The sequence below is a fragment of the Rubrivivax sp. JA1026 genome (assembly GCF_011065555.1).
GTDB classification, from domain to species: domain Bacteria; phylum Pseudomonadota; class Gammaproteobacteria; order Burkholderiales; family Burkholderiaceae_C; genus Rubrivivax; species Rubrivivax benzoatilyticus.
Genome location: NZ_JAALCQ010000001.1, coordinates 393,123 through 448,270, shown reverse-complemented (window position 1 = coordinate 448,270; position 55,148 = coordinate 393,123). Strand labels below are relative to the sequence as shown.

General features: G+C 70.1%; 53 protein-coding genes, 1 tRNA gene and 1 pseudogene (2 of these 55 cut by a window edge). 20 read left to right on the top strand and 35 right to left on the bottom strand.

The window, feature by feature from the left end; genetic code table 11:
* From G5B56_RS02070 to G5B56_RS02050, 5 genes are all read left to right on the top strand, one after another.
* Positions 1 to 2,735 carry the 3' portion of a phosphoenolpyruvate carboxylase gene (locus tag G5B56_RS02070; RefSeq protein WP_164962158.1) on the top strand. 4 nt of this gene lie to the left of the window's left edge, so only the last 2,735 of its 2,739 coding nucleotides appear in the window; its start codon lies beyond the left edge, outside the window; it ends in the stop codon at positions 2,733 to 2,735.
* A gap of 63 nt (positions 2,736 to 2,798) precedes the next feature.
* Positions 2,799 to 2,978: a hypothetical protein gene (locus G5B56_RS02065; protein WP_164962157.1), complete on the top strand. Its 180-nt coding sequence runs from the start codon at positions 2,799 to 2,801 to the stop codon at positions 2,976 to 2,978.
* 170 nt (positions 2,979 to 3,148) lie between these two features.
* Entirely contained in the window at positions 3,149 to 4,021 is an 873-nt protein-coding gene (locus G5B56_RS02060) for a hypothetical protein (protein ID WP_164962156.1), read from the top strand.
* Positions 4,018 to 4,641: a hypothetical protein gene (locus tag G5B56_RS02055; protein ID WP_009857314.1), complete on the top strand. Its 624-nt coding sequence runs from the start codon at positions 4,018 to 4,020 to the stop codon at positions 4,639 to 4,641. The genes G5B56_RS02060 and G5B56_RS02055 overlap by 4 nt, the downstream gene beginning before the upstream one ends.
* Before the next feature lie 303 nt (positions 4,642 to 4,944).
* Positions 4,945 to 5,907, top strand: a complete 963-nt coding sequence (locus G5B56_RS02050; protein ID WP_164962155.1) for a universal stress protein — start codon at positions 4,945 to 4,947, stop codon at positions 5,905 to 5,907.
* A 211-nt stretch (positions 5,908 to 6,118) separates the two neighbouring features.
* Here G5B56_RS02050 and G5B56_RS02045 read toward each other — a convergent pair whose 3' ends face one another.
* The 8 genes from G5B56_RS02045 to cysS all read right to left on the bottom strand — a co-directional run bounded on the left by G5B56_RS02045 (position 6,119) and on the right by cysS (position 12,801).
* Entirely contained in the window at positions 6,119 to 6,436 is a 318-nt protein-coding gene (locus G5B56_RS02045; RefSeq protein ID WP_029718464.1) for a type II toxin-antitoxin system RelE/ParE family toxin, read from the bottom strand.
* A complete protein-coding gene (locus tag G5B56_RS02040) occupies positions 6,433 to 6,684 on the bottom strand; it encodes a type II toxin-antitoxin system ParD family antitoxin (protein WP_009857311.1) in 252 nt (83 codons plus the stop codon). Before G5B56_RS02040 ends, G5B56_RS02045 begins: the two co-directional genes overlap by 4 nt.
* Before the next feature lie 168 nt (positions 6,685 to 6,852).
* Positions 6,853 to 6,945 (bottom strand) — tRNA-Ser (locus G5B56_RS02035).
* Between the two features lie 40 nt (positions 6,946 to 6,985).
* Positions 6,986 to 8,260, bottom strand: coding sequence for an aspartate kinase (locus tag G5B56_RS02030; RefSeq protein ID WP_009857310.1), 1,275 nt, complete (start codon positions 8,258 to 8,260; stop codon positions 6,986 to 6,988).
* A gap of 75 nt (positions 8,261 to 8,335) precedes the next feature.
* Positions 8,336 to 9,625: a tRNA lysidine(34) synthetase TilS gene (tilS, locus tag G5B56_RS02025; protein WP_164962154.1), complete on the bottom strand. Its 1,290-nt coding sequence runs from the start codon at positions 9,623 to 9,625 to the stop codon at positions 8,336 to 8,338.
* Positions 9,626 to 9,627: 2 nt separating this feature from the next.
* The gene (locus G5B56_RS02020) at positions 9,628 to 10,599 is read right to left on the bottom strand and encodes an acetyl-CoA carboxylase carboxyltransferase subunit alpha (RefSeq protein WP_164962153.1); all 972 of its coding nucleotides are present in this window, start codon (positions 10,597 to 10,599) and stop codon (positions 9,628 to 9,630) included.
* A 166-nt stretch (positions 10,600 to 10,765) separates the two neighbouring features.
* Complete coding sequence (locus G5B56_RS02015) at positions 10,766 to 11,422, bottom strand: DNA-3-methyladenine glycosylase (RefSeq protein ID WP_164962152.1); 657 nt, start codon at positions 11,420 to 11,422, stop codon at positions 10,766 to 10,768.
* Positions 11,423 to 11,427: 5 nt separating this feature from the next.
* Positions 11,428 to 12,801: a cysteine--tRNA ligase gene (cysS, locus tag G5B56_RS02010; RefSeq protein ID WP_164962151.1), complete on the bottom strand. Its 1,374-nt coding sequence runs from the start codon at positions 12,799 to 12,801 to the stop codon at positions 11,428 to 11,430.
* A gap of 92 nt (positions 12,802 to 12,893) precedes the next feature.
* On the opposite strand from cysS, the gene G5B56_RS02005 reads away from it, so the two are divergent.
* From G5B56_RS02005 to G5B56_RS01985, 5 genes are all read left to right on the top strand, one after another.
* A complete protein-coding gene (locus G5B56_RS02005; protein WP_009857305.1) occupies positions 12,894 to 13,394 on the top strand; it encodes a tetratricopeptide repeat protein in 501 nt (166 codons plus the stop codon).
* Positions 13,395 to 13,462: 68 nt separating this feature from the next.
* Entirely contained in the window at positions 13,463 to 14,026 is a 564-nt protein-coding gene (locus G5B56_RS02000) for a peptidylprolyl isomerase (RefSeq protein WP_009857304.1), read from the top strand.
* Between the two features lies 1 nt (position 14,027).
* Positions 14,028 to 14,528: a peptidylprolyl isomerase gene (locus tag G5B56_RS01995; RefSeq protein WP_009857303.1), complete on the top strand. Its 501-nt coding sequence runs from the start codon at positions 14,028 to 14,030 to the stop codon at positions 14,526 to 14,528.
* A complete protein-coding gene (locus tag G5B56_RS01990; protein ID WP_009857302.1) occupies positions 14,528 to 15,334 on the top strand; it encodes a UDP-2,3-diacylglucosamine diphosphatase in 807 nt (268 codons plus the stop codon). The genes G5B56_RS01995 and G5B56_RS01990 overlap by 1 nt, the downstream gene beginning before the upstream one ends.
* A complete protein-coding gene (locus tag G5B56_RS01985; protein ID WP_009857301.1) occupies positions 15,334 to 16,119 on the top strand; it encodes a zinc-dependent peptidase in 786 nt (261 codons plus the stop codon). Before G5B56_RS01990 ends, G5B56_RS01985 begins: the two co-directional genes overlap by 1 nt.
* A gap of 18 nt (positions 16,120 to 16,137) precedes the next feature.
* Here the strand turns inward: G5B56_RS01985 and clpA are convergent, their stop codons facing one another.
* Both clpA and clpS read right to left on the bottom strand, forming a co-directional pair.
* Entirely contained in the window at positions 16,138 to 18,450 is a 2,313-nt protein-coding gene (gene clpA / locus G5B56_RS01980; protein ID WP_164962150.1) for an ATP-dependent Clp protease ATP-binding subunit ClpA, read from the bottom strand.
* Positions 18,447 to 18,806: an ATP-dependent Clp protease adapter ClpS gene (clpS, locus tag G5B56_RS01975; RefSeq protein ID WP_029718462.1), complete on the bottom strand. Its 360-nt coding sequence runs from the start codon at positions 18,804 to 18,806 to the stop codon at positions 18,447 to 18,449. Before clpS ends, clpA begins: the two co-directional genes overlap by 4 nt.
* A gap of 253 nt (positions 18,807 to 19,059) precedes the next feature.
* Between clpS and G5B56_RS01970 the strand changes: the two genes are divergently transcribed.
* Positions 19,060 to 19,299: a cold shock domain-containing protein gene (locus tag G5B56_RS01970; RefSeq protein WP_009857298.1), complete on the top strand. Its 240-nt coding sequence runs from the start codon at positions 19,060 to 19,062 to the stop codon at positions 19,297 to 19,299.
* 162 nt (positions 19,300 to 19,461) lie between these two features.
* Here the strand turns inward: G5B56_RS01970 and G5B56_RS01965 are convergent, their stop codons facing one another.
* From G5B56_RS01965 to hemN, 4 genes are all read right to left on the bottom strand, one after another.
* Positions 19,462 to 19,659 carry a hypothetical protein gene (locus G5B56_RS01965; RefSeq protein WP_164962149.1) on the bottom strand — a complete coding sequence of 66 codons (198 nt, stop codon included), beginning with the start codon at positions 19,657 to 19,659 and terminating at the stop codon, positions 19,462 to 19,464.
* A 203-nt stretch (positions 19,660 to 19,862) separates the two neighbouring features.
* Positions 19,863 to 21,119 carry an NADP-dependent isocitrate dehydrogenase gene (gene icd / locus G5B56_RS01960; protein WP_009857297.1) on the bottom strand — a complete coding sequence of 419 codons (1,257 nt, stop codon included), beginning with the start codon at positions 21,117 to 21,119 and terminating at the stop codon, positions 19,863 to 19,865.
* 145 nt (positions 21,120 to 21,264) lie between these two features.
* Positions 21,265 to 21,954, bottom strand: coding sequence for a sulfite exporter TauE/SafE family protein (locus tag G5B56_RS01955; RefSeq protein WP_164962148.1), 690 nt, complete (start codon positions 21,952 to 21,954; stop codon positions 21,265 to 21,267).
* Positions 21,955 to 22,011: 57 nt separating this feature from the next.
* On the bottom strand, positions 22,012 to 23,400 hold the full coding sequence (hemN, locus tag G5B56_RS01950; protein WP_029718461.1) for an oxygen-independent coproporphyrinogen III oxidase: 1,389 nt from the start codon (positions 23,398 to 23,400) through the stop codon (positions 22,012 to 22,014).
* 187 nt (positions 23,401 to 23,587) lie between these two features.
* Between hemN and fnr the strand changes: the two genes are divergently transcribed.
* Positions 23,588 to 24,331, top strand: a complete 744-nt coding sequence (fnr, locus tag G5B56_RS01945) for a fumarate/nitrate reduction transcriptional regulator Fnr (protein WP_009857294.1) — start codon at positions 23,588 to 23,590, stop codon at positions 24,329 to 24,331.
* Between the two features lie 48 nt (positions 24,332 to 24,379).
* Here the strand turns inward: fnr and G5B56_RS01940 are convergent, their stop codons facing one another.
* Genes G5B56_RS01940 through G5B56_RS01900 form a run of 9 tightly spaced genes read right to left on the bottom strand, consistent with a single transcriptional unit; the run spans position 24,380 to position 32,084 of the window.
* Positions 24,380 to 24,613, bottom strand: a complete 234-nt coding sequence (locus G5B56_RS01940) for a hypothetical protein (protein WP_009857293.1) — start codon at positions 24,611 to 24,613, stop codon at positions 24,380 to 24,382.
* Positions 24,614 to 24,665: 52 nt separating this feature from the next.
* Positions 24,666 to 24,905, bottom strand: coding sequence for a hypothetical protein (locus G5B56_RS01935; protein ID WP_240920622.1), 240 nt, complete (start codon positions 24,903 to 24,905; stop codon positions 24,666 to 24,668).
* Positions 24,906 to 24,928: 23 nt separating this feature from the next.
* The gene (gene ccoG / locus G5B56_RS01930) at positions 24,929 to 26,419 is read right to left on the bottom strand and encodes a cytochrome c oxidase accessory protein CcoG (RefSeq protein WP_164962147.1); all 1,491 of its coding nucleotides are present in this window, start codon (positions 26,417 to 26,419) and stop codon (positions 24,929 to 24,931) included.
* Positions 26,420 to 26,432: 13 nt separating this feature from the next.
* Positions 26,433 to 27,347: a cytochrome-c oxidase, cbb3-type subunit III gene (ccoP, locus tag G5B56_RS01925; protein ID WP_009857290.1), complete on the bottom strand. Its 915-nt coding sequence runs from the start codon at positions 27,345 to 27,347 to the stop codon at positions 26,433 to 26,435.
* Positions 27,344 to 27,511 (bottom strand): CcoQ/FixQ family Cbb3-type cytochrome c oxidase assembly chaperone, encoded by a 168-nt coding sequence (locus tag G5B56_RS01920; RefSeq protein WP_029718459.1) that lies wholly within the window; start codon positions 27,509 to 27,511, stop codon positions 27,344 to 27,346. Before G5B56_RS01920 ends, ccoP begins: the two co-directional genes overlap by 4 nt.
* A 14-nt stretch (positions 27,512 to 27,525) precedes the next feature.
* Positions 27,526 to 28,152 carry a cytochrome-c oxidase, cbb3-type subunit II gene (ccoO, locus tag G5B56_RS01915; RefSeq protein WP_009857288.1) on the bottom strand — a complete coding sequence of 209 codons (627 nt, stop codon included), beginning with the start codon at positions 28,150 to 28,152 and terminating at the stop codon, positions 27,526 to 27,528.
* 22 nt (positions 28,153 to 28,174) lie between these two features.
* Entirely contained in the window at positions 28,175 to 29,614 is a 1,440-nt protein-coding gene (ccoN, locus tag G5B56_RS01910) for a cytochrome-c oxidase, cbb3-type subunit I (protein WP_029718458.1), read from the bottom strand.
* Positions 29,604 to 29,840, bottom strand: coding sequence for a cbb3-type cytochrome oxidase assembly protein CcoS (gene ccoS, locus G5B56_RS01905; RefSeq protein ID WP_164962146.1), 237 nt, complete (start codon positions 29,838 to 29,840; stop codon positions 29,604 to 29,606). Before ccoS ends, ccoN begins: the two co-directional genes overlap by 11 nt.
* Before the next feature lie 9 nt (positions 29,841 to 29,849).
* Entirely contained in the window at positions 29,850 to 32,084 is a 2,235-nt protein-coding gene (locus tag G5B56_RS01900) for a cation-translocating P-type ATPase (RefSeq protein WP_240920621.1), read from the bottom strand.
* A 67-nt stretch (positions 32,085 to 32,151) separates the two neighbouring features.
* On the opposite strand from G5B56_RS01900, the gene G5B56_RS01895 reads away from it, so the two are divergent.
* A complete protein-coding gene (locus G5B56_RS01895) occupies positions 32,152 to 32,628 on the top strand; it encodes a DUF192 domain-containing protein (RefSeq protein ID WP_164962144.1) in 477 nt (158 codons plus the stop codon).
* 105 nt (positions 32,629 to 32,733) lie between these two features.
* Here G5B56_RS01895 and G5B56_RS19840 read toward each other — a convergent pair whose 3' ends face one another.
* Positions 32,734 to 33,318, bottom strand: coding sequence for a Fe-Mn family superoxide dismutase (locus tag G5B56_RS19840; RefSeq protein WP_240920642.1), 585 nt, complete (start codon positions 33,316 to 33,318; stop codon positions 32,734 to 32,736).
* 87 nt (positions 33,319 to 33,405) lie between these two features.
* Positions 33,406 to 34,686, bottom strand: a pseudogene (gene xseA / locus G5B56_RS19835) (exodeoxyribonuclease VII large subunit); the annotation flags it as partial.
* Between the two features lie 323 nt (positions 34,687 to 35,009).
* Here xseA and G5B56_RS01885 point away from each other — a divergent pair.
* The 7 genes from G5B56_RS01885 (at position 35,010) to G5B56_RS01855 (ending at position 39,629) form a co-directional block, all read left to right on the top strand.
* On the top strand, positions 35,010 to 35,648 hold the full coding sequence (locus G5B56_RS01885; RefSeq protein ID WP_009857282.1) for a MotA/TolQ/ExbB proton channel family protein: 639 nt from the start codon (positions 35,010 to 35,012) through the stop codon (positions 35,646 to 35,648).
* 7 nt (positions 35,649 to 35,655) lie between these two features.
* Positions 35,656 to 36,078 carry a biopolymer transporter ExbD gene (locus G5B56_RS01880; RefSeq protein ID WP_009857281.1) on the top strand — a complete coding sequence of 141 codons (423 nt, stop codon included), beginning with the start codon at positions 35,656 to 35,658 and terminating at the stop codon, positions 36,076 to 36,078.
* Positions 36,078 to 37,097 carry a tetraacyldisaccharide 4'-kinase gene (lpxK, locus tag G5B56_RS01875; protein ID WP_009857280.1) on the top strand — a complete coding sequence of 340 codons (1,020 nt, stop codon included), beginning with the start codon at positions 36,078 to 36,080 and terminating at the stop codon, positions 37,095 to 37,097. The genes G5B56_RS01880 and lpxK overlap by 1 nt, the downstream gene beginning before the upstream one ends.
* On the top strand, positions 37,094 to 37,291 hold the full coding sequence (locus tag G5B56_RS01870) for a Trm112 family protein (protein ID WP_009857279.1): 198 nt from the start codon (positions 37,094 to 37,096) through the stop codon (positions 37,289 to 37,291). Before lpxK ends, G5B56_RS01870 begins: the two co-directional genes overlap by 4 nt.
* Entirely contained in the window at positions 37,288 to 38,031 is a 744-nt protein-coding gene (gene kdsB / locus G5B56_RS01865; protein WP_009857278.1) for a 3-deoxy-manno-octulosonate cytidylyltransferase, read from the top strand. The genes G5B56_RS01870 and kdsB overlap by 4 nt, the downstream gene beginning before the upstream one ends.
* Positions 38,032 to 38,158: 127 nt before the next feature.
* Positions 38,159 to 38,815, top strand: coding sequence for an adenylate kinase (gene adk / locus G5B56_RS01860; protein ID WP_164962143.1), 657 nt, complete (start codon positions 38,159 to 38,161; stop codon positions 38,813 to 38,815).
* Between the two features lie 55 nt (positions 38,816 to 38,870).
* On the top strand, positions 38,871 to 39,629 hold the full coding sequence (locus G5B56_RS01855; protein WP_164962142.1) for a 3-hydroxyacyl-CoA dehydrogenase: 759 nt from the start codon (positions 38,871 to 38,873) through the stop codon (positions 39,627 to 39,629).
* 60 nt (positions 39,630 to 39,689) lie between these two features.
* On the opposite strand, the gene G5B56_RS01850 is transcribed toward G5B56_RS01855, so the two are convergent.
* From G5B56_RS01850 to G5B56_RS01805, 10 genes are all read right to left on the bottom strand, one after another.
* Positions 39,690 to 40,151, bottom strand: coding sequence for a hypothetical protein (locus G5B56_RS01850; protein ID WP_138938842.1), 462 nt, complete (start codon positions 40,149 to 40,151; stop codon positions 39,690 to 39,692).
* A 110-nt stretch (positions 40,152 to 40,261) separates the two neighbouring features.
* Entirely contained in the window at positions 40,262 to 43,171 is a 2,910-nt protein-coding gene (locus G5B56_RS01845; RefSeq protein ID WP_164962141.1) for a TonB-dependent receptor domain-containing protein, read from the bottom strand.
* A gap of 444 nt (positions 43,172 to 43,615) precedes the next feature.
* Positions 43,616 to 45,448, bottom strand: a complete 1,833-nt coding sequence (locus G5B56_RS01840) for a dipeptide ABC transporter ATP-binding protein (RefSeq protein ID WP_029718455.1) — start codon at positions 45,446 to 45,448, stop codon at positions 43,616 to 43,618.
* A complete protein-coding gene (locus G5B56_RS01835) occupies positions 45,445 to 46,893 on the bottom strand; it encodes an ABC transporter permease (RefSeq protein ID WP_009857272.1) in 1,449 nt (482 codons plus the stop codon). Before G5B56_RS01835 ends, G5B56_RS01840 begins: the two co-directional genes overlap by 4 nt.
* A gap of 13 nt (positions 46,894 to 46,906) precedes the next feature.
* Entirely contained in the window at positions 46,907 to 47,890 is a 984-nt protein-coding gene (locus tag G5B56_RS01830; protein WP_009857271.1) for an ABC transporter permease, read from the bottom strand.
* Between the two features lies 1 nt (position 47,891).
* The gene (locus tag G5B56_RS01825; protein WP_164962140.1) at positions 47,892 to 50,123 is read right to left on the bottom strand and encodes an ABC transporter substrate-binding protein; all 2,232 of its coding nucleotides are present in this window, start codon (positions 50,121 to 50,123) and stop codon (positions 47,892 to 47,894) included.
* A gap of 138 nt (positions 50,124 to 50,261) precedes the next feature.
* Positions 50,262 to 51,236 carry an LD-carboxypeptidase gene (locus G5B56_RS01820; protein WP_206023467.1) on the bottom strand — a complete coding sequence of 325 codons (975 nt, stop codon included), beginning with the start codon at positions 51,234 to 51,236 and terminating at the stop codon, positions 50,262 to 50,264.
* Positions 51,233 to 51,799, bottom strand: a complete 567-nt coding sequence (gene tadA / locus G5B56_RS01815) for a tRNA adenosine(34) deaminase TadA (RefSeq protein ID WP_164962139.1) — start codon at positions 51,797 to 51,799, stop codon at positions 51,233 to 51,235. Before tadA ends, G5B56_RS01820 begins: the two co-directional genes overlap by 4 nt.
* Complete coding sequence (locus G5B56_RS01810; RefSeq protein ID WP_164962138.1) at positions 51,796 to 52,821, bottom strand: hypothetical protein; 1,026 nt, start codon at positions 52,819 to 52,821, stop codon at positions 51,796 to 51,798. Before G5B56_RS01810 ends, tadA begins: the two co-directional genes overlap by 4 nt.
* A 65-nt stretch (positions 52,822 to 52,886) precedes the next feature.
* Positions 52,887 to 55,148, bottom strand: the 3' portion of a protein-coding gene (locus G5B56_RS01805; protein ID WP_029718454.1) for a contractile injection system protein, VgrG/Pvc8 family. Its footprint extends 357 nt past the window's final position; the window shows 2,262 of its 2,619 coding nt (coding positions 358–2,619); its start codon lies off the right edge, out of view; its stop codon occupies positions 52,887 to 52,889.

The window sequence follows — 55,148 nt, the reverse complement described above, 5'->3', positions numbered from 1 at the left end:
GCCTGAACAGCCAGCTGACGATCGATCCCGCGGCCTTCGCCGAAGAGCTTCGCTACGTGATGGCCGGGCTGCGCGAGGTGCTGCACGAAGCCGGCGAACCGGCGCTGGCGCAGGCGCTGCCCTGGGCGGACGAGGCCGCGGCGGCGGTGCCCGAGGACCTGCCCGCCGAACGCCTGGTGCAGGCGCTGTCGATCGCCTTCCAGCTGCTGGGCATGGTGGAGCAGCGCGCGGCGGCACGTTTCCGGCGCGGCGTCGAATGCGAACGCGGGCTGGCCGCGCTGCCGGCACTGTGGGGCGACACGCTGGCGCAGCTGCGCAACCGCGGCGTGCCGGCACCGGCGATCGCCGCGGCGCTGCGCGAGCTGCGTGTGGAGATCGTGCTGACCGCCCACCCGACCGAGGCCAAGCGCGCCACCGTGCTGGAACACCACCGCACGCTGGACAGGCTGCTGGAGCAGCGCGCCCGGCCGGGCTGGACGCCGCCGGAGCAGGCCGCGATCCGCGAGCAGATCCTGGCGCTGCTGATGACCTTGTGGCGCACCGGCGAGATCTTCCTGGAGAAGCCCGACCTGGCCTCCGAGCGGCGCAACGTCCTGCACTACCTGCGCTCGGTGTTCCCGGCGGTGCAGCCGCAGACCGACCTGCGCCTGCGCCAGGCCTGGCACGACGCCGGGCTGGACACCGCGCTGCTGGGTGGCGCCGACGCGCTGCCGCGTTTCGTCTACGGCACCTGGGTGGGCGGCGACCGCGACGGCCATCCGCTGGTCACGGCCGTGGTCACGCGCACGAGCTTCGCCGAGCTGCGCGCCCAGGCGCTGGACCTGCTGCGCGAGCAGTTGCAGGCGCTGGTGCGCCGGCTGAGCCTGTCCGACCGCCTGCAAGCGCCGCCGGCCGCGCTGCTGGCCCGCGTCGAAGCCAACGCCGCAGCGCTCGGCGAGGCGGGCGCCGCGGCGCTGAAGCGCAACCCCAACGAACCCTGGCGCCAGTGGGTGAACCTGATGCTGGCGCGGCTGCCGGCCGGCGGCGCGGGTTACGCCGGCCCGGCCGAACTCGACGCCGACCTGGCGCTGCTCGAGGATTCGCTGCACGCGGTCGGCGCGCGGCGCATCGCCGAGCAGGCGGTGGCGCCGCTGCGGCGCACGCTGGCGACCTTCGGCTTCCACCTCGCGACGCTGGACGTGCGCCAGAACAGCCGCTTCCACGACCTGGCGCTGGGCCAGCTGCTGGCCGCCGCCGGGTTCGCCGAGCACCGGGTGGTCGACTGGGACGAGACGCGCCGGCGCGCGCTGCTGGACGCGGAGCTGGCGTCGCCGCGGCCGTTCACGCGGGCGCGCAGCGGTGCCGGTCTCGGCGCCGAGGCCGACGCCGTGCTCGACTGCTACCGCGTGCTGGACGAGGAGTTCCGGGCCCACGGCCCGGCCGGCATCGGCGCGCTGATCGTCAGCATGACGCGCAGCACCGCCGACCTGCTGGTGCTGCACCTGTTCGCGCGCGAGGTCGGCCTGCTCGTCGACACGCCCGAGGGCCCGGCCTGCCCGATCCCGGTGGTGCCGCTGTTCGAGACCATCGAGGACCTGCAGCGCAGCCCGGCCATCCTCGGCGAGCTGCTGGACCACCCGGTCACGCGGCGCAGCCTGGCGCTGCAGCAGCGCCTGGCCGGCGAGCCGCAGCCGGTGCAGCAGGTGATGGTCGGCTACAGCGACAGCAACAAGGACGGCGGCCTGCTGGCCAGCTTCTGGGCGCTGTACCGCGCGCAGGCGGCGATGACCGAGGTCGGACGGCAGCGCGGCGTGCGCATCCGCTTCTTCCACGGCCGCGGCGGCACGATCAGCCGCGGCGCCGGCCCGACGCACCGCTTCCTGAAGGCCATGCCCGCTGGCGCGCTGGGTGGCGACCTGCGCCTGACCGAACAGGGCGAGGTCATCGCCCAGAAGTACGCCGACGGCGTCACCGCGGCCTACCACCAGGAGCTGCTGCTGGCCGGCACCGCGCGCAGCCTGCTGCTGGACCGCCACGCGCCGGCCGGTGTGCACCCGCTGGAGGCGACGATGGACCGGCTGGCTGCCTGGAGCCGCGACAGCTACCGGGCGCTCGTCGGCGCCGAGGGCTTCCTCGCCTTCTTCCGCCAGGCCACGCCGGTGGACGCGCTGGAGGAGAGCCGCATCGGCTCGCGGCCGTCGCGGCGCAGCGGCCAGGCGACGCTGGCCGACCTGCGCGCCATCCCCTGGGTGTTCAGCTGGAACCAGTCGCGTTTCCTGCTGCCGGGCTGGTACGGCGTGGGCAGCGCGCTGGAGCGGCTGCTCGCCGAGGACCCGGCGGCCTTCGCGGCGCTGGAGCGCGAGCTCGTCGCCTGGGCGCCGCTGCACTACGTGCTGAGCAACGCCGCCACCAGCCTGGCGACCACCGACCGCGAGGTGATGGGCTGGTATGCGGCGCTGGTCGACGACGCGGCGCTGTGCGAGACGATGATGAGGGCCATCGTCGGCGAGCACGAGCGCACCGGCCGCCTGCTCGAGCGCCTGTACGGCGCGCCGCTGGCCGAGCGGCGGCCCAACATCCACGCCATGGTGCAGGTGCGCGCCGAAGGGCTGCGTGTGCTGCACCGCCAGCAGCTCGCGCTGCTGCGCCGCTGGCGCGCCGCGCGCGAGCGCGACCCGGCCGAGGCCGCGACGCTGGCGCCGCAGCTGCTGCTGACGGTCAACGCGATCGCCGGCGGGCTGGGGTCGACCGGCTGACGCGGGGCGCCGGCGGCGCGCAGGGCCGATAATGGCGGGGCCAACAGCGCCCGCGCCCCTCCGATGCCTTCCGCCACCCCCAACCGCCGCCCGTACCGTGCCTGCCTCCCGGCCGGTGCGCTCGTGGGCCTGGCGCCGGGCGCGATGCGCGTCGGCCGCGCGCTGGCGGCGCTGCGCTCCTACGGATCTCCGGCCGTGCCCTCCGCGGCCGTGCGCGGACTTCAGCCCACCGTCCAGGCCTGAAGTCCACGCACGGCGGGCCGGCAGGGCCCTGCCCTGCATCGAGACCGCAGGTCGAGGGGCGCATGGCGCCCGCCAACAGCCTCCGCACGCCCGCGTGCGCCGGGGCCGCCTCCCGACCTCCCCCCGTTCGCACGCGGCGCCGCCGCGTGCCTCGACACGAGGTTGTGCAGATGGAGATCTCCACGACGGCCCTGCGGGCCAAACGTTCCTGCGCCAGCGGCTACCGCTGGTTCGCCCGGCGCTTCACCAGCGCCGCCGAATACCTGAAGGTCATCGACGCGCTGGTCGACGACGGCCGCGTCGACGACGCCTGCTGGCTGATCGACCGCTTCGGCCCGGTCGACACGGTGCGCGTGCTCGACGAGCTGTCGGCCCCGGCCTACGCCTTCCCCGGCTCGCTGCAGGTGCGCCACGGCGTCGACGTCGACACCGTGCTGCGTGTCGGCGGCTCGCTGAGCGCCGGCGGCGGCGTGCGCGCCGGCACGCTGCTCGTCGTCGACGCCGACCTGCGCTGCGGCGGCGGCCTGCAGGCCGAGCGGCTGCGCTGCGGCGGCGACCTCGTCGCCGGCTGGAGCGTCGAGGCCCACGGCAGCCTGGTCTGCCGCGGCGACCTGCGTGTGCAGGGCGACCTGGGCTGCGTCGGCGCGCTGACGGTCGGCGGCACGCTGGTCGTCGCCGGCGACCTGGAGGTCGGCGGCCACGCCGACTGCGGCAAGAGCCTGCGCGCCGGCGGCCACGTCGTCTGCGGCGAAGGGCTGAAGGTCGGCCACGGCGTGCAGGCCGCGGGCGACGTGCGCAGCGGCGTGCACCTGGACGCCGGCTGGGGCGTGGTGGCCGGCGGCGACATCGTCGCCGAGGGCGCGATCCGCGCCGGCGAGAGCCTGGTCGCCGGCGGCGAGGTGCGCAGCGGCGACGGCTACGGCGTGCACGCCGGCTCCAGCGTGCGCCGCGAAGCGTGGTCGTCCTGCGGGCGCGTGGTCTCGCGCACCCGGCCCGGCGAGCTGCGCAGCGGTGCCTGGTTGCCGGCGGCGGAGGGCGCATGAGCGCCGCCTTGGCCGTCTGGCCGCCTTGGCCGCGGCTGGAGCTGCGCATCGACGTCGACCCCGACGAGGCCCGGCTGGAGCAGGAGCTCGACACGCTGCAGCGCCGCCTGCGCCGGCCCGGCGACACGCTGAACGGCATCGCCAGCGAGCCGGCGGCACAGCCGGGCTTCCGCCTGCACTGGCGCGAGGCCGACGGCGAGCTCTACGTCTACGTCGAGGACGTCGTGCGCCAGCGGCTGGCCGGCTACACGGTGTTCAACCGCCTGATCGAGCTGGACACACGCGCCGACCGCCATCTGCGTGCGCCGCACTCCAAGTACCGCGCCGGCTACCGCCGCCGCGGTCTGGCGACCGCGGTCTATCGCCGCAGCCTGGACGCGGGCTGCTGCCTGATCACCGGCGCCCGCCAGTCGGCCGGTGCGCACGCGCTGTGGCGGCATCTGGCGCGGCACTACCCGTTGCGCTACGTGCAGCTGCGCGACCGCGAGCTGCGTGCGCTGGGCGAGCGTGTCGACCCGGCGCTGCACGACGAGCTGCACACCCGCATGCTGCTGCTGGGCCGCGGCTGGGACGAGGCCCGGCTGGCCGCCGAGGCCGGCCTGCTGCACCCGCCGGAATGAAGCCGGTGGCGGCGCCAATCCGGCACGCGGCGCGCGGGCATGCGTTGCCCGCGCGCGCCCCCTCGGCCGATACTGGCGCCATGGTCTCGCCTGCCCGCCCCGCCTTCGCCGCCGCCACTGCGCGCGGTGCCGCGGAGCGTGGCGCCCCGACGGCGCGCAGGTGCCGCGTCCGGGAGCCCTGGACCCCGGCAGCACTTCCCCGGGCCCGGCGATAGCCCTCCACCTCAGCTTCAGCACACCTCTATCGCCGGGCCGGACCGTGCGTCCCGCGGCCAGCCGGCCGCGCCGTCGAGGGAGTCGCCGATGCCATCCGCCGATATCGCCGAGCGCCGCGCCAGCGCGCTCGACTTCGCCCGTGCCCCGTCCCCGGGCCCGGAACCCGTTACTGCCGCCGCCGGCGCACGCTGGCCGGTCGCGCTGCGCTCGATCACCGTGCTCGGCGAGCTGTCCGAGGCATCCGAGACCGCGCTGCAGCGTGCCGCCGGCCTCGCCGCGGCGCACGGCGCGAGGCTGCGGCTGCTGGGCTGGGCCGCCCGCGGCGACATCTCCGACGGCCTGCTGCGGGCCCGCCTGAGCCGCATGGCCCGCCGCGCGGCACGGCGCAGCCAGGTCCCGGTCGAACTCGGCGACACGCCGATGCACGGGCTGCGAGAGGTGCTGGGCCAGCTGGACGGTACCGACCTCGTCGTGACGGCCAACCGGCGCTCCGACGGCCTGGCGTCGTTCTGGCGGCCCAACCCGGCCGTGCGGCTGGCCGGCGTGCTGCCGGTGCCGCTGCTGGTCGTCAACGAGCCCTGCGGGCTGCCGTACCGGCAGGCGCTGGCCGCCGTCGACCTGCAGGCCGAGCCCGAGCGCGTGGCGCGCTGGGCCGCCGCGCTGGCCGGCGACGGCGAGCTGGCGCTGCTGCACGTGCTGCGCCAGTGGCGGCCGGGCAAGCTGCGCCACGGCGAGGACGGGCTGCGCTGGCTGGAGCTGGACCTGCGGCGCCGCGCCGCGCAGCTGCAGCGTGTCGCCGACACGCTGCAGCCGCAGACCGATCGCCTGCGCGTGATGCTGGCGCTGGGCGACGACGTCGCCGCCGAGATCCTCGTGCGCCGCCCGGCCGAGGGCGGCATGCTGGTGGTGGTGGGCCGCTCGACCGAGGCGCCGTGGCTGGACGCGCTGCTGGGCAGCGTCACGCGCAGCGTGCTGCGCGCCTCGCCGCACGACGTGCTCGTCGTGCCGGTCGGCTCGCCGCTGACGGAAGACGCGCAGATCGGCCGTTAGCAATCCGGCCGGCGGCGCGCCGCCAGGAAAAAAGCCGCCAGGTCTCGCGACTTGGCGGCTTTCTCTTTGCGGCCTTGATCAGGCGACGCTCGGTCGTTTGGCGGAGTCGGAGAGAGCCGAATGACGATGCCGGCAAGTGACTTTTCGAGGTTCTTGGCCGCTCCCGCCGGGCGTCCCCACACGCACGGCCCGACCGTCCCTGTCCAGGCGTTCAGCCGTCGCCGCCCAGTATCGCGATGATGTCTTGCCGGTCGCCGAGCAGGCGAACGACGTCGACGTGGTCCTCGGCCTCGAGGTAGAGCCACTGCAGCGGAAATCCGGCCGCCCGCCACGAACGGAGCTCCGGGATCTCGCACAGCAGGCCCAGGCGCGGCGACCCCAGCCCCGGCATCCGCTGGATCGGAACGAGTGCCTCCAGTGCCGCGTCGAAGACGCGCTCGCCGCGAGCGCGGCCGCCTTCCCGAGCGTAGTGCCCGGCCACCTCGACAAGATCAAGCTCCGCGCGCGGACGAAGCCTCGCGGGCTTCAACGCGAGTCACCCAGCGCTCGACGCCGCAGCTCGAGCGCCCGCTCTGCGGTCAACACCTCGCCGCGCCCGGAGCTCAGACCTTCCTCGATCAGTTCACGCAGCCGCTTCTTGGCCTGCTCCTCCTGGTCGCGGCGGATCAGCTCCCGCAGGTACTCGCTCGTGTTGCCGAACTGCCCCGAGCGCACGCGCTGATCCACGTACTGCCGCATCGCTTCCGGCAGAGCGAAGCTCATGGTGTTGCTGCTCATGGACGCATCGTCGGCGCACTATCAACAGTTGTCAACATGGAGGCCTTGCGCCTGATGCGAGGGGCGCCACGTCATCCGCAACAAGCTCGCGGGAAAGAAAAAAGCCGCCAGGTCTTGCGACTTGGCGGCTTTCTCGTTGCAGCCTTGTTCAGGCTGCGTTTGTTCGCTTGGCGGAGTCGGAGGGATTCGAACCCTCGATGCAGGTTTTGCCCACATACTCCCTTAGCAGGGGAGCACCTTCGGCCACTCGGTCACGACTCCGGCGAAGAGGCGGCATTCTAGCCGCACTTTTCAAGATTTTTTAAGCACCCTCTGCAGGCTGGTCGAGATCGAAGGCCTTGTGCAGCGCGCGCACCGCCAGCTCCATGTACTTCTCGGCGATCACGACGCTCGTCTTGATCTCGCTGGTGCTGATCATCATGATGTTGATGCCCTCTTCGGACAGGGCACGGAACATCGAGCTGGCGACGCCGACGTGGCTGCGCATGCCGATGCCGACGATCGACACCTTGCAGATCTTCGGGTCGCCGATGACCTCGGCCGCGCCGGTGGCCGGGGCGACCTGGTTCTTCAGCAGGTCCATCGCGCGCGGGTAGTCGCCGCGGTTGACGGTGAACGAGAAGTCGGTCTTCCCGTCGTGCGAGACGTTCTGGATGATGACGTCGATGTCGATGTTGGCGTCGGCCACCGGGCCGAGGATCTGGTAGGCGATGCCGGGCTTGTCGGGCACGCCCATCACGGTGATCTTGGCCTCGTCGCGCGTGAACGCGATGCCGGACACGACGGCTTGTTCCATCTTCTCGTCTTCCTCGAAAGTGATCAGCGTTCCCGAGCGGGCTTCTTCGGCGATGTCGATGTCCCAGGGCGTGAAGCTGGACAGCACGCGCAGCGGCACGCGGTACTTGCCGGCGAACTCGACCGAGCGGATCTGCAGCACCTTGGAGCCGAGGCTGGCCATCTCGAGCATTTCCTCGAAGCTGATGGTCGCCAGGCGGCGCGCCTCGGGCACGATGCGCGGGTCGGTGGTGTAGACGCCGTCGACGTCGGTGTAGATCAGGCACTCGTCGGCCTTCAGCGCCGCGGCCACGGCCACCGCCGAGGTGTCGCTGCCGCCGCGGCCCAGCGTCGTCACGTTGCCCAGGTCGTCGATGCCCTGGAAGCCGGTGATGATGACCACCTTGCCGGCGGCGAGATCGGCGCGCACGCGCTCGTCCTCGATGCTGCTGATGCGCGCCTTGGTGTAGGCGGTGTCGGTGTGCACCGGCACCTGCCAGCCCGAGTAGCTGACCGCCGGCAGGCCCTCGGCCTGCAGCGCCAGCGCCAGCAGGCCGACCGAGACCTGTTCGCCGGTGGCGGCGATGGCGTCGAGCTCACGCAGCGCCTCGGGCGTCATCGTGGCCGGTTGCAGTTCCCTGGCCAGGCCCAGCAGGCGGTTCGTCTCGCCGCTCATCGCGGACGGCACGACGATCATCTGGTGGCCGGCGCGGGCCCACTTGGCCACGCGCTTGGCGACGTTGCGGATGCGCTCGGTCGAGCCCATCGACGTGCCGCCGTATTTGTGAACGATCAGTCCCATGGATCGGTAACGAGCGAAAACCCGTGATTTTAGCGGGCCGCGCGGTCCTTCCCTTGCGGGAAGATGACGCCGGATTCAGGCCGGCCGCCAGAACAGCGCCAGCTGCGCCTCGCCGGCCGCGGCGCGGCAACGTGCGTCGATGCCCAGGCCGGGCACGAAGACGAGTTGCTCGCCGCTGAAGACCAGCGGCCCGGCGCGGTCCCAGGCGGCGACGCGCCGGGCCTGGAACTGCTTCTTCAGCGCGCGTGGCGTCGCACGCGGCGCGGCCTGGAAGGACTCGCCGCCCTGGCGTGCTCGCAACTCGGCGGCGCGCAGCCACGACGGCGAGACGCCGCCCTCGGCGACGGCCTTCACCTCGAGCACGCCGCCCCAGGACGGCAGCTCGACGAAACGCGGCGACGACAGGTCCAGCGCCACGGACTCGGGCGCCACGGCCTCGGCCGCCTGCGGTGGCACGTACACCAGCCGCGCGTCGTGCAGCCGCAGCTCGCCGCCGGGCGCCGGCCAGCGCGCGCTGGCCGCGGCCGGCAGTTCGTCGGCCAGGCGCCGCACCAGCGACTCGGGCACCGGCCGGGCGAGCACCGACTGCAGCCAGCGGCGCAGCACCGGCGCGCGGTGCGTCTCGGGCAGCCCGCGCCAGCCAGCGACGTCCAGCGGGCCGTCGTCTTCAGCCAGCGCGGAGAGCTCGATGTCGGCCAGCACCTTCAGCGCCGCGGCCGCTTCTGCGGCGCGGCGGGCCGACGCGGCGAGCTGCTGCTCGGCCTCGGGGAAAGCCGCCAGCAGCGCCGGCCAGACCTGGCGGCGCAGACGGTTGCGCGCGAAGGCCTCGTCGTCATTGCTTTCGTCGTCGAGCCAGCGCAGCCGGTGGCGGCGCAGATAGGCCTCGATCTCCTCGCGCGGACGGTCCAGCCAGGGACGCGCCCAGACGAGACCGTCGCGCTCGGCGCGGCGCGGCATCGCCGCCAGCGCCTCGGCACCGCCGCCGCGCAGCGCCTGCAGCAGCAGCGTCTCGGCCTGGTCGCGGCGGTGCTGGGCCAGCAGCACCAGATCGCAGCCGGCGGCCTGGGCCATCGCCGCCAGCGCGGCGTAACGCTCGCGCCGCGCCCAGGCCTCGACGCTTTCGCCGCGCGCCGGGGAGCCGGCCAGGCGCGTCGCATGGAAGTGCACCGGCAGGCCGGCACGCGCCCAGCGCGCGCACTGCGCACGCAACTGGACGAGCCAGGTGTCGGCAGAAGCGACGAGGCCGTGGTGCACGTGCAGTGCATGCACCTCGACGCCGAGTTCACGCGCGGCGCGGGCCGTGGCGTGCAGCAGCGCGGTGGAGTCGCGGCCGCCGCTGGCGGCCACCGCCACCGCGGCGGGCAAGGTCAGCGCTCCTTGGTGTCGCTGAAGCGGCCGTAGGACTGCAGGCGCTCGTAGCGGCGGTCCAGCAGCTCCTTCGGCTTCAGGTCGACGACCTGACGCAGCGCGTCGTTGAGGCCGCGCTTGAGCTGCGCCGCCATCCACTTCGGATCGCGGTGCGCACCGCCGACCGGCTCGTTGACGATCTTGTCGACCAGGCCCAGCGCCTTCAGGCGGTGGGCGGTGATGCCCAGCGCCTCGGCAGCCTCTGAGGCCCGCTCGGCGGTCTTCCAGAGGATGGAGGCGCAGCCTTCGGGCGAGATCACCGAGTACACCGAGTACTGCAGCATCAGCACCTGGTCGGCGACGCTGATCGCCAGCGCGCCGCCGGAGCCGCCTTCGCCGATGATCGTCGTGATGATCGGCACCTCCAGGCGCGCCATCTCGAAGATGTTGCGGCCGATGGCCTCGGACTGGTTGCGCTCCTCGGCACCGATGCCCGGGTAGGCGCCCGGCGTGTCGACGAAGGTGAAGACCGGCAGGCCGAACTTCTCGGCCAGCTGCATCAGGCGCAGCGCCTTGCGGTAGCCCTCGGGGCGCGACATGCCGAAGTTGCGCGCGGTGCGCTCCTTGGTGTCGCGGCCCTTCTGGTGGCCGATGACCATGCAGGCGTTGCCGTTGAAGCGCGCCATGCCGCCGACGATCGACTGGTCGTCGGCGTAGTGGCGGTCGCCGTGCAGTTCCTGGAAGTCGGTGAAGATCTCGGCGACGTAGTCCAGCGTGTACGGCCGCTGCGGATGGCGCGCGATCTGCGTGACCTGCCACGGTGTCAGGCTGGAGTAGATCTCCTTGGTGAGCTGCACGCTCTTGTCGGCCAGACGGTCGATCTCCTCCGAGATGTCGACCGCGGACTCGTTCTGCACGAAGCGCAGCTCGTCGATCTTGGATTCCAGCTCGGCGATCGGCTGCTCGAACTCGAGGAAATGGCGTTTGCTCATGCGTTGATCTCGCGGTCTGACGATCCCATCAAGCTGCCGCTTGCGCAGCCCCCTGGGGGCCGAGCCCGGACACGACTCGTCCGGCGGACGAATTGTGCCTGGCGAGGAGCCGGGCCACCGGCCCGGCGCGGACTGCAAGGCAGCGCCGAAGGCGCTACGGGGGGACCTAGTAACTTACTGGGAGCGGATCCAGGCTCCGCCAAATATACCAAGTGGCCACCGAGCGGTACGGCGCCCACGCCTCGCCGACCTCGCGCGCCTCGGCACGCGACACCGGCTCGCCGCTGAAGTAGTTGAGGCTGATGCCCTTCAACAGGCCGAGGTCGTCCAGCGGCAGGACGTTCGGACGCATCAGGTGGAAGATCAGGAACATCTCGGCCGTCCAGCGGCCGATGCCGCGGATCGCGACGAGCTCGGCGATGATCGCCTCGTCGTCCATCTGCTGCCAGTCGGCGACGTGCACCGTGCCGTCGACGAAGTGGCGCGCCAGGTCGAGCAGGTACTCGGTCTTGCGCGCCGACAGCCCGGCGGCACGCATCGTCAGCGGGTCCAGCGCATTGACGGCCTGCGGCGCGAGGTGCGTCGCCGGGCCGTCCACGAGCGCGGCGAACTTGTTCCACACCGACTGCGCGGCCTTCACCGAGATCTGCTGGCCGACGATCGAACGCGCCAGTGTCGTGAAGGCGTCACCGCGGCTCTCCAGCCGGGCCTCGCCGAAACGCGGGATCAGCTTCTTCATCACCCGGTCGCGGCGCGACAGGTGGCGGCAGGCGTCGTCCCAATAAGCCGGCGTGACGGCAAGGATCTGATCGCGAGGCGACATCCGGATCAGGCCCTCACCCAGGTCGTGCCCTGAGGCGTGTCCTTCAGCTCGACGCCCTGCGCAGCGAGTTCGGCACGGATGCGGTCGGCATCGGCGAAGCGGCGCTCGCGCTTGGCCGTGGCACGCGCCTCGATCTGGCGCGCGATCTCGGCATCGTCGACACCGGTACCGGCCTGCAGGAAGGCGCGCGGCGCCTGCTGCAGGATGCCGAGCACGGCGCCCAGCGACACGAGCAGCCGGGCCGTCGCCGCGTCGCGGCTGCGGTTGAACTCGTTGGCCAGCTCGAACAGCACCGCCAGCGCCCCCGGCGTGTTGAAGTCGTCGTCCATCGCCGCCTTGAAGGCAGCGGCGCGCGGGTCGCTCCAGTCGACCTCGCCGGCCACGGCGTCGGCACCGTCCAGCGCGGTGTAGAGACGGCGCAGCGCGGCACGCGCTTCGTCGAGCAGCGAGTCGGCGAAGTTGAACGGGCTGCGGTAGTGCGTGCGCAGCATGAAGAAACGCACCGTCTCGCCGTCGAACTTCTTCAGCACGTCGGCGATGGTGAAGAAGTTGCCCAGGCTCTTGGACATCTTCTCGTTGTCGACGTTGAGGAAGCCGTTGTGCAGCCAGTAGTTGACGAACGGATGACCGAAGGCGCCCTCGCTCTGCGCGATCTCGTTCTCGTGGTGCGGGAACTGCAGGTCCATGCCGCCGCCGTGCAGGTCGAAACGCTCGCCCAGCAGCGCGCAGCTCATCGCCGAGCACTCGATGTGCCAGCCCGGGCGCCCGGCGCCGAAGGGGCTGTCCCACTTCGCTTCGGCCGGCTCCTCGGGCTTGGCCGACTTCCAGAGCACGAAGTCCAGCGGGTCTTCCTTGCCACCGGCCACCGCGACACGCTCGCCGGCCCGCAGTTCGTCGAGCGACTTGCCCGAGAGCTTGCCGTAGCCGGGGAAACGCCGCACGGCGAAGTTCACGTCGCCGTCTTCAGCGCGGTAGGCCAGGCCGTTGCGCTCGAGCCGGCCGATGATGTCGAGCATCTGCGGCACGAACTCGGTGGCGCGCGGCTCGTGCGTCGGCGGCTCCAGGCCGAGCGCGGCAAAGTCGCGATGCATCGCCGCGACCATCTCGTCGGTCAGCGCGCGGATGCCGACGCCGCGCTCGAGCGCGCGGCGGATGATCTTGTCGTCGATGTCGGTGATGTTGCGGACGTAGGTGACCTCGTAGCCGCTGGCCTTCAGCCAGCGGTAGACGACGTCGAACGCCAGGTTCATCCGCGCGTGCCCCATGTGGCACAGGTCGTACACCGTGATGCCGCACACGTACATGCGCACACGGCCGGGCTCGAGGGGAACGAAGGTCTCGAGGCGGCGCGTCAGGGTGTTGTGGAGGCGGAGCGTCATGCAGTCGGAATTCTTCGGTGGGGCGCGCCGATACAATCTTTCAGTATAGCGGGCCGACCTTCGCGGCCTGCCCTCCAGACCCCCTGCCGCCGATGCTTCGTGTCCTGATCGCCGCGCTCGCGCTGAGCGCCGCCGCCCTCGCGCACGCCGACGAGTCGAGCGAGGCCCAGCGGCTGCTTCAAGGCGGCCAGCCCGAGGCGGCGCTGGCGCGCGCCGAGACGGCGCTGGCCCAGCGCCCGAACGACGCGGCGCTGCGCTTCACGCGCGCCGTCGCGCTGATGGACCTGGGGCGCGACGCCCAGGCGCTCGAGGCCTTCGAGCGCATGACCCAGGACTACCCGGAACTGCCCGAGCCCTACAACAACCTGGGCCTGCTGCATGCCCGCGCCGGGCGGCTGGACGAGGCACGCGTCGCGCTCGAGACCGCGCTGCGCAACGACCCGTCGCACCGCCTCGCGCGCCGCAACCTCGGCGACGTGCTGCTGCGTCTGGCCCTGCAGTCCTGGGAGGCGGCCGACGCCGCGTCGCCGGGCGACCCGGGGCTCGCGCAGCGCATCCGCATCGCCCGCGAACTGGCGGCGACCCCCCGCTGATCCCGGGCCCCGCCACCGGCTCCGGCCGGCGCCGCTAGACTCCGCGCACCCCGAAATCGAGGCCTTCCATGCTCCGCCACGCCAAGCTGTTCGCCTTCGCCGCCGCCGCGGCGCTGGCCTCCGTGCCCGCCTTCGCGCAGACCGTGCGCCTGGCCACCAGCGCCGGTGACATCGTCGTCGAACTCGACGCCGCCAAGGCGCCGAAGACCGTCGACAACTTCGTCCAGTACGTCAAGGCCGGCCACTACGACGGCACCATCTTCCACCGCGTGATCCCGGGCTTCATGGTCCAGGGCGGCGGCATGAAGCCCGACCTGAAGGAGAAGCCGACGCGCAAGCCGATCGCGCTGGAAAGCCGCAACGGCCTGTCCAACGCCCGCGGCACGCTGGCGATGGCGCGCACGATGGTGCCCGACTCGGCGACCGCGCAGTTCTTCATCAACGTCGCGGACAACAGCTTCCTCGACCAGCCCAACGCACGCGACGGCAACGGCTACGCCGTCTTCGGCCGCGTGACCGCGGGCATGGACGTCGTCGACAAGATCGTCGCGACGCCCACCACATCGTCGGGCCCGCACCAGAACGTGCCGGTCACGCCGGTGATCATCCGCAAGGCCACCCTGGAGAAATGACATGAGCAAACAAGTGCAGTTCGAGACCACCGCCGGCACGATCGTCATCGAGCTCGACGACGAACGCGCCCCGGTGACGGTGGCCAACTTCCTCGACTACGTGAAGAAGGGCCACTACGACGGCACGATCTTCCACCGCGTCATCAAGGGCTTCATGATCCAGGGCGGCGGTTTCGAGCCGGGCATGAAGCAGAAGCCCACCGGCGCCGGCATCGAGAACGAAGCCAAGAACGGCCTGCGCAACCTGCGCTACACGCTGGCGATGGCGCGCACCTCCGACCCGCACTCGGCGAGCGCCCAGTTCTTCATCAACACCAACGACAACGGCTTCCTCGACAACGACCGCGCCCAGGACGGCTGGGGCTATGCCGTGTTCGGCAAGGTCGTGTCGGGCACCGAGGTCGTCGACCTGATCGAGCGTGTTCGCACCGGCCGCAAGGGCTACCACGACGACGTGCCGCTGGAAGACGTGCGCATCGACCGCGCCACCGAGGTCGCCTGATGTCCGACGGCAGCGCCGAAGGCGTGGCGGCGCTGCCCGCGTTCTTCGAGTTCGAGGCGCCGCGCGAGTGGCGCACGATCGACCTCATCTCCGACATCCACCTCGCGCCGTCGCTGCCGCGCACCGTCGAAGCCTGGCGCGCTCACCTGCTGCACACCCCCGCCGACGCGGTGTTCATCCTCGGCGACCTGTTCGAGACCTGGGTCGGGGACGACGTGCGGCAGCGGCCGTTCGAGGCCGGCTGCGCCGACGTTCTTGCCGAGGCGGCCAGCCGCCGGGGCATCGCGTTCATGGCCGGCAACCGCGACTTCCTGGTCGGCGCGCGCCTGCTGCGCGAAACCGGCGTCATGGGCCTGGCCGACCCGACACTGCTCGACGCCTGGGGACGGCGTGTGCTGCTGATGCACGGCGACGCGCTGTGCCTGCAAGACCGCGACTACCTCGCCTTCCGCGCCCTGGTGCGCGACGAGCGCTGGCAGCGTGACTTCCTCTCGCGGCCGCTGGACGAACGGCTGGCGATCGCCGCCGACATCCGCCGCCGCAGCGAGGCACGCCAGGACGACGCCTCGCGTCATGCCGACGTCGACGCCGCCACGGCGGTGGCCTGGATGCATGCCGTCGGCGCCGCCGAACTGGTGCACGGCCACACCCATCGCCCGGGCAGCGAAACGCTGGCCCCGGGCTACCGCCGCCACGTGCTCACCGACTGGGATCTGGACGATGCTCGCGCCCCGCGTGCCGAGGTGCTGCGCCTGACGCGCGACGGTTTCCAACGTGTTCCGCCGGCCACGGCGGCCGGCGCCTGATGTGGCAGCGCCTGCTGGGGCGGCTGCGCGAACGCCGCGACGACGCCGCGGTCGCGCGCCGGCCGATCCCCGACGATCTGTGGAAACGCACGCTGGGGCGCTACCCGTTCCTGAAGCGCCGTGATCCCGAGACCGCGGCCGCACTGCGCCGCCTGACCAGCCTTTTCCTGGACCGCAAGGAGTTCAGCGCCCAGCCCGGCGTGCGCCTGACCGACCACGTCGCGGTCGCGGTCGCAGCGCAGGCCTGCCTGCCGGTCCTGCGCCTGGGGCTCGAGGCCTACGACGGCTTCGTCGGCATCGTGCTGCACCCGGACCAGGTCGTCGCGCGCCGCTCCACCGTCGACGAGGACGGCGTCGTGCACGAGTACGACGAACTGCTGTCCGGCGAGGCGATGGAAGGCGGCCCGGTGATGCTGTCCTGGCAGGACGTGCGTGCCGCCGGCCGCAGCGCCGCCGACGCCTACAACGTCGTCATCCACGAGTTCGCCCACGTGCTCGACATGGCCGACGGGGTCGCCGACGGCGTGCCGCTGCTGCCGCACGATCTGCCGCGCAGCGAGTGGGTCGCCGTGCTGGATGCCGACTACGAGGCCTTCTGCCGCCGCGTGGACGCCGAGGAGGACACCGCGCTGGACCCGTACGGCGCGCAATCGCCCGACGAATTCTTCGCCGTCGCCAGCGAAGCCTTCTTCGTCGCCCCCGAGGCGATGAAAAAAGAACACCCCGTGTTGTACGGGGTGTTCGTTCGCTACTACCGGCAGGACCCGGCGGCCGAGGCCGCCTGATCGGACACGAGCGCGGCCTCAGGCCGGCGTCGCTTCGGTGCGCGGCTTGTCGCTGCGCTTGGGCGGCTGGATGTCCAGCAGCACCTCGTCCTTGTCGTCGAGGTCGACGGTCAGGCGGCCGCCGTCGACCAGGCGGCCGAACAGCAGTTCGTCGGCCAGCGCGCGGCGGATCATGTCCTGGATCAGGCGCTGCATCGGCCGCGCGCCCATCAGCGGGTCGAAGCCCTTCTTCGACAGGTGCCGGCGCAGCTTGTCGGTGAAGGTGACCTCGACCTTCTTCTCGGCGAGCTGGCTCTCCAGCTGCAGCAGGAACTTGTCGACGACGCGCAGGATGATCTCCTCGTCCAGCGCGCGGAAGGACACGATCGCGTCGAGGCGGTTGCGGAACTCGGGCGTGAACAACCGCTTGATGTCGGCCATCTCGTCGCCCTGCTCGCGCCGGGTCGTGAAGCCGATCGTCGACTTGTTCATCGTCTCGGCACCCGCGTTCGTGGTCATGATGATGATCACGTTGCGGAAGTCGGCCTTGCGCCCGTTGTTGTCGGTCAGCGTGCCGTGGTCCATGACCTGCAGCAGCACGTTGAAGACATCCGGGTGCGCCTTCTCGATCTCGTCGAGCAGCAGCACCGCGTGCGGCTTCTTCGTCACCGCCTCGGTCAGCAGGCCGCCTTGATCGAAGCCGACGTAGCCCGGAGGCGCGCCGATCAGCCGGCTGACCGCGTGGCGCTCCATGTACTCCGACATGTCGAAACGGATCAGCTCGATGCCCAGGATGTAGGCCAGCTGCTTGGCGACCTCGGTCTTGCCGACGCCGGTGGGGCCGCTGAACAGGAACGAGCCGATCGGCTTGTCGGGCTTGCCCAGGCCGGAACGCGCCATCTTGATCGCCGAGGCCAGCGCCTCGATCGACGGATCCTGGCCGAAGACCACACTCTTCAGATCGCGTTCCAGCGTCTTCAGCTTGTCGCGGTCGTCGCTGGACACCGAGGCCGGCGGAATGCGCGCGATCTTGGCGACGATGTCCTCGACCTCGGCCCGCGTGATGGTCTTCTTCTGCTTGCTCTTGGGCAGGATGCGCTGCGCGGCACCGGCCTCGTCGATGACGTCGATCGCCTTGTCGGGCAGGTGGCGGTCGTTGATGTACTTGGCCGACAGTTCGGCCGCGGCCTGCAGCGCGCCGAGCGCGTACTTGACGTTGTGGTGATCCTCGAAGCGCGACTTCAAGCCCTTCAGGATCTCGATCGTCTGCTCGACCGACGGCTCGACGACGTCGACCTTCTGGAAGCGCCGCGACAGCGCCGCGTCCTTCTCGAAGATGCCGCGGTACTCGGTGAAGGTGGTGGCGCCGATGCACTTCATCGAGCCGCTGGACAGCGCGGGCTTGAGCAGGTTGCTGGCGTCCAGCGTGCCACCCGACGCCGCACCGGCACCGATCAGCGTGTGGATCTCGTCGATGAAGAGGATCGCGCTCGGCTGGTCCTTCAGTTGCTTGAGCACGCCCTTCAGGCGCTGCTCGAAATCGCCGCGGTACTTGGTGCCGGCCAGCAACGCGCCCATGTCGAGCGCGTAGACGGTGGAGTCCGCCAGCACCTCGGGCACGTCCTTCTCGGTGATGCGCCAGGCCAGGCCTTCGGCGATCGCCGTCTTGCCGACGCCGGCCTCGCCGACCAGCAGCGGGTTGTTCTTGCGCCGACGACAGAGGACCTGGATGACACGCTCGACCTCCTGCTCGCGGCCGATCAGCGGGTCGATCTTGCCGGCCAGCGCCAGCGCGTTGAGGTTCTGCGTGAACTGCTCGAGCGGCGAGCCCTTGCCTTCGCCTCCAGCCTCGTCACGCTCGCCCTCGCCGCCGCCCGGGGAGTTGTCGCTGGACTTGGCCGGCTCCGGCGGGTCGCTCTTCTTGATGCCGTGGGCGATGAAATTGACGACATCCAGGCGCGTCACGCCCTGCTGGTGCAGGTAGTAGACGGCATGCGAGTCCTTCTCGCCGAAGATCGCCACCAGCACGTTGGCACCGGTGACTTCCTTCTTGCCGCTGCCCGTGCTCTGCACGTGCATGATCGCGCGCTGGATCACGCGCTGAAAACCGAGAGTCGGCTGGGTGTCGACTTCCTCGCTGCCCGAGACCGTCGGCGTGTTCTCCTTGATGAACGTCGCCAGGCTCTTGCGCAGGTCCTCGATGTTGGCTGCACAGGCACGCAGCACCTCGGCGGCCGACGGGTTGTCGAGCAGCGCCATCAGCAGGTGCTCGACGGTGATGAATTCATGCCGCTGCTGGCGCGCTTCGACGAACGCCATGTGCAGGCTGACTTCCAGTTCTTGCGCAATCATGCGGCCTCCATAATGCACTGAAGCGGGTGACCGTCGCGGCGGGCCGCGGCGAGCACCAGTTCGACCTTCGTCGCGGCAACGTCCTTCGGGTAAACCCCGCACACACCACGACCCTCGTGGTGGATCTTCAGCATGATGTGCGTGGCCGTGTCCAGATCACGCTGGAAGTAGTGCTGCAGCACCATCACGACGAACTCCATCGGCGTGTAGTCGTCGTTGAGCAGCACCACCTGGTACAGGCTCGGCGGCTTGACGCGTTGCGCCTTGCGCTCGGCGACGACAGCGCCGCCCGCGCCACCATCCTGGCCAGGCAGGGGCGGCGGCTTCACCGGAGGGACGGACGGATCGTCGGGCATGAATTCATTCTATCGACCTTGTCCGGGCCTGCTCACGGCAACTTTGCATGACCCGCGCCCTGGACATGTTGATGCCGCAAGCGCAAGTTCAAGCCCCCAACGGACTCGGGCGCTCTGCTGCGGCCGCGCACCAATTTGACCAATGTTTGTCGAATCCACGACACAGCAGAGCGTCACTTCGCCTTGACACTCTTCCGACGGCATCGCGAGAATCATTTTCGATATTCGCGCGCAGTTAAGCGAGGTGGAAACAATGGCGGTCGGTACGGTGAAGTGGTTCAACGATGCCAAGGGCTTCGGTTTCATCGAACCCGAGGGTGGTGGTGCGGACGTCTTCGCTCACTTCTCGGCGGTGCAGATGGACGGTTTCCGGACCCTGAAGCAAGGCAGTCGAGTGGAGTTCGAACTCGTCCAGGGCCCCAAAGGCAATCTGGCGCAGAACATCCGGCCCGTCGCCACTGCGACGCCGGCGGCTCCGCAGACCGTCGCCTGACGGGGCTCGCCGCCGCGGGCACCCCGATCTGATTTCGGGAAATCCCGCCCCGGACGGTTGCCGCACATATTGATTTCTATCAATATCTGAGGCAACGCCCGGCAAGGTGTTCAAGCCGAAACGAATATCGGCCACAGCCGGGGCCGGCGCGCCGACCCAGGATCACGAGCAGGACTTCGAGTCCCGCTTTTTCTTGCGCGCCGGGCAGTTTTTGCAGCGGGGTTTGCTGCGGCAGCACTTGCCAACCCGGCAGTTCAGCGCCGCAGCGGCATCCCTTGGACCCAGCTGACTCGGCCGGATCACGAACACCGGCCGCGCTCCGGCGATCCCGACGCCCGCGTTCGTCTCCACGTTCTTCATCACCCGCCCGGTCTCCTCGCTCGCCCACGCGCCCGGTTCGCCGGCGCCATCGCAGCAGGATGATGAAACAAGTTTCGATTCATGGGCTTCAGCGCGTCGATAGAAAGGCACTATCCATAGCGCTTCATCCCGCGCAGGGCCGACACATGAAAACGGCGCCCGCAGGCGCCGCAATCAGTGGACGACGGGCTTGAACCCGCGCCTCAGCCCATCTGCTCGATCATCACCTTGCCGAAGCCGGAGCACGAGACCTGCGTCGCGCCGTCCATCAGGCGCGCGAAGTCGTAGGTCACCTGCTTGCTCAGGATGGACTTCTCCATCGCGCTGATGATCAGGTCGGCAGCCTCGGTCCAGCCCATGTGGCGCAGCATCATCTCGGCCGAGAGGATCTCGGAGCCCGGGTTGACGTAGTCCTTGCCGGCGTACTTGGGCGCGGTGCCGTGCGTCGCCTCGAACATCGCCACCGAGTCCGACAGGTTGGCGCCCGGAGCGATGCCGATGCCGCCGACCTGCGCCGCCAGCGCGTCGGAGACGTAGTCGCCGTTCAGGTTGAGCGTCGCGATCACCGAGTACTCGGCCGGGCGCAGCAGGATCTGCTGCAGGAAGGCGTCAGCGATCGAGTCCTTGATGACGATGTCCTTGCCGGTCCTCGGGTTCTTGAACGAGCACCACGGGCCGCCGTCGATCGGCTGGGCGCCGAACTCGCGCTGCGCCAGCGCGTAGGCCCAGTCACGGAAGCCACCTTCGGTGAACTTCATGATGTTGCCCTTGTGCACGATGGTCACGCTGGGCTTGTCGTTGTCGACGGCGTACTGGATCGCCTTGCGCACCAGGCGCTCGGTCCCTTCCTTCGAGACGGGCTTGATGCCGATGCCCGAGGTCTCGGGGAAACGGATCTTCTTGACGCCCATTTCCTCGATGAGGAACTTGATGACCTTCTTCGCCTTGTCGCTCTGGGCTTCCCACTCGATGCCGGCGTAGATGTCCTCGGAGTTCTCGCGGAAGATGACCATGTTGGTCTTCTCCGGCTCCTTCAGCGGCGTCGGCACGCCCTTGAAGTACTGGATCGGGCGCAGACAGACGTAGAGATCGAGTTCCTGGCGCAGCGCGACGTTCAGGCTGCGGATGCCGCCACCGACCGGCGTCGTCAGCGGGCCCTTGATCGACACGACGTAGTCGCGCACTGCGTGCAGCGTCTCCTCGGGCAGCCAGACGTCGGGGCCGTAGACCTTGGTCGACTTCTCGCCGGCGTAGACCTCCATCCAGTGGATCTTGCGCTTGCCGCCGTAGCTCTTGGCGACTGCCGCATCGACCACCTTCAGCATCACCGGCGTGATGTCGAAGCCGGTGCCGTCGCCCTCGATGTACGGAATGATGGGCTGATCAGGGACGTTCAGCGAGAAGTCGGCGTTGACCGTGATCTTCTGCCCGCCCTCGGGCACCTTGATGTGCTGGTACATGAAAGAGGTCTCCACAAACCGCGCGTGCGGTGGGTCGTCGGGGAATGAATTCGCGGGAATTGATTCTAGGTCAACGACTGTCTGGCGACTGACGTGCCAGGGAGATCTCCGGACATCGGCTGGACACGCCGTGCCGGGCACGGCCTCAGGTGGCGCAGTAGGCCTGCCACTGCATCCACAGGCCGTGGCCGAGCGCCCAGCCGGACGCGAGCGCGAGCAGCGCGCCGGCGGCGCGCGTGGCCCAGGTCGTCGCAGCCGCCGAGGCCGACACGCCGAGGCGCAACCAGAGCATCGGCCCGAGCACCAGCCCGGCACCGCTGGCGACGGCGAAGGCCCCCATCGCGGCAGCGCCGGCGGCGGCGGTGTTCGCCAGCGCGGCGACGACCAGGGCCGACTGCAGCAGCCCGCAGGGCCAGGCCACCCAGAACGATCCCGCCGTTGCCGCGCGCGCCGGCCCCTTGATACGCTGCCAGCCGCCGGCGTCGGCCTGCGGCGCACGGCGCTGGGCACTGCGGCCGATGTTCTCCAGCCATTGCGGCTGGCGCCCCTTCCACACCAGCCAGACCCCGAGGGCCAGCGCCGCGGCGTGGGCCAGAGTCCACAGCGGCCGCAACGCGGGGCTCAGCTCCCCGACCGCGGACAGGAGGTTGACGCCGGACGCGACCAGCGCACCGGCCATCGCGTAACCCAGAACACGCGCGAGATGGAAGCTCCAGAGGGCAGCCGGCTGGCCGCGCGGCAGCACCGCGGTGCACGCCGCGCCGCACATCGCGATGCAGTGCGGCGCCCCGGCCAGCCCGAGCATCAGCGCGCTGACGACGAGCGCGAAGTCCACGCGGGGCCTTGCTGAGTCATGCGCGGATTATCCCGTTGCGGGATAACCCGTGCCGACTCAGATGATGCGCGAGAAGCGCTCGCGGTTGCCGCTGGCGCGCAGGTGCTTGTCGAAGACGGCGGCCACGCCGCGCACGTAGTACCAGCCCAGCGCGGTGATCTGGATCGAGTCGTCGTTCACCTCGACGAGACCGCCTTCGGCGAAGGGCTTGAGGTCCTCGATCTCGGCCGCGAAGTAGTCGCGGAACTTGATCATGTGGGAGAGTTCGATCGACTCGTACTCGACGCGCCCCTGGCACATGATGGCCATGATCACCGCCTGGCGCAGCAGGTCGTCGCGCGTCAGCGCGAGGCCGCGCACGATCGGGAATTCACCCTTGGCGATCGACTCGTAGTACTCGGGCAGGGTCTTGGCGTTCTGGCTGTAGGTCGCACCCATGCGGCCGATAGACGACACGCCCAGCGCGATCAGGTCGCAGTCGGGTTGCGTGCTGTAGCCCTGGAAGTTGCGGTGCAGGCGCCCCTGGCGGCGCGCCGCCGACAAGGCGTCACCGGGCAGCGCGAAGTGATCCATGCCGATGTAGGTGTAGCCCGCGGCGATGAAGCCGGCGATCGCGCCACCGAGCATCTTGATGCGCTCTTCGCCCTTGGGCAGATCCTCGGCGAGGATGCGGCGCTGCGGCTTGAAGCGGGTCGGCAGGTGCGCATAGGCGTACAGCGCGATGCGGTCCGGGCGCAGCTCGGCGATCTGCTGGATGGTGCGCGCGAACGACTCCGGCGTCTGCTTGGGCAGGCCGTAGATCAGGTCGGCGTTGATCGACTCGAAGCCGTTGGCACGGGCGGCGATCACGAGATCGCGCACGCTGTCATAGGACTGGACGCGGTGCACGGCCTCCTGCACCTCGGGATCGAAGTCCTGGATGCCGAAGCTGATGCGGTTGAAGCCGACGGCCGCCAGGCTGCGCAGCCGCTCCGGCGTCGCAGTGCGCGGATCGACCTCAATGGAGATCTCGGCGCCGGCGACGACCTTGAACGCGTCGCGCAGCGTGTTCATCAGCCGGGCGATCTCCTCGTCGGTGAGGAAGGTCGGCGAGCCGCCACCGAAGTGCAGTTGCGAAACCGTCTGCCCCTTGCCCAGCTCGGCGACATGCATCGCAATCTCGGCCTCGAGCGCATCGAGGTACTCGGTGCTGCGCTCGTGGTGCTTCGTGATGATCTTGTTGCAGGCGCAGTAGTAGCAGACCGATTCGCAGAACGGGATGTGGATATAAAGCGACAGCGGCGGCGTGCCGCCGACGGTGCTGCCTTCGGCTCGTTGGCGCAGCGCCTGCCGGTACTCTGCTGGGCCGAAGGCCTCGCCGAAGCGATCCGCGGTGGGGTAAGAGGTATAGCGGGGGCCGGGCACGTCGAGGCGCCTCAGCAGTGCTTCAGGAACAATCGTGTCCATAATTCATCCGGCCGTCATGCGGTACGGGCTGGACTGTGCCAAACCCCCACCTGACGGGCTTGATCTGCCTCAAGCGACACCCCGGGACGCGAGCGAAGAATCGCCCCTGCCCTTGAGCGACGTCATGAGCGATACTCGGGTGAACACCGCCACGCCGGACCGAACTGCTTCCAATCGTCGAACCCCTATGAACAACACGTCTTCCGGCATCCGGCTCGAACCGTTCAAGGTCGCGTGCTCGAGCTGCAATCTGCGAGAACTGTGTCTGCCGGTCGGCATGTCCAACGATCAGCTCGAGCGCCTGGACACGATGGTGGCAACGCGCCGTGCAGTGCCGCGCGGCGAGACGCTGTTCCGCGCCGGCGATCCGTTCCTGTCGCTGTACGCGGTGCGCACCGGCTTCTTCAAGACCTGCGTCTCGTCGGAAGACGGGCGGGACCAGGTGACGGGCTTCCAGATGGCCGGTGAACTGCTCGGCCTCGACGGCATCGGCACCGACCGCCACACCTGCGACTCGGTCGCGCTCGAAGACTCGCAAGTCTGCGTGATCCCGTTCCAGCAGCTGGAAGACCTGTCGCGCGAGTTCAGCGACCTGCAGCGCCAGCTGCACAAGATCATGAGCCGCGAGATCGTTCGCGATCACGGCGTGATGCTGCTGCTGGGCAGCATGCGGGCCGAGGAACGCCTCGCTGCCTTCCTCCTGAACCTGACCCAACGGCTGCAGACGCGCGGCTTCTCGCCGCATTCGCTGATCCTGCGCATGACGCGCGAAGAGATCGGCAGCTACCTGGGCCTGAAGCTCGAGACGGTCAGCCGCACCTTCTCGAAGTTCCAGGATGACGGCATCCTGGAAGTCAAGCAACGCCAGATCCGCGTGCTCGACCCGCAAGCCCTGCAGAAGCTCGTCAACGGCTCCTCGGCCGCCTGCTGAGACGGCTGCCCATACGCCAGACGCCGCGCACCGCGCGGCGTCTTGCTTTCAGCGGCCGCGAAAGCTGCGGCTGTTGATCTCGGCTTCGCTGCGCGACAGCAGCAGCGTCAGGCCCGCCGCCGCGGCCACGACCACCCACAAGGCGAAGAAGGCCACGGTGTAGACCGCCACCGGCTGCAGTTCGACCACCGCACCGCCGAGCCAGCGCAGCGAGGCCGGGTCGACGAAGGCGAACAGCGCCAGCTCGAGCACCACAGCCGCCATGAAGGCCGGCCAGAGCACGGCGCTCCAGTCTCTTGCCCGCCGCTTCATGACCGTGCCCGCGAAAAGCGCGTCAGGGCGCCGCCGTGGCGGCGTGGTTGCGAGCCGCGACGGCCGGCGTGTCCGCCTGCACCTGGCCGGATTGAGGAACCGAAGACGGCACCTCGGTGATCACCGCCTCGGCGCCGCGGATCGCGATCACGGCCGTCGACAGCGACGCGACGACGACCACCAGCGGACCGCCAAGGACCAGCCAGACCATGCCGATGCGCCACCAGGGCGTCGTGTCGCGGGAAACTTGATTCGGACTCATCAGGGACTCCTGTCGTGGCCGCTTCAGCGGGGGACGACGAAGGTGGAATTCTCGGAAGCGACCACGGAAGACGGATCCCGGGCGTCGGGCAGCCGGTCGACGTGGAACTGTATCGTGTGGGCACCGGGCCCTGCCTGCGTGGCGGTTTGCGGCGGCACGCGCAGCGCGATCGTCACCCAGCGGGCGCCGGCGGATTCGACGTCGAACTCCGGCTGCCCGTCGATCACCATGCCCGCCAGGCCTTCGGCACGCACGCGGTAGCGCTGCGGCGACTCGGTGGCGTTCATGACCTGCAGCCGGTACAGGTTCTCGATGTAGCCGTCGTCGACGATGCGGGCGAGCGACGCCCGGTCACGCACCACGTCGACGCGGAACGGGTGTCGAAGCGCGAGGCTGGCGGCGAATGCGCCGACGATGACGAACAGGATCGCGGTGTACACCAGCACCCGCGGCCGGAACACCCGCTGCAGCATCTGCCCGCGCGTCTGGTGCTGCGCCATGCCGTTCTGCGTGGCATAGCGGATCAGCCCGCGCGGGTACTTCATCTTGTCCATCACGCCATTGCAGACGTCGATGCAGGCGGTGCAGCCGATGCACTCGTACTGCAGGCCATCGCGAATGTCGATGCCCGTGGGACAGACCTGGACGCACAACCCGCAGTCGATGCAGTCGCCCAGCCCCTGGCTGCGCGCGTCGACCTTGCGCGAACGCGTGCCGCGCGGGTCTCCCCGCTCGGCGTCGTAGCTGACGATCAGCGTGTCCTTGTCGAACATCGCGCTCTGGAAACGCGCGTACGGGCACATGTACTTGCAGACCTGCTCGCGCATGTAGCCGGCGTTGCCCCAGGTGGCGAAGCCGTAGAACAGCGTCCAGAAGGTCTCCCACGGGCCGAGCGTGAAAGCGAACGCGGATGGCAGCAGCTCGCGGATGGGGGTGAAGTAGCCGACGAAGGTCAGGCCGGTCCACAGCGCGATCAGGATCCAGACGGTCTGCGTTGCGCTCTTGCGCCACAGCCGCTGGAAGTTCCAGGGGCCGGCATCGAGCCGCATGCGGGCGTTGCGGTCGCCTTCGAAGCGCCGCTCGACCCACATGAAGATCTCGGTGTAGACCGTCTGCGGGCAGGCGTAGCCGCACCACAGCCGCCCGGCCACCGCGGTGAACAGGAACAGCGCATACGCCGAGATCATCAGCAGCGCCGACAGGTAGATCAGGTCCTGCGGATACAGGACCAGCCCGAAGATGTAGAAGCGCCGCGCCCCGAGATCGAAGAGCACCGCCTGGCGCGCGTTCCAGTCGAGCCAGGGCAGGCCGTAGAACACGAGCTGCGTGATCCACACCAGCGCCCAGCGCCAGCCGTTGAACCAGCCCGAGACCGAGCGTGCGTAGATGCGCTTGCTCTTGACGTAAAGAGAAACGACCGCCTCGGTCGCGGCACCGGCTGTCGCCGGCGCCTCGTCCGAGGCGGCCGATGCCGGGACGGGCCGGTTGTCGAGGTCGGCCCGGGCCTGGCTCATCTCATGCTCCCGTTCAGCGCGTCGCGACGGTGCTCGTCTGCGACAGGCTCCAGACGTAGGCACCCAGCACGTGGATCTGCTCCGGGCTCAGCCGCGAGGCCTGCGCCGGCATGATGTTGACCTTGCCGTTGACGACCATGTCGACGATCGCCTGCTCGCCATAACCGTGCAGCCAGATCTTGTCGGTCAGGTTGGCCGAACCCACCGCCTGCATGCCCTTGCCGTCGGGGCCGTGGCAGGCCGCGCAGACCGCGAACTTCGCCTTGCCCTGCTGCGCCGCCACCTCGTTGTGCGGGCTGCCCGACAGGCTCAGCACGTACTGGGCGACGTTCTTCACGTCTTCGGGCGTGCCGACGGCTGCAGCCATCGGCGGCATGTTGCCGACGCGGCCGAGGGTGATCGTTTCCTTGATCTTGTCGAGCGTGCCGCCATGCAGCCAGTCGTTGTCGGTCAGGTTGGGGAAACCCTTGCTGCCGCGAGCATCCGAGCCATGGCACTGGGCGCAGTTGTTGGCGAACAGGCGCTCGCCGATGGCCATCGCCTGCGGGTCCTTGGCCAGCACCTCGGCGGGCTGGTCGACGAACTTCGCGTACAGCGGCGCCATCTGTTCACGCGCCTTTTCCATCTCGGTCGAGTGCTGGCCGGTGCTGGTCCACTGCAGCGAACCCTTGTGGCTGCCGAGACCCGGATACAGAACCAGATAGATGACCGCGAACGCGACCGTCACGAGGAACAGCCCGGCCCACCAGCGCGGCAGGGGGTTGTTCAGTTCGCGCAGGTCCTCGTCCCAGACGTGGCCGGTCGTGTTGTCGTCGGCCATCACCTTGCGGCGGCTGGCGATGATCAGCAGCACCAGGCAGAAGACCAGGCTGACGATGGTGATGCCGGCCACATAAAGCGACCAGCCTGAGTTGAAGAAATCGCTCATTTCCGTTCTCCTGAGGCCTCGACGCCTTCCTTCTCGGCGAAGGGAAGCATCGCGGCCTCATCGAATTGGCCACGGCGCCGCCGAGACCAGGCCCAGACCACGATCCCGATGAAGAGCGCGAAGCTCGCGACGGTGACGATGGTGCGGAGGGTGTTGATGTCCATGGTCGTGGACGGCGTCACTTGACGGCCGTTCCCAGCACCTGCAGGTAGGCGATGACCGCGTCCATCTCGGTCTTGCCCTTGACCTCGCCGGCCGCCTGCGCGATCTCGTCGTCGCTGTAGGGCACGCCGACCGAGCGCAGCGCCTTCATGCGCGGCGCCAGACCGTCGGCGTCGACCTCGTTGCGCGACAGCCAGGGGTAGGCCGGCATGTTGGACTCGGGCACCAGATCACGCGGGTTGTTCAGGTGAATGCGGTGCCACTCGTCGCTGTAGCGGCCACCCACGCGCTGCAGGTCGGGGCCCGTGCGCTTGCTGCCCCACTGGAACGGATGGTCGTAGACGAACTCGCCGGCCATCGAGTAGTGGCCGTAGCGCAGCGTCTCGGAACGGAACGGACGCACCATCTGCGAGTGGCAGCCGTAGCAGCCCTCGCGGATGTAGATGTCACGGCCGGCCAGCTGCAGCGGCGTGTAGGGCTTCAGGCCTTCGACCGGCTGGGTCGTCGAGCGCTGGAAGAACAGCGGCACGATCTCGACGAGCCCGCCGACGGCAACCGTCAGCAGGATCAGCACGATCATCAGGAAGTTGCTGGTCTCGATCTTCTCGTGACCGCCGACGGCATGGTTTTTTGCCATGGTCATGTATCTCCTAGGGTTCTGGCGGTCAGGCGTGGGCGGCGACCATCGGGATCGGGGCCGGGACGACCTTGCCGCTCTTGATGGTCATGACCGTGTTCCAGGCCATGATGACCATGCCGGTCAGGTACAGCAGGCCGCCGCCGAGGCGGATCACGTAGAACGGGTACGTGGCCTTGACGCCTTCGACGAAGCTGTAGACCAGCGTGCCGTCGGGGTTGACCGCACGCCACATCAGACCCTGCATGACACCGGCGATCCACATCGCGGCGATGTAGAGCACGATGCCGATCGTGGCGATCCAGAAGTGCAGCTCGATGGCGCGCGTGCTGTACATCGTCTGGCGGCCGAACATGCGCGGGATCAGGTGGTACAGCGAGCCCATCGAGATCAGGCCCACCCAGCCGAGCGCACCACTGTGCACGTGGCCGACGGTCCAGTCCGTGTAGTGGGACAGCGCGTTGACCGTCTTGATCGACATCATCGGCCCTTCGAAGGTCGACATGCCGTAGAACGACAGCGAGACGATCAGGAACTTCAGGATCGGGTCGTCGCGCAACTTATGCCAGGCGCCCGACAGCGTCATGATGCCGTTGATCATGCCGCCCCAGCTCGGGGCCAGCAGGACCAGCGAGAAGATCATGCCGATCGACTGCGTCCAGTCGGGCAACGCGGTGTAGTGCAGGTGGTGCGGGCCCGCCCACATGTACGTGAAGATCAGTGCCCAGAAGTGCACGATCGACAGGCGGTAGCTGTAGACCGGGCGGCCGGCCTGCTTCGGGATGTAGTAATACATCATCCCCAGGAAGCCGGCGGTGAGGAAGAAGCCGACGGCGTTATGGCCGTACCACCACTGGACCATCGCGTCCTGAACGCCCGCGTAGACCGAGTAGCTCTTGGTCAGCGACACCGGCACTTCGGCGCTGTTGACGATGTGCAGCAGCGCCACGGCGATGATGAAGGCGCCGAAGAACCAGTTCGCCACGTAGATGTGACGCACGGTGCGCTTGCCGATCGTGCCGAAGAACACGATGGCGTAGGACACCCACACGACGGCGATCAGGATGTCGATCGGCCACTCGAGCTCGGCGTACTCCTTGCCGGTCGTGAAGCCCAGCGGCAGCGAGATCGCCGCGAGCAGGATCACCACCTGCCAGCCCCAGAACGTGAACATCGCCAGCTTGGGCAGGAACAGCGAGGCCTGACAGGTGCGCTGGACGACGTGGTAGGAGGTCGCGAACAGCGCCGAGCCACCAAACGCGAAGATGACCGCGTTGGTGTGCAGCGGCCGCAGACGCCCGTAAGTGATGTAGGGGATGCCGAAGTTCAGGTCCGGCCATGCCAGCTGGGCGGCGATGATCACCCCCACCAGCATGCCGACGATCCCCCACAGCACGGCCACCACGGAGAAATACCTCACCGGGGTGTCGTAGTACACCGGGGTCGCCGGTGACGATTCATGAGCCATACGGCTTCTCCTCGCGTCGTTCAGGAAGCAAATTTGACGATTTTTCTGGCTTGATCTGGGTTAAGACTTGATGGTCATCAACCGGACCATCGTCGTCCCGCAAGATGCGCTCGCCTTCGTGCTCGAGGTCCTCGAACTGACCGCGATGCAGGGCCCAGCCGAAGACGCCGAGGATGATCAGCACCAGCACCGCCGACAGCGGGATGAGCAGGTACAGGATGTCCATGCGACGACCTCAGCGCCCCGCCCGCAGCGCGTTCAGCACCACGAAGAGCGAACTACCCGCCATGCCCAGGCCAGCGGCCCACGGCGGTAGCCAGCCCACCAGGGCCAGCGGAATGCACGCGGCGTTGTACGCCGCGGCCCAGATCATGTTCTGCCGCACGATGCGCATCGCGCGGGCGGCGACGCAACGCGCCGTGACGAGGTCCAGCGGCCGGTTCGACGCCAGCACGGCATCGGCCTGGGCGCGGGCGACCAGCGCACCCTGCCCCATCGCCAGCGACACGTCGGCGCGCGCCAGGACCGGCGCGTCGTTGACGCCGTCGCCGACCATGACGACGCGGTCACCGGCGCGCTGAGCCGCGGCCACCGCCGCCAGCTTGTCCTCGGGACGGGCGCCGCCGACGAAGGAGTCGAGGCCGAGGCGAGCCGCCAGGCGGGCCGCACGGGCCGGCGCATCGCCAGACAGCAGCGTGACACGCACGCCGGCAGCCTGCAGCGCACGCACCGCGTCATCGGCACCGGGGCGCAGCAGTTCGTCGAACCCGAAGGCCGCCACGGGCTTGCCGTCACGCGACAGCCAGACCTGCACCTCGTCGCGCTCGGCCGCCCCGGCAAACGCGGCTCGGCCGAGACACCACGGCACGCCATCGCCGTCGACTCCGCGCAGGCCCTCGCCGGCCACTTCCTCGACCGACTGCCAGATCCGCCCGCTGGCCGGCAGCGCCGCCGCCAGCGTCTGCGACATGGGGTGACGCGACCAGGCGGCCAGCGAAGCGGCATGGCCCAGCGCGTCCACCGACTCGTCGAAGACCCGGGTCACGGCGAGCGCCGGACGGTCTTCGGTCAGGGTGCCGGTCTTGTCGATGAACACCCGCTCGGCACGGGCGAGATCCTCGAGAGCGTCCAGGCGCTGCAGCAGCACGCCGCGGCGCGCCAGGCCGCCGGCGGCGGCGACCATCGTCGCCGGCGCCGCCAGCGACAGCGCGCAGGGGCAGGTGACGATCAGGACCGAGACCGCGACCCAGATCGCACGCGAAGGATCGATGACGCTCCAGACGGCCGCACCGCCGGCGGCCAGCAGCAGCACCGTCCACAGGAAGGGCACCGCCCAGTGGTCGGCGACGCGCGCCAGCGCCGGGCGCTGCGACATCGCCTCGCGCATCATCGAGACGATGGCCTCGTAGCGTGTGTCGGCGCCGGCCCGCTCGACGAGCATCGTGACCGGCGCACCGAGGTTCAGGCTGCCGGCGACGACCGCCGCGCCGAGGGGCTTGTCAACCGCGACCGACTCGCCGGTCAGCAGCGACTCGTCGGCCTGGGTCGCCCCGTCGACGAGCGCGCCGTCCGCCGGGAAGGCCTGCCCGAGCGCGACGCGCACCCGGTCGCCGGCGACGAGCCGCTGAACACTCACTTCGGTGGTGCTGCCGTCGGCCTCGAGCCGCTGCGCGGTCTCGGGCAGACGGGCCAGGGCCCCTTCCAGCGCCGCCGCCGCACGATGGCGGGCACGCAACTCCAGGTAGCGCCCACCGAGCAGGAAGCTGACGAACATCGTCAGCGAGTCGAAGTACACCTCATGACCGAAGACGCCTGCCGGGTCGAAGGTCGCCCCGGTGCTGGCGACGAAGGTCACGGCCACGCCGATCGCGACCGGCACGTCCATGCCGATGCGGCCGCTGCGCAGCCCGCGCCAGGCGCCGCGGAAGAACGGCCCGGCCGAGAACAGCACCACCGGGATCGACAGCACCCAGCTGCCCCAGTTGAGCAGTTGCCGCATCTCCATCGAGAAGTCCGCCGGGCCCGCGACGTAGCTGGGGGTCGCGAACATCATGACCTGCATGGCGCAGAAGCTCGCCACGAACAGGCGCCACAGCGCGGCACGGTGCTCGGCGCGACGCATCTCGCGCGCCGGCGCCGCGGCGTCGGGAACCGCGTCGTAGCCGGCGGCGCGGATCGCGGCGATCAACGCGGAAGGCTGCGTGCGGGCCGGATCCCAGCGCACGGTGGCACGCTGTGCCGCGGCGCTGACACGCGCCTCGCGCACGCCGTCGACCGCCCGCAGCGCGTTCTCGATGATGCCGGTGCAGGCGGCGCAGTACATGCCGGAGACCTGCAGCGCCGATTCGCCCAGCCGCACCCCGTCGCTCTCCTGGACCCAGCGCGTGAAACGCGCCTGCTCCAAAGGATCGTCGACGGCGGCCAGGGAGGGGGCCGCTTGCTGGACGGGGGCGATGCCGGTGAGACTCATGGAAGCTGGAGATCGGGGGCGGCGGTCACCGTCGCCGGAATATGTAGTTTCGCTTCCTGCCTCGAACATGACGACCTATATCAAAGTTTATAGCTATCCGCGTTTGACCGGAGTACTTGCACTTCTTGTCTTTTTTGCGCTACGAGCAGCACACGCTCAGGGGGGGCCACAGCCGAAGCTGCCCACCGTGCCATTGACGGCGGGCATGCACGTGATCCAGGCCGAGGTGGCGCAGACCCCCGAGCAACAAGCCACCGGGATGATGTTCAGGCGCGAGATGGGCCCGAACGAAGGGATGCTGTTCTTCAACCGCGAGGCGGGGGTGCGCTGCTTCTGGATGCGCAACACCTTGCTGCCGCTGTCGATCGCGTTCATCGCCGACGACGGCACCGTCGTCAACACGGCCGAGATGCAGCCTCAAAGCGACGAATCCCACTGCTCGGCGAAGCCGGTCCGCTTCGCCCTTGAGATGCGTCAGGGCTGGTTCGCCAAACGTGGCATTGGCGCCGGCTTCAAGCTCCGCGGCGCACCGTTTGGCAACTGAGCCGCACTGATTTACTCAAACAAAAAACCGACCGCGCCGGTTGGGCTTGCGGTCGGTTAGCGCGATCAGCCCGTCAGGGCGTGATCGACCGGGGATCAGACGCGATCAGGCCGCGTAGTTCGCCTCGGCGAACGACCAGTTCACGAGCTTGTCGAGGAAGGTCTCGACGAACTTCGGGCGCAGGTTGCGGTAGTCGATGTAGTATGCATGCTCCCAGACATCGACCGTCAGCAGCGGCGTGTCGCCGGTGGTCAGCGGCGTGCCCGCGGCACCCATGTTGACGATGTCGACCGAGCCGTCGGCCTTCTTGACCAGCCAGGTCCAGCCGGAGCCGAAGTTGCCGACCGCCGACTTCACGAAGGCCTCCTTGAAGGCAGCGTAGGAGCCCCACTTCGCCGCGATCGCCGCGGCCAGCGCACCCGACGGCTCGCCGCCGCCTTCGGGCTTCATGCAGCTCCAGAAGAAGGTGTGGTTCCAGATCTGCGCGGCGTTGTTGTAGATGCCGCCGGAAGACTTGCGCACGACCTCCTCGAGCTCGAGACCCTCGAACTCGGTGCCCTTCTGCAGGTTGTTCAGGTTCACGACGTACGCGTTGTGGTGCTTGCCGTGGTGGTACTCCAGCGTCTCGCGGCTGTAGTGCGGCGCCAGGGCGTCGAGGGCATACGGCAGGGGAGGCAGCGTGCGTTCCATGGAGTCGTTCCTGTGGGTGGATGAAAGCTGTCGGGGATTGTAGGCACCGCATTCATTTGATGCAGACCCCTTCCGTTCGACCCCGAAGACGCGTATGGCCGCCGCCCCGTCCGCCCAGACGGCCCGCAGCTCGTCGCCCGGCCGCAGCCCGCCCGCCCGCAGCACCGGCCGCCCGGAAGGTGTCTCGACCCAGGCGTAGCCGCGCTGCAGCACCCGCGCCGGGTCGAGCGCCGCCAGACGCTGGCGGCCGAGCTCGAGGTTCGAGCGCAGGCGATCCAGGCGCGACACCGTCGCCGCGCGCAGACGCAGGCCCAGCGCCATCGCACGTTGCGTTCGCTGCGACAGCTGAGGTGCCAGCGCCTGCTGCAAGCGCAGCTCCAGCGCCGCCAGCCGCTGACGCTGCTGCGCCACCCCGGCGGCCGGCCGCCCCAGGCGCAGCGCGGCGGTGTCCAGGCGCTGGGCCTGGCGATCGAGCTGGCGCCGCAGCGCACGCTGCAGCGCCTCGGACCGGGACGCCAGCGCCACCAGCAGGTCGACGCGGGCCGGCGCCGCCAGCTCCGCCGCCGCCGTCGGCGTCGGCGCGCGCAGGTCGGCGGCAAGGTCGGCCAGCGTGACGTCGGTCTCGTGACCCACGCCGCAGACCACCGGGATCGGCGACGCCGCCACCGCGCGCACCACGCGTTCGTCGTTGAAGGCCCACAGGTCCTCGAGCGAGCCGCCGCCGCGCACCAGCAGCAGCACCTGGACCTCGCGGCGATCGGCCGCCGTGCGCAGCGCGGCCACGATCGCCGCCGGCGCCTCGCCGCCCTGGACCGGCGTCGGGTAGACGACGACCGCCACCTGCGGCGCCCGCCGCGCCAGCGCGGTGAGCACGTCGCGCAGCGCCGCGGCACCGGGCGAGGTGACGACGCCCAGAACACGCGGATGCGGCGGGATCGGCCGCTTGCGCGCCGCGTCGAAGAGTCCGGCCGCCTCCAGCCGGGCCCTCAGGCGCAGAAACTCCTCGTACAGCGTGCCCGCCCCCAGGCGCTGCAGCGCCTCGACGACGATCTGCAGTTCGCCGCGCGCGTCGTAGACACCCAGCCGCCCGCGCAACTCGACCTGCAGGCCGTCGCGAGGCTGGAAGTCGAGCAGCGCCGCGGCGCGGCGGAACATCGCGCAGCGCAGCAGCGCCGGCTGGCCGTCGTGGTCCTTCAGCGAGAAATAACAGTGGCCGCTGGCGGCGCGCGTGAAACCCGAGATTTCGCCGCGCACGGCGACCGCGCCGAAACGCGCCGACAAGGCATCGGCGGTGGCCAGCAACAGCCCCGCGACGCTCCACACCTGGCGCGGCGACGCCACACCCGCAGCCGGGTCAGGCGCGCTCATTGCACCCCCCGTCACGGCGGAACTCCACAGGCCGGAACATCAGGTCAGGCGGGCGCGTATACCACGCCGGGAGCCCACGAAGATCTCGCAAGTGATTGATTTCACTGAAGAAAAAAATGCTGAAAAATGGGGCAAACCAAGCGCGGCCCAATCCTGGCGCGGGTTTGGAGCGGCTGCCGACGGCTTCTCCACAAAGTTATCCACAAATGGCGTGGATACGCGCCGGGGGCTTCGCAGATTGCGCCGCAGCGGCTGTGGCGGACAGGGCTTGCCTCATAATCCGCCGGCTGCGGCGAGCCCTGCCGCTCACCTCGAAGAACCCCTTGCTGACGATCATACAAGCGGCCGGCTGGCCGATCTGGCTCCTGATCCTCTGCTCGATCGTGGCCCTGGCGCTCATCATGGAGCGGCTGTATCACCTGCGCACGCCGCTGATCGCCCCCCCGACGCTGCTCGACGAGGTCATCGGCGTTTCGCGCAACAGCCTGCCGGCGCAGGACGTCGTCGCCAAGCTGGCCGACAACTCGCTGCTGGGCGGCGTGCTGGCCGCCGGCCTGCAGGCCGTGATCGCCGACCCGCGCATCCAGGAGCAGGCCCTGCGCCAGGCGATGGAGAACGCCGGGCGCACCGCGGTGCACACGACCGAGCGCTACCTGAACACGCTCGGCACGATCGCCGCGGCGGCGCCGCTGCTGGGGCTGTTCGGCACCGTCATCGGCATGATCGAGATCTTCGGCTCGCAGGCGCCCACCGGCGCGACGAACCCGCAGATGCTGGCCCACGGCATCTCGGTGGCGCTCTACAACACCGCCTTCGGCCTGATCATCGCGATCCCGTCGCTGATGTTCTACCGCTACTTCCGCGGCCGGGTCGACGCCTTCCAGCTGACGATGGAACTGGCCGCCGAGCGCCTGGTGCCGCACCTGATGCGTTTCGCCGTGCGCGGCAACCCGGCCGCCTGAGCCCACGATGCGCTTCAGCCGCCGCCGCCCCGAGGAACCGGAGATCAACCTGATCCCGTTCATCGACGTGCTGCTCGTCGTGCTCATCTTCCTGATGCTGTCGACGACCTATTCGCGTTTCACCGAGCTGCAGATCACGCTGCCGGCGGCCGACGCCGAGAAGCTGCGCGAACGGCCGGCCGAGATCATCGTCGCCGTGGCCGCCGACGGCCGCTACGCGATCGACCGCCAGGCGGTGGACGGCCGAGACGTCGCGCAGCTGGCCGCCGCGCTCGGCGCCGCCGCCAAGGGCCGCCAGGACGTCGTCGTCATCATCTCGGCCGACGCGATGGCCGCGCACCAGTCGGTGATCAACGTGCTCGACGCGGCGCGCCGCGCCGGGCTCTCGCGCCTGACCTTCGCCTCGCAGACGCCGAACGGCGCCCGCTGATGTCGCTGGCCGCGCGGCTCGAGGCGCTGCTGCTGCGCCACTGGTGGCGGCCGCGGCGCACGGCGCTGGCGGCGACGCTGGCGCCGCTCGAGTCGCTCTATGCTGGCGTGTCGCGCCGCGCCGCCGAGGTCCAGCCGCAACGCGCCCCGGTGCCGGTGGTCGTCGTCGGCAACCTGATCGTCGGCGGGGCCGGCAAGACGCCGACCGTCATCGCGCTGGTGCGCGCGCTGCAGGCCGCCGGATACACGCCGGGCGTGATCTCGCGCGGCTTCGGCCGCGACGGCGACGGCGTGCACGACGTCCGGCCCGACGCCTCGCCTGCCGACGCCGGCGACGAACCGCTGCTGATCCGCCGCCGCGCCGGCGTGCCGGTCTGGGTCGGCCGGGATCGTGTCGCCGCCGCGCGTGCGCTGTGCGCCACCCACCCGGAGGTCGACGTGCTCGTCTCCGACGACGGCCTGCAGCACCGACGCCTGGCACGCGACGCCGAGATCGTCGTCTTCGACGAGCGCGGCATCGGCAACGGCCGGCTGCTGCCCGCCGGCCCGCTGCGCGAGCCGATGCCGGCGACACTGTCGCGCGGGCGCTTCGTGCTCTACAACGCGCCGGCCCCGACGACGCCGCTGCCGGGCGTCTGCGCGACGCGCACGCTGGGCGACGCGCTGGCCCTGGAAGACTGGGCGGCCGGCCGTCGCGGCGAAGGCGTCGCGCTGGCCACGCTGCGCGGCCGCCGCCTGCTGGCGCTGGCCGGCATCGCCTCGCCCGAGCGTTTCTTCTCGATGCTAGAGGCCGCCGGGCTGGAGATCGAACGCCTGCCGCTGCCCGACCACCACGACTTCGCCGCCCTGCCCTGGCCGGCCGGCACGCCGGAGGTGCTGGTCACCGAGAAGGACGCCGTCAAGCTCGCCGGCCGTAACGCGGGCGGGACGCGCGTGTGGGTCGTCGGGCTAGACTTCGCGCTTCCCGATTCACTCGTTCAGGACGTGCTGCGCCTCATCGCGCCGCCGCGAACCCGATGACGCTCGACCACCGTCTGATCGACCTGCTCGTCTGCCCCGTCTGCAAAGGCCCGCTGGAAGTCTCCCGCGACGAGCTGCAGCGCCCCACCGACCTCGTCTGCAACGCCGACCGCCTCGCCTTCCCGATCCGCGACGGCATCCCGGTGATGCTCGAGACCGAGGCCCGCAGCCTGGACCTGCCACCCGCGCCGTGAGCTTCACGGTCCTGATCCCGGCGCGCCTCGCGTCGACGCGCCTGCCGCGCAAGCCGCTGGCCGACATCGGCGGGCTGCCGATGATCGTGCGTGTCGCGCGCCGCGTCGCCGATGCCGGTGCCGAGCGGATCGTCGTCGCCTGCGACGACGCCGACATCGCCGCAGCCTGCGCCGCGCACGGCGTCGAAGCCGTGCTGACACGCGCCGACCACCCCAGCGGCAGCGACCGCCTGGCCGAGGCCTGCACGCTGCTGGGCCTGGACGGCACGGCGCGCATCGTCAACGTGCAGGGCGACGAGCCGCTGATCGACCCGGCGCTGGTGCGCCGCTGCGCCGATCTGCTCGACGAGCGCCCGGACTGCGTGATGAGCACGGCCGCGCACGCCATCGATTCGGCCGAGGACTTCGCCAACCGCAACGTCGTGAAGGTCGTGCTCGACGCCGCCGGACGTGCGCTGTACTTCAGCCGCGCGCCGATCCCGTGCTGGCGCGACGGCGCGCCGGGCGCGCTGGCCGAGCCCGCGCCGCTGCGCCACGTCGGCATCTACGGCTACCGCGCCGGCTTCCTGCGCCGCTTCCCGGCGCTGGAGCCCGCGCCGCTGGAGCGGCTGGAGTCGCTGGAGCAGCTGCGCGTGCTGTGGCACGGCGAACGCATCGCGGTGCACGTCGCCGCCCACGCGCCGGGTGCCGGCGTCGACACGCCGGAAGACCTGGAGCGCGTGCGCGCGCTCTTCGCCTGAACGCCGGGCGGCCCCGGCCCGGTCGCCCGGGCGTCAGGCTGGCGCGGGAGTGCGCGTGTTACGCTCCTTTGAATCGCGCCCGGCAGCGCCGGCCGCAGCAAGCATCACCACAAAGCTCGAGGAAGCGATGAGACTGATCCTGTTGGGGGCGCCCGGCGCCGGCAAAGGCACGCAGGCGGCCCAGATCTGCCGCAAGTACGGCATCCCGCAGATTTCCACCGGCGACATGCTGCGTGCGGCGGTCAAGGCCGGCACCGAACTCGGCCTGGCGGCCAAGAAGGTGATGGACGCCGGCGGCCTGGTCAGCGACGACATCATCATCGGCCTGGTCAAGGAACGCATCGCGCAGCCCGACTGCGCCGGCGGCTTCCTGTTCGACGGCTTCCCGCGCACGATCCCGCAGGCCGACGCGATGAAGGCCGCGGGCGTCAAGCTCGACGTCGTGCTCGAGATCGACGTGCCCGACGAGGCGATCATCGAACGCATGAGCGGCCGCCGCGTGCACGTCGGCTCGGGCCGCACCTACCACGTCAAGTACAACCCGCCGAAGACCGAAGGCGTCGACGACGAGACCGGCGAGCCGCTGATCCAGCGCGAGGACGACAAGGAAGAGACGGTGCGCAAGCGCCTGGACATCTACCAGAGCCAGACGCGCCCGCTCGTCGACTACTACTCCGCCTGGGCCGCCACCGGCGACGCGCAGGCCCCCCGCTACCGCCGCATCAGCGGCACCGGCACGGTCGAGGAGATCACCGGGCGCGCGTTCGCGGCGCTCGAGAGCTGATCCTCCCGGCCCTTTCTTTCCCCCGCACGCCCGTCAGAGGCGAAGGAGACAACGGATGGAAATCCAGGGCAAGGTGTTCATCGTCACCGGCGGCGCGTCGGGCCTCGGCGAAGGCACGGCACGCCGGCTGGCGGCCCACGGCGCCAAGGTCGTCGTCGCCGACCTGCAGGTCGAACGCGGCGAAGCGGTCGCCCGCGAGATCGGCGGCGTCTTCGTGCGCTGCGACGTCAGCCAGGAGGCCGATGCGCAGGCGGTGGTCGATGCCGCAGTCGCGGCCGGCAAGCTGGCCGGCCTGGTCAACTGCGCCGGCATCGCGCCGGCGGTGAAGACCGTCGGCAAGGACGGCGCGCACCCGCTGGCGACGTTCACGAAGACGATCCAGGTGAACCTGGTCGGCTCGTTCAACATGATCCGCCTGGCCGCCGCGGCGATGGCGAAGAACGAGCCCGAGGCGACCGGCGAGCGCGGCGTGCTGATCAGCACCGCCAGCGTCGCCGCCTACGACGGCCAGATCGGCCAGGCGGCCTATGCCGCGAGCAAGGGTGGCATCGTCGGCATGACGCTGCCGATCGCGCGCGACCTGGCGCGCAACGGCATCCGCAACATGACGATCGCGCCGGGCATCTTCGGCACGCCGATGCTGTTCGGCATGCCTGCCGAAGTGCAGCAGGCGCTGGCCGCCGGCGTGCCCTTCCCCAGCCGCCTCGGCACGCCCGAAGACTACGCCAAGCTGGTGCAGCACATCGTCGAGAACGACATGCTCAACGGCGAGGTGATCCGGCTGGACGGGGCCATCCGGCTGGCGCCGAAGTAAGAGCAGGCGGGCGGCACCACGGCGTGCCGCATGGCACGGCCCCGCCGGGTCGGTGCAATGTCAGCGGATTCGACGCACCTTCGGCGTTGAACGAACGCCTTCCATCCGCAGGAAGAAGCTGCCGAGCATGCCGCGCTCGATGACCGCTTCGTTGTTGGTCAGCGTGACGGTGCCGGAGTCGTTGCCGATGAACTCCCAGACCTGACCGTTGTCGAGCTTGAACGTCGCACCCGGTCGCCAGCCGTCGAATTCGCTGACGATCCGGACCTTGACGCTGGAAAGCGTTTCACGCACGACCGGGCTCGGCAAACCGAACTCCTTCGTCTTGCGCTCGGCTTCGGCGGTTCGCTTGCGCTCCTCCTCGCCCTTCAGTTCGCGAGCACCGGCCTCGAAACAGGCCAGACGCGCGTCACGGTCGGCCAATTCGAGGCACGAGGCGATGCCTCCGGAAGCCGCCGCGTGCGCAGGCACGAGCCCCACGGAGAGCAGCACCGCAAACAGCCCGGAATAAGCAAACTTCATCACGAATCACCCTTGAAAGAAAAAAAGGGGCGACCCATGGTCGACCCCTTTCGCCGGTAGTGCGCGTTCCACGAGAGAACGCGCAAACTACCAATCGACAGTACGACGGATTACAAGTCGAAGCGGACGCCAGCGTAATAGCGGCGGCCGATCGCATCATAAACGTCGGCAGCCGTGCCGGCACCGGTCGTGCCCCACAGGAGCGCGTTGCTGTCCGTCTTCGGGCCCTTGGCATTGAACGCGTTGTCCATGCCGAAGTACCAGGTCGCCTTGCCGTAGGTGTAGGAGGCCTGGAAGTCGAACTGCATGTACGACGGCACGCTGACCACACCGCGACCGAACAGCTGGTCGTCGAGGTAGGACTTGCCGATGTACGTCGTCGTCGTGTTGATCGCGAAGTCCTTGTAGGTGTAACCCACGGACAGCGCCGCACGATCACGAGCCGCTCCGATCTCGCCGACGAACGGGTCCTTCGTGCCCAGGCGAGCGACCGGCAGTTCGTAGCCGTCATCCAGATACGTGTAAGCGATACGGCCGCTCAGGCGCCCCGGACCGACACGGTCACTGTACGAAGCCGTCAGGTCAACACCCGAGGTGAAGAGACCACCGCTGTTCGTCGCCGGAGAGTTGACGTACTCAAGAGAACCAGCGCTGTTCGCGCCGATGTTGGCCGGGCGACGAATGATGAACTGGCAGAAGTACGTGTCCCCGCCGTAGCACTGGTTGAGCGAAGTCTGACGACCCACGTTCGTGATCGCGTCTTCGATCTTCACCCGGAAGTAATCCGCGGTGAACACGACGTTTTTCAGCGCGCTGGGAGCGTAGACCAGGCCCAGGGTCCAGGTCTTGCCCGTTTCTTCCTTCAGGTTCGGGTTGCCGGAGTCGTAACCGCTGACGCCTTGCGCGTCCGACTGGTTCAGCGTGAACGAGCCGTTCGCGGCGATGTTCGCGGCCACGCCAGGGTCGGCACGGCAGGCATCGTCACGCGCGCCGGGCGAGGTGGCCGTCACGCCGACGCAGGGATCCTGGACCTGCGGGAAGGTCTGGCTCGCGGGCGAGTACAGCTCGTTGATGTTCGGGGCACGAACCGCCAGGGCCTTCGTCGCGCGGACACGCAGGTCACGCGTCGGCGCCCACTCCAGGCCGGTGGTCCAGCTGAAGGTGCGGCCGACGGTGCTGTAGTCCGACGAACGGATCGCGGCGTTCAGCGACAGCGACTTGGCCAGGATCTGGTCCTTGACCAGCGGGATGCGCGTCTCGGCGAACAGTTCGCGCACCGAGAACGAGCCTTCGGTGCGGGGGATGGCGTTGCCGGCGTTCAGGCCCGCTTGCTGCAGCGCGTCGAACTCGGTGCGCGCATATTCCTCGCGCCATTCGAAGCCCGCCGCGACGCCGACCTTGCCGGCCGGCAGCGCGAACGGCTCGCCGCGGATGACACCACCGGCCAGCTTCTGCGACGTGAAGGTCGACAGCATGCCCGGGGCGAGGATGTACTTCAGCGCGTCGGCGGAGATGTTGCCGGCACCGAAGATGTTGGCCGGCACGCAGCCCTGGGCACGGGCGTCGGCGCTGATGCAGACCGCTTCGGTGGTGTTGCCGTCGCCGTCGACGTCGTCGACGTCGGTCATGGCCTGCAGCGCTTGCGCGAAGTTCAGGACGTTGACCTGGCCGCTGGAGACCTGCGACTCCTTGGTGGCGCCGTAGGACACGTAGGTGTCGTAGTCCCAGCCGTCGAAGATCGAGCCACGCAGACCGGTCGCGATGCGGAAGGTGTCGCGGTCGGCCTTGTTGCCGCGCGTGCCAACCTCCGACAGACGGCGAGAGAAGAAGTAGTCACGCAGGCCGTCGCCGTCGTTGTCGACGAGGTCGGCGAGGATGCCCGCCGGGATCAGCGGGTTGACCACCACCGAGCCGTTGACCAGGAACTCGGCCGGAACCTGCCCGCCCGACGAGGGGAAGAGGGCTTCGGAGTCCAGCGGGAAGGGCTCGAGACGCGACTTGGTCTGCGTCTGAGCGTAGTTCGCTTCGAGCCAGGCGCTGTGGTTGTCGTCGATCGCGTACTCGCCTTGGGTGGCAAAGACGAAACGCTTGGTCGGAATCGCGAGATAACGATCGTTCTGGCGGTTGTAGCCGTAGGCGCCGACACCGTCGCCGGCCGGGCCGTTGGTGGACCACGGAACGACGTTGCCGTTGGCGTCGACGGTGTAGGTGCCGCTGTCGCCGAAGAAACGGCCGCTGGAGCCGTAGCTGGAGTAGAAAGGCCCGACGAACTTGAAGACATCTTCCGGCTTACGGGTCGTGTAGGCCAGGGAGATGTTGTCGAACGGCACGCCATGGTCGCGCGCCATCACCGCGCCCTGATCGGAGAACCCGATGTGGGCCATGATGTTGCCGCGCCCGTTCTCGCTGTTGGCGCCCATCGTCATGCTGAAGACGTCCTTGCGGTCGTCGCCCTTGTCGGACACGCCGTGCTGAGCATTGACGCTCAGGCCTTGGAAGTTCTTCTTCAGGATGATGTTGACGACACCCGCGACGGCATCGGAGCCGTAGGTCGCGGAAGCGCCGCCGGTCAGGATCTCGACACGCTCGATGAACTCGGTCGGGATCGTGTTCAGGTCGACCGACGCGCTGCCCGGGACGCCGGCGACGAAGCGACGGCCGTTCACCAGCACCAGGGTGCGGTCGGAGCCGAGGTTGCGCAGGTCGACCGTGGCGACACCGGCGCTGGAGGTCGCGAAGTTGGAGTTGGTGCGGCTGATGCCCGGGACACCGACCGTCGGATTCTTGGTCAGCAGTTCCTGGACGTTGACGATGCCGGCCTTGGCGATCTCTTCACCGGTCACGACCTGGACGGGGGAAGACGATTCGCCTTCCAGCGAACGGAGGCGAGAGCCCGTGACTTCAATGCGCTCGGTGCCGGCCGACGTGGCCGACTGGGCGAGAACCGGGGAGGCCGAAAAGCCGATGCCGCCGCCAAAGGCGACCAGCAGGCAGGTTGCAAGCTTCGTTCGCTTGAACATTAAGTTCACTCCTGTGGTGTGTTGATCCAAAGACTCTCGTCCCCGAGCAAGCCCTGTGCCGTGTAACCGCCTTGCGGGCATCGCCGGAGAACCGTGAACCGATTGTCAAGCTGCGTCATGTGCCCGGTCAGCACGGGAAAGTCATGACGCAACTCGAACCGGTCAGTTCACTTGGCCGAGGCTGGCGCACGACACCACCCGGATTGCCCAGGCAGCGCGCGGCGCCAGCCCCTCGTAGCCATCGGGCGACGATAGCGGTTACACACCGGCAACCCGGTTGTCACACCCCCGCAATCTGGCGCCGACGTTGGGCCGCTGCAACACTTTGCGACAGCTTGTACGCACGACCATGGGAGGCCGCCCGCAATCGGCGGCAAAAAGATGGACGCGAGCGGCCGGCCTGCGCCATGGCGCAGGCCGGTCGGAGCCCCGTTCAGCGCGTCTTCAGGCCGTGACGAGTCGCGGCACCGCCGCCAGCAGCGTCTTCGTGTAGTCGCGCTGTGGCCGCGCCAGGACGTCGGCGCAATCTCCCTGTTCCTCGATGCGCCCGGCCTGCATCACCGCGATGCGGTCGGCGATGTACTCGACGACGCCGATGTTGTGCGTGATGAACAGGTACGAGACGCCGAGCTCGCGCTGGAGTTCGCGCAGCAGGTTGAGGATCTGCGCCTGCACCGACACGTCCAGCGCCGACGTGGGTTCGTCGCAGACGATCAGCCGCGGCTGCACCGCCAGCGCACGCGCGATCGCGATGCGCTGGCGCTGGCCGCCGGAGAACTCGTGCGGGTAGCGCTCGAGCGCGTCGCGGCGCAGGCCGACCTGGTCGGTCAGGCGCTCGATGCGCGCGCGCCGCGTGGCCGCGTCCAGGTCCGGATGCAAGGCCATCAGGCCTTCCTCGAGCAGGTCGGCGACGCGCATGCGCGGGTTCAGCGACGCGAACGGGTCCTGGAAGATGATCTGCACCTTGCGGCGCGCGTCCAGCAGCGCCGGCCCGTCGAGCTCGAACAGGTTCTGGCCGTCGAGCATCGCGCGGCCCTCGGTCACCGCGACGCGGCGCAGCAACTGCACGATGGCCTTGCCGGTCGTCGTCTTGCCGCAGCCCGACTCGCCGACCAGCGCCAGCGTCTCGCCGCGCGCGACCTGGAACGACACGCCGGCGACGGCGTCGAAGTGCCCGGTCACGCGCTGCAGCAGGCCGCCGCGGATCGGGAAACGCACCTTCAGGTCCTGCACGTCGAGCAGCGGCGCCGTCTCGCGCGCCGGCACCGGCGGCGGCACCGGCAGCTCGGGCCGCACGATCCGCTCCGGTGCAGCCGGCACCCCGGGCTTGTGCAGCAGGCACCGAACCTGGTGCGTGTCGCTGGTGTTCACCAGCTCGGGCAAGGTCGTCGCGCAGTGCGGCATCGCCGCCGCGCAACGCGGCGCGAAGCGGCAACCCTCGAACTGCAGCCAAAGCGGCGGCACGGTGCCGGGGATCGCCTCGAGCGCGACACCACGCCGGTCGCCGGCCGGCAGCGCGCGCAGCAGGGCCTGGGCGTACGGGTGCTGCGGGCGCGAGAAGAACTCGGCCGCCGGCGCCACCTCGACGATCTGGCCGGCGTACATCAGCGCCACACGATGCGCCATGCCGGAGACGACCGCCAGGTCGTGCGTGATCAGCAGCAGGCCCATGCGCTGTTCGCGCTGCAGGTCCTTCAGCAGGTCGAGGATCTGCGCCTGGATCGTCACGTCCAGCGCCGTCGTCGGCTCGTCGGCGATCAGGAAGTCGGGCTCGGTGGCCAGCGCCATCGCGATCATCACGCGCTGCTTCTGGCCGCCGCTCATGCGGAACGGGTAGTCGTCGATGCGGCGCTCGGGCTCCGGGATGCCGACGCGGCGCAGCCAGTCGATGGCCTTGGCGCGTGCGGCCGCGCCGCGCAGCGCGGTATGCGTCTCGATGGCCTCGACGATCTGGTCACCGACCTTCATCACCGGGTTCAGGCTGGTCGCCGGCTCCTGGAAGATCATGCCCAGGCGGCCGCCGCGCACGGCACGCATGCCGGCTTCGGGCAGGTCGAGCACGTCGACGCCGCCGATGTGCACCTGGCCGCCGGTGACGCGGCCGTTCTCGGGCAAGAGGCGCATCAGCGCCAGCGCCGTCATGCTCTTGCCGCAGCCGGACTCGCCGACGAGGGCGAAGGTCTCGCCGCGTTCGATCGCGAGCTTGAGCCCGTCGATCGCCTTGACGAGGCCGGCGTCGGCGTCGAGCACGACCTCGAGGTCCTGGATCTTCATCATGCCGAGACTCGCTTCTTGAAGCCCAGGCGCGGGCGGAAGGCGCGCGCGCGCGGGTCGAAGGCCTGCTGCACGCCGTCGGCGAACAGATTGGCGGCCAGCACCAGCACGACCATGAAGCCGAACGCCGCGGCGAAGCTCCACCAGACCACCGGGTCGCGGCTCATCTCGCTGCGTGCGAGATTGATCATGCCGCCGAAGCTGGAGGTCGTCGGGTCGACGCCGACGCCGACGTAGGTCAGCACGGCCTCGTAGAGGATCAGGTCGCTGAAGCTGAGCACGGTGGTGATCAGCACCAGGTGCACGACGTTGGGGAAGATGTGCCGCGCCATGATGCGCGAGGGCTTCACGCCGAAGGCCATCGCCGCCTGCACGAAGTCGAGTTCGCGCAGCTTCAGCGTCTCGGCGCGCACCAGCCGGCACAGCGTCGACCAGCCGGTGAGGCCCAGGATCACGCAGAGCATGAAGATCTTCAGGTCGCCACGCTCGACGCCGGTCTCGAACCAGTCGGGGTGCTTGTCGAGCCAGACCTGCACCATCAGCACGCAGGCCGCGATCAGCAGCACGCTGGGCACCGAGGACAGCGTCGTGTAGAGGTACTGCACGACCTCGTCGACCCAGCCGCGGAAGTAGCCCGCCAGGATGCCGAGCACGATGGCCAGCGGCAGCGTCGCCAGCGTCGCCAGCGTGCCGATGACGAAGGCCGTGCGCACGCTCTTCAGCGTCTGCACCAGCACGTCGTTGCCGGTGCGGTCGGTGCCGAAGACGTGGTAGTGGCCGGCCAGCGCGGCGATGACGCCAGCCAGCACGCAGATCACGGCGAAGGTGATCGCCGCGGCGCGCCAGGGCAGCTCGGTGCGGTCGGCCGCGAGGTCGGCCAGCGCGGTGCCGAAGCCGCCGTGGCTGCGCGCCAGCGCCGCCGACAGCAGCAGCACGGCCGCCAGCGCGACGGCGAGGCCGCCGCCGGCACCGGCCAGCGCGCGCGAGGACACGTCACCGGCCCACTGCGTCTCGGGGTCCGTCAGGTGCACGCCGCCGTGTTCGAGGCGGGGGAACTCGCGCAGCGTGACGCCGTCGCGCGTGACGCTCTGCTTGTTCAGCGCGCGCCAGGCCAGCGGCTCGGAGTAGCTGGACTCGCGCATCGAGATCTGGCGCGCCAGCGCCAGGTCCAGCAGCGACTGGGTGCGCGTCTCGTAGAACACCTGGCCCGAGGCCTGGCCCTGGGCATCGGCAAGCTGGCGGCGGAAATGCACGCTGTCCAGCGCGGTGATGAACAGGAAGACCAGCAGCACCAGCACCGAGCACAGCGCCGCCGGGTCGCGGAAGACCTTCTTCCAGGTGGCGCGCAGCGGCTCGCTGCGCAGCACGCGGATCGTGTAGCCGGCCAGCGCGGCGAACAGCGCCCACAGCGCCAGGTCGGTCCAGAGCAGGACGAACTTGAATCCCATGACGTTCCCCGGCTCAGTTCAGGCGGACCCGCGGGTCGACCCAGGTGTAGGCGACGTCCAGCAGGATGTTGGTGGCGATGTACAGCGCCGAGCCGACGAAGACCATCGTGCGCACGATCGCGAAGTCCTGGCCGCCGATGGCGTCGATGACGAAGGCGCCCAGGCCCGGGATGCCGAAGAAGCTCTCGAACACCAGGCTGCCGAGGAAGACGTAGGGCAGGTAGCCGGCGGCGCTGGTGATGATCGGGATCAGCGCGTTGCGCAGCACGTGGCGGAACAGCACCACCTGCTCGGCCAGGCCCTTGGCGCGCGCGGTGCGCACGTAGTCCTTGCCGATCTCCTCGAGGAACATCGCGCGGTACAGCCGCGCCTCGCCGCCCAGCCGCGCCAGCAGCGACAGGATGATCGGCAGCGCCAGGAAGCGCAGCGCATCCAGCCCCGGCGCGTAGCCCGAGATCGGCACCAGCCTGAGCACGCGCGAGAACAGGAACTGGCCGACGATGATGTAGAACAGGCTCGAGATCGACAGCATCAGCACGCAGAGCACGACGCCCCAGAAGTCGATCTTCGAGTGCCTGAAGAACACCAGCATCAGCGAGAAGCTGACGCTGACGATCAGCTGCAGCAGGAACAGCGGCAGCGCCAGTTGCAGGCTCACGCCCATGCGCGAGGCGATCTCGTGGCCGATGTCCACCGAGCGCGCCGAGTCGCTGCGGCCGAAGTCGCCCTTCATCAGCGAGATCGAGCGCTCCCAGAGCACGGTCTTCGTCAGCTGCTCGGTGCCCTGCCCTTCGGAGTTCCAGTACAGCGGCTTGTCGTAGCCGCGTTCGGACTTCCACTTCTCGATCTGCTCCTGCGTCACGCGCTTGCCGCCGATGTTCAGCCGCGCCATGTCGTCGGGCGTGTTGACGGTGAAGAACAGGAAGAAGGTCAGCAGGTTGACGCCGATGAGGATCAGCAGGCCGTAGCCGAGACGGCGCAGGATGTAGGCACCCATGTCAGTTGGCCTCCGCCGTGCCGCGGGCGGTCGCGGTCTCGCGCGCCTTGAAGCTGCGCCGTCCGATCCACACCAGCGCCGCGAGGCCCAGCACCAGCAGCGCCACCGGCCAGACGATGGGCCGGTTCCACTCGGCCTGCTTGCTGGCGCGCAGTTCGGGGTCGAGGCGGTAGTACTTGGCCATGTCGCGGATCAGGATCGAGGGCTTGCCGTTGTGCACCCATTGCTGGAACGCCAGGCCGCCCCACGGGAAGTAGCCGAAGCACCAGGGCGAGTCCTGCTGCACGATGGACACCATCCGGTCGATGACCGCCTGCTTCTCCGGGCCGTCGTCCAGCGACTGCAGCTTGCGGTACAGGCCGTCGTATTCGGGATTGTTGTAGTTGGCGTAGTTGTCGCCCTGGCTCTGCGAGCGGCCCAGCGGGCCGTAGAGCAGGAACAGGAAGTTCTCGGCGTCCGGGTAGTCGGCCAGCCAGCCGCCCCAGAAGATCTGGTGCCGGCCCTGCAGCGTCTTGTCCTGGTACTGGTTGAAGTCGGTCGCGCGCACCTCGAGCTGGATGCCGAGCTTGGCGAACTGCTTGATCATCCAGTCGTTCTCGCTCTTGCTCTCGGGCGTCGGCGCACGCTGGAAGTCGTAGTTCAGGACCAGCGGCTTGCCGGTCGTCGCGTCGCGGCCACCGGGGTAGCCGGCTTCGGCGAGCAGCTTCTTCGCGTCCTCGATCGGCCGGCGCACGACCTTGCCGTCGACCAGCGTGTGCGTCACCGGGTTGTAGAAGCCCGGCTGGCCTTCGCGCGAGCCGAACAGCCCCGGCGGCACCGGCGAGTGCGCGGCCACGCCGCCCTTGGACTTGAAGATGCGGCCGTAGCCCTCCTCCCAGTCGATGGCGATGGCGATGGCCTGGCGCAGCTTGCGGTTCTTCGCCTGCTGCTCGGGCGTGTCGCCCTTGCCGACCACCGGGTCGAGCATGTTGAAGCCGAGGTACCAGTTCGAGATGTCGGTCATCAGCGGGAACTGGAAGCCGCGTTCCTCGTAGAGCTTGCGCACCGCGTCGGAGTCGTCGGCGTCGTTGCGGAAGTCCACGCCCCACTCGGGACGCTCGATCTCCGGCACGTCGAAGTAGCCCTGCTTGAACTTCTCCTTGCGCGGCACCTTCTCCTTCTCGATCGTCACGTAGAGCTTGTCGATGAAGGGCATCGGCTTGCCGCAGTCGGCCAGCAGGCCGGCCTCCGCGTCGCCGGGCATGCCCTCGCAGGGATAGGTCTCGCCGTGGAAGTTCGGGTTGCGCTGCAGCACGTGGCGGCGGTCGCGCACGAAGTCGACCATCATGTACGGCCCCGTGCCCACCGGCCACTGGTTCAGCGACAGGCCGTTCTCGCTCATGCCGTCCTGGGCGTAGAAGGCGTCGGCCTCCCACGGGATGGGCGCCAGGAAGGGCATCGCCATCCAGTAGCTCCACTGCGGGTACTTGCCCTTGAGCCGGATGCGCCAGGTGTACTTGTCGACCGCCGTGCTGCCGGCCAGCGGCCACTTGCGGAAGTCGAGGAAGGGCTTATCGCGGGCGTCGCGCGGCAGCCCGGCGAGCAGCTTGGCGTCCTCGCGCTTGACCATGTCGGCGTACTCGCGCAGGCCGATCACGTACTCGGAGAAGATCGCGAAGACCGGCGCCTCGATGCGCGTCGTCGCGTGGCGCTTGAGCGCGTAGACGAAGTCGTCGGCGACGAGCTCGCGCGTGCCCTGGTGCTCGAACTCCAGCGGCGAGCGCTTGGCGCCGAGCTGCTCGCGCGTGAGGTTCAGGTACAGCGGCCGGCCCTGGTCGTCACGCGCGAACGCCGGGTGCGGCTGGAACATGATGCCCGGCCGGATCTTGACGTCGTAGACGCTCTCGGCGATCTGGTCCGGCGGCGCGTTGTCGGGCAGCTCGCGGCCGTCGCGGTCGAGGTAGCGCGGCTTGGCGACCTCGGCCGCCGACTTCGGGATCAGCGTGTACGGCCGCTTCAGGTAGTGGTACCCGTAGGGCGGCTCGTAGATCTGGTAGGTGTACGCCGACTCGGGGTTGGCGTAGGAGGCCACCGGGTCCAGGTAGCGCGGCGAGCGCTCGTCGAACGAGTAGAACATCGTGTTCTCGCGTTCGGCGCCGGCGGGATACGGGCTGTTGTTGCAGCCTGCGGACAGCAGGGCCGCGGCCAGGCCCAAGGCCAGCCCGAGACGGACGACGATCGAATTCCCGCGCATGCGGTCGCACTCCTCGCGGCGCCGGCCTCGGGGGGATGGGCCCCGCGGCCGACGGCATCAATACCGGATCCGCCTACGCGGCCTCGCTCGTGACGGGCACCGGCGGAAAAGCCCGCGATTCTAGGGGCCCGCGCGGGCTCACCAACCCACGAGCACGTCGCGGCCCTGCACCAGCAGCTCGACCTTGGCCCCCACCGGCAGCGTCACCTTGGTCGGCACGTGGCCGAACGGCAGCCCGGTGAGGATCGGCACGCCGGTCTGCGCACGCAGGTACTCGACCACCGTCTTCAGCTTGTAGCCGCGGTCGGACTTCACCGGCTTCCACTCGGTGAAGCTGCCCAGCAGCAGCGCCTTCTGCGCCCCCAGCACGCCGGCCTGCAGCAGCTGCAGCAGCATGCGCTCGACGCGGTACGGGTGTTCTGCGACGTCCTCCAGGAACAGCACGCCGCCACGGATGCGCGGCCAGTGCGGCGTGCCCAGCAGCGAACACAGCACCGTGAGATTGCCGCCCCAGAGCGTGCCCTTGGCCGAAAGGCCGTCGAAGCCGGCCTCGGTGCGGAACCCCACCGCCTCCAGCTCGCCGCGCATGGCCTCGACGAAGCAGCCCTCGGTGACCTCGTCGACGCCGCCGTCGGCGTCGGAGCGCCCGAAGTCGTAGGCCGCCAGCGGGCCGGCCCAGCTGCGCGCGCCGCCGTGGGCCAGCATGCCCAGCTGCAGCGCCGTCAGGTCGCTGTGGCCGACCCAGCGTGTGCCCTGCTCGACGCTGCGCGCCAGCAGCGCCCAGTCCAGCCGGTCGAGCAATCGCGTCGTGCCGTAGCCGCCGCGTGCGGCCATCGCGACCGATGGCGCGGCCTCGGCGATGCGGTGGATCGCCGCCAGCCGGGTGTCGTCGTCGCCGGCGAAACGCTGCTGCCGCGCCAGCGCCGACTCGTCGATCGACACCTCGAAGCCCAGCCCGGCCAGGCGCTTGGCGGCGCGGCGCAGCACCGGGGCCGACGGCAGCGCCCCGGCGGGAGAGAACAGATGCAGGGTCTGCGCCGCCGGCGGCTCGTGCCCGCAGGCGCAGCCGGGGCCGTGTTCGTCGTGATCGGGGTGAGCGTGGTGTGAAGTCATGAGGAGGTCGGAGGCCAGCTGTCGAGCTCGCGCGTCTCGCCGGCGGGGATGGCGCGCGCGGCGCGGGCCTCGCGCGCCAGGGCCCGGCGTTCGGCGAAGAAGCGGCGCAGCAGGTCGCCGCATTCGGCGGCCATCACGCCGCCGACGATCTGCGTGTGGTGGTTCAGGCGCCGGTCGGCGAAGAGGTCGACGACCGAGCCGGCGGCGCCGGTCTTGGGGTCCGGCGCGCCGAAGACGATGCGCTTGAAGCGCGCGTGCATCAGCGCCATCGCGCACATCGCGCAGGGCTCCAGCGTCACGTAGAGCTCGCACTCGGGCAGGCGGTAGTTGCCCAGCAGCGTGGCGGCGTGGCGCAGCGCGACGATCTCGGCATGCGCCGTCGGGTCGTGGGTGGTGATCGGCCGGTTGTAGCCGGTGGCCAGCACCTGCGGGCCTTCGGGCCCGGGGCGCACGATGACCGCGCCGACCGGCACCTCGCCGACGAGCCAGGCGTTCTGCGCCTGGTCCAGCGCGATCGCCATCGCGTGCAGGTCACGCTCGTGCTGCAGTCCGGAATCGGTCACGGTGTCGAGGGGTTCAGCCAGGCGGCACGGATGCGGCGGCCGCACTGCACCGAATCGACGGCGACGGTGGTGTCGGGATCGCGGTCGAGCAGCGCCAGGCGCGAGATCACGCCGTACCAGGTCCTGGACGCGTCGATCCACGGGTAGAAGCCGAAGGCGCCGGGGCTGCTGAAGGCGCCGTCGCCGACCGTGGGGTCGTCCTCGACCCAGTGGCCGATCGAGTAGTGCCACTGCTCGCCGGCGGGCGACGGCGTGAACTTGGCCTGCGCGCAGCTCGCCGGGTCGACGCAGACCGGGTGCGTGCCCAGCGCGGCGCGCCCGTGGCTCAGCGTGCCGTCGAGGATGCGGCGCAGGAAACGCGCGTAGTCGGCGGCCGTGGTCTCGACACCGCCGGCCGGCTGCGGGCCCGAGTAGCCGAGCACGATCTCGCTGCCGAGCACCCGGCGCACCTCGGCCGCCAGGGCGTCGGCATCGAGGTCGGCCAGCCCGTTGCGCGCGGCATGCACCTGCATGTGGGCGCCGCTGTAGACGAAGAAGCCGTCGTTCTCCTCGACATAGTCGCCGTTGCTGCCGCCACGGCGGCCGCCGCGCCCCAGGCAGCTGCCGACCGTCGTGTCGGGCCCGCAGAAGCTGAAGTTGGTGTAGCCGCTGCGAAAGGTCAGGAAGTCGACGTCCTCGGCGCTCAGCAGGCCCTGCTGGCGCTGCACGAAGTACGCGCCGTAGAGCCACTTGGACGCCGAGGCGACGGCCAGCCGGGTGTCGGCCGTCACGCTGAGCGCGCCGGACGACACGCTGCCCGAGGCCCGCGCGCCGGCGGCGTCGCCGATCTCCCAGTAGAACGGGCGGATCTGGCGGCAGTCTTCGGCACCGTCGGCAACCGCCTGGGCCGCAGCGGTGCGCTGGGCCAGCGTCGGCGTGCTGCTGGTCTGACCGCCGCCGCCACCACCGCCGCAGCCGGCGAGCACGCCCAGCAGCAGCAGCGCCAGGCGGCGCAGGACGGGAGTGGCGAGCGTTCGGTCCATGGGCGGCGCATTATCGCGGGCCTGCAGGCGCCGCGATGGCGGCGGCACCTGCAAGCGCACGCCCCTCAGCCGCGGGGCATGAAACGATGCGAGGCCGCCTCGACGACGATCGTGCCGGGGCATTCGACGCGCAGCCCGCCACGCTCGAGCACCACGCCGGCCCCGCCCTCGACGGCCAGCACCAGGCGGCGGCCGGCCAGCAGGTCGGCCCGATCACCCGCGGCGCCCAGCGACACCGCGCCGCGCGCCTCCAGCGCCACGTCGGCGGCGTCGGCCCGCAGCTCGAAGCCGCCGCCGGCCGCGACGACCAGCCCCGCCGCGGTGTCGGGTGCCGGCTCGGCGTCGTGCTCCAGCGCCCCGGCCAGCACCGACACACGCCCCTGAGCCCCCAGCTGCCAGCCGCCGGCCGCGAACTCGGCCAGGTCGCGGCCGGCGACGCGGCTCAGCGTGCCGGTGGCGACGACGACGGACGCCGCCGCCGCGTGCAGCACGCCGCCGGCGGCGTCGGCCACCACCGCCGGCGCCGGGCCGGGCCCGGCCCGCAGCGCCTCGCAGACGCGCGCCACGCCGTCCCCGCCGGCCGGCTCCAGGGCACCGGACGGCAAGGTGCGATGCCCCGTGGCCGCCTGGGCCAGCGTGTGCACCAGGCGCTGCAGCTCCTGCGCCAGCGCCTGCCCGGCGGCGTTGTCCGCGGCCGCCGCAGCGGCCGGCGCGGCGCGAGCCAGCAGCAGCAGGCCGCAGGCCGCACGCACCGCCCCGGCCGCGTCGGAGCGCAGCTCGAAGCCGGCGCCGCGCGGCGTGCCGCGGCGGTTGCCGGCCTGGTGGACCAGTGCCCCGAGATTCAGCTGCGTCGCCGCCAGCGACGTCGCGAGTTGGACCCGCAGCGCGCCGTCGCTGTCGTCGAACACGAGCTGGTTCCAGCCCTCGCCGCCGAGTTCGCGGCTGCGCCAGCCGCTCATCGCGGCGGCGTTGCCCTGGCCTCCATGCGCGGGCGCCGCGGGCGAGGCGCCATGCCAAGGGGGCGCGTGCGCGCCGGCGATGCAGTTGCCCTGCCCCGCCGGCTGGTGGTCGGAGCCCGCGGGCAGCGGCGGCCGGGGCACGGCCGCAGCGCCGCCGGGCGTCGGTTCGACACCACCTTCGCCGATGCCGTCGTGCACGCCGGCCAGCACCACCATCCGCTCCGGGTCGCCGTCGAGCAGCCCGACCAGCACACGCTGCCCGACACGCGGCAGCCACTGCGCCGCGACCCCGGCGCCGGCCCAGGGCTGCACGACCCGCAGGGGGCCGGTCGCGTCGGCCGTCCACCGGCCCGGCGTGGCGATCTCGGGCGCCTGGAAATCCAGGCGCACACGCACGCGGCCCTCGGCATCGGCCGCCGGGCTGCCCGCTGCGCAGCCATCGTCGCCAACGACCACCGCGCCCAGCAGCCCGGAGACGCCGCTGCGCGGGGACGGCACGCGCGCGGCGTCGGCGACCGGCCGCCAGGGCCGGTCGCGCTCGACGGCGACGAAGGCATTCGCATAACCGCAGGACTGCGCTGCAGCCCGCAGCGCGGGGTCGAGCCAGCCGGCCTCGAGCGGCAAGCCCGGCGCGCGCGCCTGCCAGGGTGCTGCGCGGTCGCCGGCACCCTCGTTGACGCCGGCGTGCAGCACCCGCACCGGCAGCAGCGGCGGCACCGATCGGTCGTCGCGCAGGCCGAACCAGCGCCCGGGCGCCAGGCTGCGCACCGTGCCGCGCCCGTGCCACTCGCGCATGCCGCAGCGTCGCGCCTGGCACAGCCTTTCGAGCCGGCGTCGCGCCGCGTCGCCGTCGGCGAACTCGGCATCGCGCGCAGCCAGGCGCTCCGGAGCCGGGCCGCCGGGCGCACCCGCCAGGCTCGCCGCCAGCACACGGCCGGCCATCGCATCGACGCTGGCCGCGACCAGGCCGGGCGGCGGCAGGCGGGTCGTGCGCGCGAGCGCCACCAGCACCTCGGCATCCCGCGCCGGCTCGCCCGCGTGCAGCGTCCAGCCGCCGACGGCGGCCGCGCCGGCGTCCTCGGCGCACTCCTGCGCGTCGTCGGTCTGCGCGAGCACGTGGACGGTGTCGCTCCCGGGGTCGATGCGCAGCACCAGGCCCTCGGCGGCCAGCAGGCCCAGCAGGAAATCCAGGTCGGTCTGGCGGTACTGGACGGTGACGTCGCGCGGCGCGCCGGCCGAGGCCGATGCCGCCAGGTGCCAGCGAGCCACAGCGACATAGGGCTCGAAGACATCCTGCAGGACCTCCTGCAGCGCGCGCGCCAGCCACATCCTGCTGTGCACGCCGTGCTCCAGCAGCGCGAGCCAGCT

Bases quoted from the DNA above. Each gene is read 5' to 3' on its own strand.
- ccoN (WP_029718458.1), bottom strand. From the start codon at position 29,614: ATGGCTCATGAATCGTCACCGGCGACCCCGGTGTACTACGACACCCCG.
- G5B56_RS02060 (WP_164962156.1), top strand. From the start codon at position 3,149: ATGGAGATCTCCACGACGGCCCTGCGGGCCAAACGTTCCTGCGCCAGC.
- G5B56_RS01845 (WP_164962141.1), bottom strand. From the start codon at position 43,171: ATGTTCAAGCGAACGAAGCTTGCAACCTGCCTGCTGGTCGCCTTTGGC.
- cysS (WP_164962151.1), bottom strand. From the start codon at position 12,801: ATGACGCTCCGCCTCCACAACACCCTGACGCGCCGCCTCGAGACCTTC.
- clpA (WP_164962150.1), bottom strand. From the start codon at position 18,450: ATGATTGCGCAAGAACTGGAAGTCAGCCTGCACATGGCGTTCGTCGAA.
- adk (WP_164962143.1), top strand. From the start codon at position 38,159: ATGAGACTGATCCTGTTGGGGGCGCCCGGCGCCGGCAAAGGCACGCAG.
- G5B56_RS01820 (WP_206023467.1), bottom strand. From the start codon at position 51,236: ATGACTTCACACCACGCTCACCCCGATCACGACGAACACGGCCCCGGC.
- G5B56_RS02020 (WP_164962153.1), bottom strand. From the start codon at position 10,599: ATGAGCAAACGCCATTTCCTCGAGTTCGAGCAGCCGATCGCCGAGCTG.
- ccoG (WP_164962147.1), bottom strand. From the start codon at position 26,419: ATGAGCCAGGCCCGGGCCGACCTCGACAACCGGCCCGTCCCGGCATCG.
- fnr (WP_009857294.1), top strand. From the start codon at position 23,588: ATGAACAACACGTCTTCCGGCATCCGGCTCGAACCGTTCAAGGTCGCG.
- G5B56_RS01870 (WP_009857279.1), top strand. From the start codon at position 37,094: ATGACGCTCGACCACCGTCTGATCGACCTGCTCGTCTGCCCCGTCTGC.
- G5B56_RS01880 (WP_009857281.1), top strand. From the start codon at position 35,656: ATGCGCTTCAGCCGCCGCCGCCCCGAGGAACCGGAGATCAACCTGATC.
- G5B56_RS01965 (WP_164962149.1), bottom strand. From the start codon at position 19,659: ATGAAGAACGTGGAGACGAACGCGGGCGTCGGGATCGCCGGAGCGCGG.
- G5B56_RS01920 (WP_029718459.1), bottom strand. From the start codon at position 27,511: ATGGACATCAACACCCTCCGCACCATCGTCACCGTCGCGAGCTTCGCG.
- G5B56_RS01825 (WP_164962140.1), bottom strand. From the start codon at position 50,123: ATGCGCGGGAATTCGATCGTCGTCCGTCTCGGGCTGGCCTTGGGCCTG.
- ccoO (WP_009857288.1), bottom strand. From the start codon at position 28,152: ATGACCATGGCAAAAAACCATGCCGTCGGCGGTCACGAGAAGATCGAG.
- G5B56_RS02015 (WP_164962152.1), bottom strand. From the start codon at position 11,422: ATGTCGCCTCGCGATCAGATCCTTGCCGTCACGCCGGCTTATTGGGAC.
- G5B56_RS01990 (WP_009857302.1), top strand. From the start codon at position 14,528: ATGTCCGACGGCAGCGCCGAAGGCGTGGCGGCGCTGCCCGCGTTCTTC.
- G5B56_RS02065 (WP_164962157.1), top strand. From the start codon at position 2,799: ATGCCTTCCGCCACCCCCAACCGCCGCCCGTACCGTGCCTGCCTCCCG.
- G5B56_RS02055 (WP_009857314.1), top strand. From the start codon at position 4,018: ATGAGCGCCGCCTTGGCCGTCTGGCCGCCTTGGCCGCGGCTGGAGCTG.
- G5B56_RS01850 (WP_138938842.1), bottom strand. From the start codon at position 40,151: ATGAAGTTTGCTTATTCCGGGCTGTTTGCGGTGCTGCTCTCCGTGGGG.
- hemN (WP_029718461.1), bottom strand. From the start codon at position 23,400: ATGGACACGATTGTTCCTGAAGCACTGCTGAGGCGCCTCGACGTGCCC.
- G5B56_RS01835 (WP_009857272.1), bottom strand. From the start codon at position 46,893: ATGGGATTCAAGTTCGTCCTGCTCTGGACCGACCTGGCGCTGTGGGCG.
- G5B56_RS01840 (WP_029718455.1), bottom strand. From the start codon at position 45,448: ATGATGAAGATCCAGGACCTCGAGGTCGTGCTCGACGCCGACGCCGGC.
- G5B56_RS01900 (WP_240920621.1), bottom strand. From the start codon at position 32,084: ATGAGTCTCACCGGCATCGCCCCCGTCCAGCAAGCGGCCCCCTCCCTG.
- G5B56_RS01895 (WP_164962144.1), top strand. From the start codon at position 32,152: ATGACGACCTATATCAAAGTTTATAGCTATCCGCGTTTGACCGGAGTA.
- G5B56_RS02000 (WP_009857304.1), top strand. From the start codon at position 13,463: ATGCTCCGCCACGCCAAGCTGTTCGCCTTCGCCGCCGCCGCGGCGCTG.
- G5B56_RS01970 (WP_009857298.1), top strand. From the start codon at position 19,060: ATGGCGGTCGGTACGGTGAAGTGGTTCAACGATGCCAAGGGCTTCGGT.
- G5B56_RS01995 (WP_009857303.1), top strand. From the start codon at position 14,028: ATGAGCAAACAAGTGCAGTTCGAGACCACCGCCGGCACGATCGTCATC.
- G5B56_RS02030 (WP_009857310.1), bottom strand. From the start codon at position 8,260: ATGGGACTGATCGTTCACAAATACGGCGGCACGTCGATGGGCTCGACC.
- G5B56_RS01935 (WP_240920622.1), bottom strand. From the start codon at position 24,905: ATGAGTCCGAATCAAGTTTCCCGCGACACGACGCCCTGGTGGCGCATC.
- G5B56_RS02005 (WP_009857305.1), top strand. From the start codon at position 12,894: ATGCTTCGTGTCCTGATCGCCGCGCTCGCGCTGAGCGCCGCCGCCCTC.
- lpxK (WP_009857280.1), top strand. From the start codon at position 36,078: ATGTCGCTGGCCGCGCGGCTCGAGGCGCTGCTGCTGCGCCACTGGTGG.
- G5B56_RS02040 (WP_009857311.1), bottom strand. From the start codon at position 6,684: ATGAGCAGCAACACCATGAGCTTCGCTCTGCCGGAAGCGATGCGGCAG.
- icd (WP_009857297.1), bottom strand. From the start codon at position 21,119: ATGTACCAGCACATCAAGGTGCCCGAGGGCGGGCAGAAGATCACGGTC.
- G5B56_RS01855 (WP_164962142.1), top strand. From the start codon at position 38,871: ATGGAAATCCAGGGCAAGGTGTTCATCGTCACCGGCGGCGCGTCGGGC.
- ccoP (WP_009857290.1), bottom strand. From the start codon at position 27,347: ATGAGCGATTTCTTCAACTCAGGCTGGTCGCTTTATGTGGCCGGCATC.
- G5B56_RS19840 (WP_240920642.1), bottom strand. From the start codon at position 33,318: ATGGAACGCACGCTGCCTCCCCTGCCGTATGCCCTCGACGCCCTGGCG.
- ccoS (WP_164962146.1), bottom strand. From the start codon at position 29,840: ATGGACATCCTGTACCTGCTCATCCCGCTGTCGGCGGTGCTGGTGCTG.
- G5B56_RS02050 (WP_164962155.1), top strand. From the start codon at position 4,945: ATGCCATCCGCCGATATCGCCGAGCGCCGCGCCAGCGCGCTCGACTTC.
- clpS (WP_029718462.1), bottom strand. From the start codon at position 18,806: ATGCCCGACGATCCGTCCGTCCCTCCGGTGAAGCCGCCGCCCCTGCCT.
- G5B56_RS01810 (WP_164962138.1), bottom strand. From the start codon at position 52,821: ATGGACCGAACGCTCGCCACTCCCGTCCTGCGCCGCCTGGCGCTGCTG.
- G5B56_RS01985 (WP_009857301.1), top strand. From the start codon at position 15,334: ATGTGGCAGCGCCTGCTGGGGCGGCTGCGCGAACGCCGCGACGACGCC.
- G5B56_RS01830 (WP_009857271.1), bottom strand. From the start codon at position 47,890: ATGGGTGCCTACATCCTGCGCCGTCTCGGCTACGGCCTGCTGATCCTC.